The 56,023-nt window shown below is 70.1% G+C and carries 54 protein-coding genes (2 of these 54 cut by a window edge); 40 read left to right on the forward strand and 14 right to left on the reverse strand.

What is annotated here, in order from left to right; translation table 11 throughout:
* The 3 genes in view from E2169_RS14490 to hutG are tightly spaced (at most 18 nt apart) and all read left to right on the forward strand, a layout consistent with a single transcriptional unit that may run on beyond the window.
* Positions 1-369, forward strand: partial view of an NAD(P)/FAD-dependent oxidoreductase gene (locus E2169_RS14490; protein ID WP_229659154.1) — the end only. It extends 882 nt beyond the left edge of the window; the window shows 369 of its 1,251 coding nt (coding positions 883-1,251); its start codon lies beyond the left edge, outside the window; the stop codon is at positions 367-369.
* Positions 366-1,733, forward strand: a complete 1,368-nt coding sequence (gene gorA, locus E2169_RS12055) for a glutathione-disulfide reductase (RefSeq protein ID WP_229659153.1) — start codon at positions 366-368, stop codon at positions 1,731-1,733. Before E2169_RS14490 ends, gorA begins: the two co-directional genes overlap by 4 nt.
* 18 nt (positions 1,734-1,751) lie before the next feature.
* Positions 1,752-2,528 (forward strand): N-formylglutamate deformylase, encoded by a 777-nt coding sequence (gene hutG / locus E2169_RS12060; protein WP_132986855.1) that lies wholly within the window; start codon positions 1,752-1,754, stop codon positions 2,526-2,528.
* Positions 2,529-2,609: 81 nt separating this feature from the next.
* Here the strand turns inward: hutG and parE are convergent, their stop codons facing one another.
* The gene (gene parE / locus E2169_RS12065; protein ID WP_132986856.1) at positions 2,610-4,514 is read right to left on the reverse strand and encodes a DNA topoisomerase IV subunit B; all 1,905 of its coding nucleotides are present in this window, start codon (positions 4,512-4,514) and stop codon (positions 2,610-2,612) included.
* A gap of 155 nt (positions 4,515-4,669) precedes the next feature.
* Between parE and pyrG the strand changes: the two genes are divergently transcribed.
* From pyrG to E2169_RS12105, 8 genes are all read left to right on the forward strand, one after another.
* Entirely contained in the window at positions 4,670-6,334 is a 1,665-nt protein-coding gene (gene pyrG / locus E2169_RS12070; protein ID WP_132986857.1) for a CTP synthase, read from the forward strand.
* A gap of 162 nt (positions 6,335-6,496) precedes the next feature.
* On the forward strand, positions 6,497-7,330 hold the full coding sequence (kdsA, locus tag E2169_RS12075; RefSeq protein ID WP_132986858.1) for a 3-deoxy-8-phosphooctulonate synthase: 834 nt from the start codon (positions 6,497-6,499) through the stop codon (positions 7,328-7,330).
* Positions 7,331-7,565: 235 nt separating this feature from the next.
* Complete coding sequence (gene eno / locus E2169_RS12080) at positions 7,566-8,852, forward strand: phosphopyruvate hydratase (protein WP_132986859.1); 1,287 nt, start codon at positions 7,566-7,568, stop codon at positions 8,850-8,852.
* Between the two features lie 10 nt (positions 8,853-8,862).
* The gene (gene ftsB / locus E2169_RS12085) at positions 8,863-9,195 is read left to right on the forward strand and encodes a cell division protein FtsB (RefSeq protein WP_132986860.1); all 333 of its coding nucleotides are present in this window, start codon (positions 8,863-8,865) and stop codon (positions 9,193-9,195) included.
* Positions 9,192-9,893, forward strand: a complete 702-nt coding sequence (ispD, locus tag E2169_RS12090) for a 2-C-methyl-D-erythritol 4-phosphate cytidylyltransferase (RefSeq protein WP_132986861.1) — start codon at positions 9,192-9,194, stop codon at positions 9,891-9,893. The genes ftsB and ispD overlap by 4 nt, the downstream gene beginning before the upstream one ends.
* Positions 9,890-10,369, forward strand: a complete 480-nt coding sequence (ispF, locus tag E2169_RS12095) for a 2-C-methyl-D-erythritol 2,4-cyclodiphosphate synthase (RefSeq protein WP_132986862.1) — start codon at positions 9,890-9,892, stop codon at positions 10,367-10,369. Before ispD ends, ispF begins: the two co-directional genes overlap by 4 nt.
* Before the next feature lie 46 nt (positions 10,370-10,415).
* Positions 10,416-11,462 (forward strand): tRNA pseudouridine(13) synthase TruD, encoded by a 1,047-nt coding sequence (gene truD, locus E2169_RS12100; RefSeq protein ID WP_132986863.1) that lies wholly within the window; start codon positions 10,416-10,418, stop codon positions 11,460-11,462.
* A 108-nt stretch (positions 11,463-11,570) separates the two neighbouring features.
* Complete coding sequence (locus E2169_RS12105; protein ID WP_132986864.1) at positions 11,571-11,828, forward strand: hypothetical protein; 258 nt, start codon at positions 11,571-11,573, stop codon at positions 11,826-11,828.
* A gap of 1 nt (position 11,829) precedes the next feature.
* Here E2169_RS12105 and E2169_RS12110 read toward each other — a convergent pair whose 3' ends face one another.
* Complete coding sequence (locus tag E2169_RS12110; RefSeq protein WP_132986865.1) at positions 11,830-12,381, reverse strand: Smr/MutS family protein; 552 nt, start codon at positions 12,379-12,381, stop codon at positions 11,830-11,832.
* Between the two features lie 55 nt (positions 12,382-12,436).
* On the opposite strand from E2169_RS12110, the gene surE reads away from it, so the two are divergent.
* The 4 genes from surE to E2169_RS12130 are packed head-to-tail and all read left to right on the forward strand — an operon-like array spanning position 12,437 to position 15,405.
* Complete coding sequence (surE, locus tag E2169_RS12115) at positions 12,437-13,222, forward strand: 5'/3'-nucleotidase SurE (RefSeq protein ID WP_132986866.1); 786 nt, start codon at positions 12,437-12,439, stop codon at positions 13,220-13,222.
* On the forward strand, positions 13,219-13,899 hold the full coding sequence (locus tag E2169_RS12120; RefSeq protein ID WP_132986867.1) for a protein-L-isoaspartate(D-aspartate) O-methyltransferase: 681 nt from the start codon (positions 13,219-13,221) through the stop codon (positions 13,897-13,899). The genes surE and E2169_RS12120 overlap by 4 nt, the downstream gene beginning before the upstream one ends.
* 4 nt (positions 13,900-13,903) lie before the next feature.
* A complete protein-coding gene (locus E2169_RS12125; RefSeq protein WP_132986868.1) occupies positions 13,904-14,557 on the forward strand; it encodes an exopolysaccharide biosynthesis protein in 654 nt (217 codons plus the stop codon).
* Between the two features lie 11 nt (positions 14,558-14,568).
* Positions 14,569-15,405: a peptidoglycan DD-metalloendopeptidase family protein gene (locus tag E2169_RS12130; RefSeq protein ID WP_370465118.1), complete on the forward strand. Its 837-nt coding sequence runs from the start codon at positions 14,569-14,571 to the stop codon at positions 15,403-15,405.
* Positions 15,406-15,428: 23 nt separating this feature from the next.
* Here E2169_RS12130 and E2169_RS12135 read toward each other — a convergent pair whose 3' ends face one another.
* Complete coding sequence (locus E2169_RS12135) at positions 15,429-15,806, reverse strand: Mth938-like domain-containing protein (RefSeq protein ID WP_132986869.1); 378 nt, start codon at positions 15,804-15,806, stop codon at positions 15,429-15,431.
* A 17-nt stretch (positions 15,807-15,823) separates the two neighbouring features.
* Positions 15,824-16,129 (reverse strand): ribosome assembly RNA-binding protein YhbY, encoded by a 306-nt coding sequence (gene yhbY, locus E2169_RS12140; protein ID WP_132986870.1) that lies wholly within the window; start codon positions 16,127-16,129, stop codon positions 15,824-15,826.
* A 70-nt stretch (positions 16,130-16,199) separates the two neighbouring features.
* Here yhbY and rlmE point away from each other — a divergent pair, with 70 nt between their 5' ends.
* The 20 genes from rlmE (at position 16,200) to E2169_RS12240 (ending at position 38,363) form a co-directional block, all read left to right on the forward strand.
* Positions 16,200-16,832 carry a 23S rRNA (uridine(2552)-2'-O)-methyltransferase RlmE gene (rlmE, locus tag E2169_RS12145; protein ID WP_132986871.1) on the forward strand — a complete coding sequence of 211 codons (633 nt, stop codon included), beginning with the start codon at positions 16,200-16,202 and terminating at the stop codon, positions 16,830-16,832.
* A 32-nt stretch (positions 16,833-16,864) separates the two neighbouring features.
* Positions 16,865-18,778 carry an ATP-dependent zinc metalloprotease FtsH gene (ftsH, locus tag E2169_RS12150; RefSeq protein WP_132986872.1) on the forward strand — a complete coding sequence of 638 codons (1,914 nt, stop codon included), beginning with the start codon at positions 16,865-16,867 and terminating at the stop codon, positions 18,776-18,778.
* Positions 18,779-19,299: 521 nt separating this feature from the next.
* On the forward strand, positions 19,300-20,199 hold the full coding sequence (folP, locus tag E2169_RS12155) for a dihydropteroate synthase (RefSeq protein ID WP_132986873.1): 900 nt from the start codon (positions 19,300-19,302) through the stop codon (positions 20,197-20,199).
* Between the two features lie 117 nt (positions 20,200-20,316).
* Positions 20,317-21,822, forward strand: coding sequence for a sodium/proline symporter PutP (putP, locus tag E2169_RS12160; RefSeq protein WP_229659152.1), 1,506 nt, complete (start codon positions 20,317-20,319; stop codon positions 21,820-21,822).
* 18 nt (positions 21,823-21,840) lie between these two features.
* A complete protein-coding gene (miaA, locus tag E2169_RS12165) occupies positions 21,841-22,791 on the forward strand; it encodes a tRNA (adenosine(37)-N6)-dimethylallyltransferase MiaA (protein WP_132986874.1) in 951 nt (316 codons plus the stop codon).
* A 170-nt stretch (positions 22,792-22,961) separates the two neighbouring features.
* Entirely contained in the window at positions 22,962-23,246 is a 285-nt protein-coding gene (hfq, locus tag E2169_RS12170; protein WP_132986875.1) for an RNA chaperone Hfq, read from the forward strand.
* Between the two features lie 71 nt (positions 23,247-23,317).
* Positions 23,318-24,625, forward strand: a complete 1,308-nt coding sequence (gene hflX / locus E2169_RS12175) for a ribosome rescue GTPase HflX (protein ID WP_132986943.1) — start codon at positions 23,318-23,320, stop codon at positions 24,623-24,625.
* Between the two features lie 102 nt (positions 24,626-24,727).
* Positions 24,728-25,879: an FtsH protease activity modulator HflK gene (gene hflK, locus E2169_RS12180; RefSeq protein WP_132986876.1), complete on the forward strand. Its 1,152-nt coding sequence runs from the start codon at positions 24,728-24,730 to the stop codon at positions 25,877-25,879.
* On the forward strand, positions 25,876-26,739 hold the full coding sequence (gene hflC, locus E2169_RS12185; RefSeq protein ID WP_132986877.1) for a protease modulator HflC: 864 nt from the start codon (positions 25,876-25,878) through the stop codon (positions 26,737-26,739). Before hflK ends, hflC begins: the two co-directional genes overlap by 4 nt.
* A gap of 16 nt (positions 26,740-26,755) precedes the next feature.
* Positions 26,756-26,944, forward strand: a complete 189-nt coding sequence (locus tag E2169_RS12190; protein WP_132986878.1) for a DUF2065 domain-containing protein — start codon at positions 26,756-26,758, stop codon at positions 26,942-26,944.
* 28 nt (positions 26,945-26,972) lie between these two features.
* Complete coding sequence (locus tag E2169_RS12195) at positions 26,973-28,265, forward strand: adenylosuccinate synthase (protein ID WP_132986879.1); 1,293 nt, start codon at positions 26,973-26,975, stop codon at positions 28,263-28,265.
* A 113-nt stretch (positions 28,266-28,378) separates the two neighbouring features.
* Positions 28,379-29,560: a M23 family metallopeptidase gene (locus E2169_RS12200; protein ID WP_165942412.1), complete on the forward strand. Its 1,182-nt coding sequence runs from the start codon at positions 28,379-28,381 to the stop codon at positions 29,558-29,560.
* A 183-nt stretch (positions 29,561-29,743) separates the two neighbouring features.
* Positions 29,744-30,439, forward strand: coding sequence for a hypothetical protein (locus tag E2169_RS12205; protein WP_132986881.1), 696 nt, complete (start codon positions 29,744-29,746; stop codon positions 30,437-30,439).
* A gap of 10 nt (positions 30,440-30,449) precedes the next feature.
* Positions 30,450-31,088, forward strand: coding sequence for a helix-turn-helix transcriptional regulator (locus E2169_RS12210; RefSeq protein WP_132986882.1), 639 nt, complete (start codon positions 30,450-30,452; stop codon positions 31,086-31,088).
* A 388-nt stretch (positions 31,089-31,476) separates the two neighbouring features.
* A complete protein-coding gene (locus E2169_RS12215) occupies positions 31,477-33,699 on the forward strand; it encodes a TonB-dependent siderophore receptor (RefSeq protein WP_132986883.1) in 2,223 nt (740 codons plus the stop codon).
* On the forward strand, positions 33,699-34,016 hold the full coding sequence (locus E2169_RS12220) for an iron uptake protein (RefSeq protein WP_132986884.1): 318 nt from the start codon (positions 33,699-33,701) through the stop codon (positions 34,014-34,016). The genes E2169_RS12215 and E2169_RS12220 overlap by 1 nt, the downstream gene beginning before the upstream one ends.
* A gap of 14 nt (positions 34,017-34,030) precedes the next feature.
* Entirely contained in the window at positions 34,031-35,716 is a 1,686-nt protein-coding gene (locus E2169_RS12225; protein ID WP_132986885.1) for a PepSY-associated TM helix domain-containing protein, read from the forward strand.
* Positions 35,709-36,074 carry a DUF3325 domain-containing protein gene (locus E2169_RS12230; RefSeq protein WP_132986886.1) on the forward strand — a complete coding sequence of 122 codons (366 nt, stop codon included), beginning with the start codon at positions 35,709-35,711 and terminating at the stop codon, positions 36,072-36,074. The genes E2169_RS12225 and E2169_RS12230 overlap by 8 nt, the downstream gene beginning before the upstream one ends.
* 74 nt (positions 36,075-36,148) lie before the next feature.
* Positions 36,149-37,012, forward strand: a complete 864-nt coding sequence (gene ygiD, locus E2169_RS12235) for a 4,5-DOPA-extradiol-dioxygenase (protein ID WP_132986887.1) — start codon at positions 36,149-36,151, stop codon at positions 37,010-37,012.
* Between the two features lie 7 nt (positions 37,013-37,019).
* Positions 37,020-38,363, forward strand: a complete 1,344-nt coding sequence (locus tag E2169_RS12240; protein WP_132986888.1) for an MATE family efflux transporter — start codon at positions 37,020-37,022, stop codon at positions 38,361-38,363.
* Here E2169_RS12240 and E2169_RS12245 read toward each other — a convergent pair.
* The 6 genes from E2169_RS12245 to nirK all read right to left on the reverse strand — a co-directional run bounded on the left by E2169_RS12245 (position 38,335) and on the right by nirK (position 46,041).
* On the reverse strand, positions 38,335-39,411 hold the full coding sequence (locus E2169_RS12245; protein ID WP_132986889.1) for an ATP-binding protein: 1,077 nt from the start codon (positions 39,409-39,411) through the stop codon (positions 38,335-38,337). The two genes, E2169_RS12240 and E2169_RS12245, sit on opposite strands and share 29 nt — an antisense overlap.
* A 25-nt stretch (positions 39,412-39,436) precedes the next feature.
* Entirely contained in the window at positions 39,437-40,921 is a 1,485-nt protein-coding gene (locus E2169_RS12250) for an ATPase domain-containing protein (protein ID WP_132986890.1), read from the reverse strand.
* A complete protein-coding gene (locus E2169_RS12255) occupies positions 40,918-41,343 on the reverse strand; it encodes a hypothetical protein (protein ID WP_132986891.1) in 426 nt (141 codons plus the stop codon). The genes E2169_RS12250 and E2169_RS12255 overlap by 4 nt, the downstream gene beginning before the upstream one ends.
* Before the next feature lie 252 nt (positions 41,344-41,595).
* On the reverse strand, positions 41,596-43,767 hold the full coding sequence (locus tag E2169_RS12260) for a catalase (RefSeq protein WP_132986892.1): 2,172 nt from the start codon (positions 43,765-43,767) through the stop codon (positions 41,596-41,598).
* Positions 43,768-43,874: 107 nt separating this feature from the next.
* Positions 43,875-44,519, reverse strand: a complete 645-nt coding sequence (locus E2169_RS12265; RefSeq protein ID WP_132986893.1) for a hypothetical protein — start codon at positions 44,517-44,519, stop codon at positions 43,875-43,877.
* Positions 44,520-44,664: 145 nt separating this feature from the next.
* The gene (gene nirK, locus E2169_RS12270; RefSeq protein WP_188726146.1) at positions 44,665-46,041 is read right to left on the reverse strand and encodes a copper-containing nitrite reductase; all 1,377 of its coding nucleotides are present in this window, start codon (positions 46,039-46,041) and stop codon (positions 44,665-44,667) included.
* Between the two features lie 199 nt (positions 46,042-46,240).
* Here nirK and E2169_RS12275 point away from each other — a divergent pair, with 199 nt between their 5' ends.
* Together E2169_RS12275 and E2169_RS12280 are read left to right on the forward strand one after the other, a co-directional pair.
* Positions 46,241-46,648 carry a DUF2946 family protein gene (locus E2169_RS12275; RefSeq protein ID WP_132986894.1) on the forward strand — a complete coding sequence of 136 codons (408 nt, stop codon included), beginning with the start codon at positions 46,241-46,243 and terminating at the stop codon, positions 46,646-46,648.
* 68 nt (positions 46,649-46,716) lie between these two features.
* Positions 46,717-48,894 carry a TonB-dependent copper receptor gene (locus tag E2169_RS12280; protein ID WP_132986895.1) on the forward strand — a complete coding sequence of 726 codons (2,178 nt, stop codon included), beginning with the start codon at positions 46,717-46,719 and terminating at the stop codon, positions 48,892-48,894.
* 30 nt (positions 48,895-48,924) lie between these two features.
* Here the strand turns inward: E2169_RS12280 and arsC are convergent, their stop codons facing one another.
* Both arsC and arsH read right to left on the reverse strand, forming a co-directional pair.
* Positions 48,925-49,326, reverse strand: a complete 402-nt coding sequence (arsC, locus tag E2169_RS12285) for an arsenate reductase (glutaredoxin) (RefSeq protein WP_132986896.1) — start codon at positions 49,324-49,326, stop codon at positions 48,925-48,927.
* 9 nt (positions 49,327-49,335) lie between these two features.
* Positions 49,336-50,085, reverse strand: coding sequence for an arsenical resistance protein ArsH (gene arsH / locus E2169_RS12290; RefSeq protein ID WP_132986897.1), 750 nt, complete (start codon positions 50,083-50,085; stop codon positions 49,336-49,338).
* Between the two features lie 38 nt (positions 50,086-50,123).
* Between arsH and E2169_RS12295 the strand changes: the two genes are divergently transcribed.
* From E2169_RS12295 to E2169_RS12305, 3 genes are all read left to right on the forward strand, one after another.
* The gene (locus E2169_RS12295; RefSeq protein ID WP_132986945.1) at positions 50,124-50,474 is read left to right on the forward strand and encodes an ArsR/SmtB family transcription factor; all 351 of its coding nucleotides are present in this window, start codon (positions 50,124-50,126) and stop codon (positions 50,472-50,474) included.
* Positions 50,475-50,477: 3 nt separating this feature from the next.
* The gene (locus tag E2169_RS12300) at positions 50,478-51,764 is read left to right on the forward strand and encodes an arsenic transporter (protein ID WP_132986898.1); all 1,287 of its coding nucleotides are present in this window, start codon (positions 50,478-50,480) and stop codon (positions 51,762-51,764) included.
* Positions 51,765-51,925: 161 nt separating this feature from the next.
* Positions 51,926-53,746, forward strand: coding sequence for an FUSC family protein (locus E2169_RS12305; protein ID WP_132986899.1), 1,821 nt, complete (start codon positions 51,926-51,928; stop codon positions 53,744-53,746).
* A gap of 176 nt (positions 53,747-53,922) precedes the next feature.
* Here E2169_RS12305 and egtD read toward each other — a convergent pair whose 3' ends face one another.
* On the reverse strand, positions 53,923-54,891 hold the full coding sequence (gene egtD / locus E2169_RS12310) for an L-histidine N(alpha)-methyltransferase (RefSeq protein WP_132986900.1): 969 nt from the start codon (positions 54,889-54,891) through the stop codon (positions 53,923-53,925).
* Positions 54,888-56,023 carry the 3' portion of an ergothioneine biosynthesis protein EgtB gene (egtB, locus tag E2169_RS14495; protein WP_132986901.1) on the reverse strand. 202 nt of this gene lie beyond the right edge of the window, so only the last 1,136 of its 1,338 coding nucleotides appear in the window; its start codon lies off the right edge, out of view; the stop codon is at positions 54,888-54,890. The genes egtD and egtB overlap by 4 nt, the downstream gene beginning before the upstream one ends.

The following is a 56,023-nucleotide window of genomic DNA, read 5'->3' on the forward strand; positions in this document are numbered from 1 at the left end:
GAGCCCGGCGTCTGCGTCACCGCCTGGGGCAGCGGCTACCGCCTCGGCAGCACGATGGAGTTCTCCGGCTACAGCACCGATCTCAACCGCCGCCGGCTCGACGCGCTGGAGCGCGGCGCGGCGGCCTTCCTGCACGAGCCCGTGGGCCCGGTGAAGCATGAAGAGTGGTACGGCTGGCGCCCGCTGAGCATCGACGACGTGCCGATCATCGGCCGCGTGCCGGGGCGCCGTCACGCCTGGGTCGCGACCGGCCATGGCATGCTCGGGGTCAGCATGAGCCCTTCCACCGGACAACTCGTCGCCGACCTGGTCTGCGGTCGCGAACCGCGGATCGATCCGGCCCCGTACTCCCCCGAGCGCTTCCGGTGAGCGGCGCACGCATCCACGTCGACCTGGCCGTGGTGGGCGGCGGCTCCGGCGGGCTGGCCGCGGCTTTTCGCGCCGCCAACCATGGCGCGCGCGTCGCACTGCTGGAACCGGGCGAACTCGGCGGCACCTGCGTCAACGTCGGCTGCGTGCCGAAGAAGGCGATGTGGCTGGCCGCGGACCTGGGCGCGCGCATCGGCCTGGCCCAGGCGCTGGGCTTTCCCGTGGAGCCGGCCTGCCCGGACTGGGAAACGCTGGTTGCGAGCCGCCAGCGCTACATCGCCAACATCCACGCCAGCTACCGCAAGCGCCTGGACGAGGCCGGCATCGTGCGGCTGCCCGCGCGCGGCCGCCTGGCCGGCGACGGCCTGGTGGAGTGCGACGATGGCACCCAGCTGCAGGCAGCCCACATCCTGCTGGCGACCGGTGGGAGCCCGGTGAGGCCGGACATCCCGGGTGTGGAGCTCGGCATCGATTCCGACGGCTTCTTCGCGCTGTCCGCGGCCCCGCGGCGGGTGGCGATCATCGGCGGTGGCTACATCGGCGTCGAACTCGCCGGCGTGATGCAGGGGCTGGGCTGCCAGGTCGAACTGTTCGTGCGCGGCGACAGCCTGCTCAAGGGCTTCGATCCGGACGTGGTCGAGCGCCTGCAGGGCAACATGCACCAGTCGGGCATCGCGCTGCACTTCGGCTATTCCCTGGCCGCGCTGGAGGCTGGCGGCGACAGCGACGGCGTGCGCCTGCGCGAGAGGGATGGCGACGCGGGCGAGCCCTTCGACGCGGTGATCCTCGCCACCGGACGCCGCCCGAACACCGACGGCCTCGGCCTGGAAGCGGCCGGCGTGCGCGTTGCCGATGACGGCCGTATCGAGGTCGACGGCTTCCAGTCCACCAGCGCCGAGCAGATCTACGCCGTCGGCGACGTGACCGGCCGCCTGGCACTGACGCCGGTGGCGATCGCCGAGGGACGGCGATTGATGGACCGCGTGTTCGGCGGCGAGCCCGGCGCCTGCGTCGACCACGGCAACGTGCCCACCGTGGTGTTCTCGCACCCGCCGCTGGGCCGGGTCGGGCTGACCGAGGCCGAGGCCCGCGAGCGCTTCGGCGGCGACGCGGTGAGCTGCCACCGCACCACCTTCCGGCCGATGCTGCACGCCCTGGCCGACGTGCAGCAGCACAGCATGTTCAAGGCCGTCTGCGTGGGCGAAGAGAAGCGCGTGGTCGGCCTGCACCTGGTGGGCGAGGCCGCCGACGAGATCCTGCAGGGCTTCGCGGTGGCGGTGAAGATGGGCGCGACGCTGGCCGACTTCCACGCCACCGTCGCCATCCACCCCACCAGCGCCGAAGAGATCGTGCTGCTGCGCTGAGCGGTTAGGATCGTGGGCATGGATATCTTCACCTTGCACCGCGGCAGCGCGCCGCTGCTCGTCAGCCTGCCGCACGACGGCACCCACGTCCCGGACGCGATCGCACGGCGCCTGACCGCCAGCGCGCGCGGCGTGCCCGACACCGACTGGCACGTGGCGCTGCTGTACGACTTCGCGCGCGATCTCGGCGCCTCGATCCTGGTGCCGACGCATTCGCGCTACGTGGTCGACCTCAACCGCAGCGAGGACGACACCTCGCTCTACCCCGGGCAGAACACCACCGGCCTGTGCCCGGTGCGCCAGTTCGACGGCAGCGCGGTGTACCTGGAGGGACAGGAACCGGTGCCGGAAGAGGTGCGGCAGCGCGTGGATGCGTACTGGCGGCCCTACCACGCGGCGCTGCGCGGGGAGATCGATCGCCTGAAGCAGGAGCACGGCCGCGTGGTGCTGTGGGAGGCCCACTCGATCCGCGGCGAGCTGCCCTGGCTGTTCCCCGGGCGCCTGCCCGACCTCAACCTCGGCACCGCCAGCGGCACCAGCTGTTCGCCGGAGCTGGCCGAGCGCCTGGCCCTGGTGCTGGCGACGCAGGACGGCTACGACTGGGTCGCCAACGGCCGCTTCAAGGGCGGCCACATCACCCGCCACTACGGCCAGCCCGAACAGGGTGTCGAGGCGGTGCAGCTCGAGATCGCGCAGCGCGCATACATGGACGAGGCCACGTTCGACTGGCTGCCCGGGGAGGCTGCCGCGTTGCAGCCGGTGCTGCGCGCGCTGCTGGAAGCCACACTCCTGTAGGAGCAGCCACGGCTGCGACCATCCGCCTCCCCGGTAGTCGCGGCCATAGCCGCTCCTGCAATGGCCGGGCGTGCCGCTGGTTCAGACCTCGAGACTGGCCAGGTCGCCCTTTTCCTCGAGCCACGACTTGCGGTCGGACGCCCGCTTCTTGGCCAGCAGCATGTCCATCAGCGAGCGCGTCTGGTCGGCATCGTCGATGGTCAGCTGCACCAGGCGGCGGGTATCGGGGTGGATCGTGGACTCGCGCAGCTGCGGCGGGTTCATTTCGCCCAGGCCCTTGAAGCGGGTGACGTTGACCGTGCCCTTGGGGCCCTTCTTCGACGTGCCCTCGCGCGCGATCTTTTCCAGCAGCAGGCGCTTTTCTTCCTCGTCCAGGGCATAGAACACCTGCTTGCCGATGTCGACGCGGTACAGCGGCGGCATCGCCACGAAGATGTGGCCGGCGCGCACCAGCGCCGGGAAGTGGCGCAGGAACAGCGCCGCCAGCAGGGTGGCGATGTGCAGGCCGTCGGAGTCGGCGTCGGCCAGGATCACCACCTTGCCGTAGCGCAGGCCGGAGATGTCGTCCTTGCCCGGGTCGCAGCCGATGGCGATGGCGAGGTTGTGCACTTCCTCGGAGGCCAGCACGCTGGTGGACGCGACCTCCCAGGTGTTCAGGATCTTGCCGCGCAGCGGCAGGATCGCCTGGAAGTCCTTGTCGCGGGCCTGCTTGGCGGAGCCGCCGGCCGAATCGCCCTCGACCAGGAACAGCTCGGTGCGCGACAGGTCCTGGCTGATGCAGTCGGCCAGCTTGCCGGGCAGGGCCGGGCCCTGGGTGACCTTCTTGCGGGTGATCTGCTTTTCGGTCTTCAGGCGCGCGCTGGCGCGATCGATCGCCAACTGCGCGATCTTCTCGCCCAGCTCGACGTGCTGGTTGAGCCACAGCGTGAACGCATCTTCGGCGGCGCCCTCGATGAAGCCCGCCGCCTGGCGCGAACTCAGCCGCTCCTTGGTCTGGCCGCTGAACTGCGGGTCGCTCATCTTCAGGCTGAGCACGAAGGCGACCCGGTCCCAGACGTCTTCGGGCGCCAGCTTCACGCCGCGCGGCAGCAGGCTGCGGATCTCGCAGAACTTGCGCAGCGCATCGGTGAAGCCGGACCTCAGGCCGTTGACGTGGGTGCCGTGCTGCGTCGTCGGGATCAGGTTGACGTAGCTTTCCTGCACCAGCTCGCCTTCCGGGATCCAGGCCGCGGCCCAGTCCACGATCTCGGTGTCCTTGCGCAGGCCGCCCAGGAACAGCTCGGGCGGCAGCGATTCGCGCCCGCTCAGCTCGCCGGCGAGGTAGTCGCGCAGGCCATCGGCGTAGTGCCATTCGTCGCGTTCATCGCTGGCCTCGTCGAACAGGGTCACGGTCAGGCCGGGGCACAGCACCGCCTTGGCGCGCAGCAGGTGGCGCAGCGAACGCAGGTTGAATTTCGGCGTATCGAAGTACTTCGGGTCGGGCCAGAAGCGCAGCCGGGTGCCGGTGTTGCGCTTGCCGACCGCGCCCACGACCTCGAGCCCGCTGGCCGGGTCGCCGTCGCGGAAGGCCATGCGGTACTCGCTGCCGTCGCGCTTGATGTGGATCTCGACCAGGGTCGACAGCGCGTTGACCACGCTGACGCCCACGCCATGCAGGCCGCCGGAGAACGCGTAGTTGCGGTTGCTGAACTTCCCGCCCGCGTGCAGGCGGGTCAGGATCAGCTCCACGCCCGGCACCTTTTCCTCCGGATGGATGTCCACCGGCATGCCGCGGCCGTCATCGGAGACCTCGCAGCTGCCGTCCTTGAACATGGTCACGGCGATCGCGCGCGCGTGGCCGGCCAGGGCCTCGTCGACGGCGTTGTCGACCACCTCCTGCGCCAGGTGGTTGGGACGGGTGGTGTCGGTGTACATGCCTGGCCGGCGCTTGACCGGGTCCAGGCCGGACAGGACTTCGATGTCGGCGGCGTCGTAGCGTGAACTCATCGCGGGCGTGGGGCAGGGACTGCGTAGGGGAAGCCGACCAGAATGGCGGCCTGCCGGGGGCGGGTCAAGGCGCATATTGATCGCAGCCGCCTGTCAAGCGGTCGCTCCTGCAACCGCCAGCCGCTAGACTATGGCTTTCCTGCGGCAGCATGACCATGACTCCCCTCATTTTCGTCACCGGCGGCGTGGTGTCCTCGCTGGGCAAGGGCATCTCGGCGGCGTCGCTCGCGGCCGTCCTCGAAGCCCGGGGCCTGCGGGTGACGATGATGAAGCTCGACCCCTACATCAACGTCGACCCCGGCACCATGAGCCCGTTCCAGCACGGCGAGGTCTACGTGACCGACGACGGCGCCGAGACCGACCTCGACCTTGGCCACTACGAGCGCTTCGTCAATGTCCGCCTGTCGGGCAAGAACTCGATCACCGCCGGCAAGATCTACGAGCGCGTGATCCGCAAGGAGCGCCGCGGCGACTACCTGGGCGCCACGGTGCAGGTGATTCCGCACATCACCGACGAGATCAAGCGCTGTATCGACACCGCCACCCAGGGCTACGACGTCGCCCTGGTGGAGATCGGTGGCACGGTCGGCGACATCGAATCGCTGCCCTTCCTCGAGGCGATCCGCCAGATCCGCACCGAACGCGGGCCCGACAAGGCGCTGTTCATGCACCTGACCCTGGTGCCGTACATCGCCGCCGCCGGTGAGCTCAAGACCAAGCCCACCCAGCACTCGGTGAAGGAGCTGCGCTCGATCGGCATCCAGCCCGACGTGCTGCTGTGCCGCAGCGAGCAGCCACTGCCCGACAGCGAGCGCCGCAAGATCGCCCTGTTCACCAACGTCTCCGAGAAGGCGGTGATCTCGGTGGTGGACCTGGACAACATCTACAAGATCCCGATGTGGCAGCACCTCCAGGGCCTGGACGCGATCGTGCTCGAGCGCCTGCGCCTGGAGGGCAAGGCCGCCGCGGTGGCGGATCTCTCGGAATGGGAGGCGGTGGTCGACGCCACCGAGTATCCGATCGACGAGGTCACGATCGCCGTCGTCGGCAAGTACGTCGACCACAAGGACGCCTACAAGTCGGTTGCCGAGGCCCTGCGCCACGGCGGCATCCGCCAGCGCACCCGCGTGAACCTGAAGTGGGTGGAATCGCAGGACGTCGAGCGCGACGGCGCCGCGGAGGTGCTGGCCGGCGTCGACGGCGTGCTGGTACCGGGCGGCTTCGGCGACCGCGGCTTCGAAGGCAAGGTGCTGACCTCGCAGCATGCGCGCGAGGTCGGCCTGCCGTACTTGGGCATCTGCTACGGCATGCAGGCCGCCGTGGTCGACGTGGCCCGCAACATGGCCGGGCTCGAGGGCGCCAACAGCACCGAGAACGACCGCAAGACCCCGCATCCGGTGATCGGCCTGATCACCGAGTGGCGCACCCAGGCCGGCGAAGTCCAGCGCCGCAGCGAAGAAAGCGACCTCGGCGGCACCATGCGCCTGGGCCTGCAGGAGCAGCGCCTGAAGCCGGGCACGAAGGCGCGCGCGATCTACGGCCAGGACGTCGTGGCCGAACGCCACCGCCACCGCTACGAGTTCAACAACCGCTATCGCACCCAGCTGGAAGATGCCGGCCTGGTGATCAGCGCCAAGTCCATGGACGACCTGCTGGTCGAAATGGTGGAGCTGGCCGACCACCCCTGGTTCATCGCCTGCCAGGCGCATCCCGAGTTCCAGTCCACCCCGCGCGGCGGCCACCCCCTCTTCATCGGCTTCGTCCGCGCCGCGCGCGAGCGCAAGGCTGGCGGGAAGCTGTTGAAAGAAGCAACGGCATGAGCATTTTTAGCCACGGATTTACGCGGATTACGCGGATCAGGCTTCTGCTCTTCCCGATTGTTACGCAAGTAACCTAGCGTACGGTCTTGCAATGGCGGCAGGAAAGACCTTTACCTTATCCGCTTTTATCCGCGTAAATCCGTGGCAAAAAAAGGCTTCTCAATGAAACTTTGTGGATTCGAAGTCGGTCTCGACCAGCCGTTTTTCCTGATCGCCGGGCCCTGCGTGGTCGAGAGCGAGCAGCTGCAGCTTGATGTCGCGGGGCAGCTGAAGGAGATCACCTCGGCGCTGGGCATCAACTTCATCTTCAAGTCGAGCTTCGACAAGGCCAACCGCACGTCGGGCACCGCCTTCCGCGGTCCCGGCATGGAGGAAGGCCTGCGCGTGCTGGGCGAGGTGAAGCGGCAGATCGGCGTGCCGGTGCTGACCGACGTCCACGAGTACACGCCGATGGACGAGGTGGCCAGCGTGGTCGACGTGCTGCAGACGCCGGCCTTCCTGGTGCGCCAGACCGACTTCATCACGAAGGTCTGCGCCGCCGGCAAGCCGGTGAACATCAAGAAGGGCCAGTTCCTGTCGCCCTGGGACATGAAGCCCGTGGTCGAGAAGGCCAAGTCCACCGGCAACCAGGACATCATGGTCTGCGAGCGCGGCGCCAGCTTCGGCTACAACAACCTGGTCAGCGACATGCGCTCCCTTGCGGTGATGCGCGACACCGGCTGCCCGGTCGTGTTCGACGCCACCCACTCGGTGCAGCTGCCGGGCGGGCAGGGCACCTCCAGCGGCGGTCAGCGCGAGTTCGTGCCGGTGCTGGCGCGCGCGGCCATCGCCGTGGGCGTCGCCGGCGTCTTCATGGAAACCCACCCCGACCCCGCCAAGGCCCTCAGCGACGGCCCCAACGCCTGGCCGCTCGACAAGATGCGCGCCCTGCTTGAAACCATGCTGGAGCTGGATGCCGTGACCAAGCGTGCGGGGTTTATGGAAAGTGGGATTTGAAAAAAAGCGTTACCACGGATGACGCGGATTAGCGCGGATTTACGCGGATCAGGCCGAGGCGAGAAACGTGCGGAGCGCAGGCAGAAGAGAACGAAGAAGCAAACTGAAATAAAAAGAATGGGCGGGGCGTGCCCTTTGACCCATTCCAGATCTGATCCGCGTAAATCCGCGGCATCCGCGTCATCCGTGGTAAGCCTTTCCCCGATATCCCCTTACGAAGCGACAAAACCAGCCCATGACCAACATCGCCAAGATCCATGCCCGTGAAATCCTCGACAGCCGTGGCAATCCCACGCTTGAAGCCGAGGTGACCCTCGCCGATGGCGGGTTCGGACGCGCCATGGTGCCGTCGGGCGCATCGACCGGTACCCGCGAGGCGGTGGAGCTGCGCGATGGCGACAAGACGCGCTATCTCGGCAAGGGCGTGACGCAGGCGGTGGCCAACGTCAACGGGGCGATCGCGGATGCGCTCAAGGGTTTCGACGCGGCCGACCAGGCCGGCCTGGACAAGCGCCTGATCGACCTCGACGGCACCGACAACAAGGGCCGGCTGGGCGCCAACGCGCTGCTGGGCGTTTCGATGGCGGCGGCGCACGCGGTGGCGGCTTCGCGCCGGATCCCGCTGTGGCAGCTGCTGGCCGGTGACCGCGCGCCGGTGCTGCCGGTGCCGATGATGAACATCATCAACGGCGGCGCGCACGCCGACAACAACGTCGACCTGCAGGAGTTCATGGTGCTGCCGGTGGGCTTCGATTCGTTCTCCGAGAGCCTGCGCGCCGGCACCGAGATCTTCCACGCGCTGAAGTCGGTGCTGAAGGGCCATGGCCTGAGCACGGCCGTCGGCGACGAGGGCGGCTTCGCGCCCGACCTGCGCAGCAACGTCGAGGCGCTCGACACCATCCTCGAAGCCATCGGCAAGGCCGGCTACCGCGCCGGCGACGACGTGCTGCTCGGCCTCGACGTCGCCTCCAGCGAGTTCTACGACAACGGCAAGTACCACCTGGTCGGCGAGGGCAAGCGCCTGTCGGCGGAGCAGTTCACCGACTTCCTGGCCTCGTGGAGCGACCAGTACCCGATCGTCACCATCGAGGACGGCATGGCCGAGGCCGACTGGGACGGCTGGAAGCTGCTCACGCAGCGCCTGGGCGACCGCGTGCAGCTGGTCGGCGACGACCTGTTCGTGACCAATCCGTCGATCTTCCGCCAGGGCATCGACACCGGCACCGCCAACGCCATCCTGATCAAGGTCAACCAGATCGGCACCCTGACCGAGACGCTGGAAGCGATCGCCATGGCCGATGCCGCCGGCTATGCCGCGGTCGTCTCGCACCGCTCCGGCGAGACCGAGGACACCACCATTGCCGACATCGCGGTGGCGACCACGGCCACCCAGATCAAGACCGGCTCGCTGTGCCGCAGCGACCGCGTGGCGAAGTACAACCAGCTGCTGCGCATCGAGGAGTCTCTCGGCGCGGACGCGCGCTTTGCCGGTCGCGACGCCTTCGTGTCGCTGAAGCGCTGACGGAACGGCCATGCGCACGCTGCGGATCGTGCTGGTGGTGCTGGTCGCGCTGCTGGCGTGGCTGCAGTACCGGCTGTGGTTCGGCAGCGGCGGCAACCATGAGGTCGCCGCGCTGCAGGCCGAGGTCGAGCAGCAGGCGCGCCAGAACGACGGCCTGCGCGAGCGCAACGCCGCGCTGGCCGCCGAAGTCGCCGACCTCAAGTCCGGCGAGGCCGCGATCGAGGAGCGCGCGCGCGCGGAGCTGGGCATGATCAAGCCCGGCGAGACCTTCTACCGCGTGGTCGACCACGCGCCGCCGACGGCTCCGGCCGCGGCCGGCAATGACGAAGAGGAGACGCCATGACCTGGGTCGTGGTTCCGGCCGCCGGCCGTGGCACGCGCTTTGGCGGCGAGGTGCCCAAGCAGTACCTTGAGGTCGCCGGCGAGCCGCTGATCGCCCACAGCCTGCGTGCGCTGTTCGCGCATCCCGGCGTCGAGGGCGCGGTGCTGGTGCTGGCCGATGGTGATTCCCGCTGGCCGGGCTGGAGCGACGGCAGCGGCCGACCGGTCATTGCCTGCACCGGCGGCGACACGCGCGCGGAATCGGTGCTGGCCGGGCTGGCCGCGCTGCCCGACAGCGTGCGCGCCGATGCCTTCGTGCTGGTGCACGATGCGGCGCGCCCCAACCTGCGTCCGGCCGACCTGGCGGCGCTGCTCGAACGTGGCCGCGAGGATCCGGTCGGCGCGATCCTCGCCAGCCCCGTGCGGGACACGCTCAAGCGTGCCGGCGACGACGGCGGCATCGACCGCACCGAGCCGCGCGATCGCCTGTGGCGCGCGCTGACGCCACAGCTGTTCCGTCGCCTGCAGCTGGGCCGCGCATTGGAATCCGCCGCCGCCGACGGCGTCGAAGTGACCGACGAAGCCATGGCCATGGAGCGCCAGGGCGCGCGCCCGCTGCTGGTCGAGGGCGCTGCGGACAACATCAAGGTCACGACCCCGGCCGACCTGGCCTATTTCGAATTCCTGCTCGCGCGGCGCGCGGCGGGGGAGGACGCATGACCATCCGTATCGGCCACGGCTACGATGTCCACGCCTTCGGCGACGGCGACCATGTGATGCTCGGCGGCGTGCGCGTGCCGCACGGCCGCGGCCTGGTCGCGCACAGCGACGGCGACGTGATCCTGCATGCGCTGTGCGACGCCATTCTCGGCGCGCTGGCGCTGGGCGACATCGGCGTGCATTTCCCGCCGTCGGACGAGCGCTGGAAGGGCGCCGACAGCCGCGCACTGCTGCGCCACTGCGTGGTCCTCGCGGCGGAGCGCGGCTGGAAGGCCGGAAACGTCGATGCCACCGTGGTCTGCGAGCGGCCGAAGATCGGTCCGCACGCGCAGGCGATGCGCGAGGCGATCGCCGCCGACCTCGGCGTCGCGCTGGACGCGGTCAGCGTCAAGGCCACCACCAGCGAGCGCCTGGGCTTCATCGGCCGCGAAGAGGGCATCGCCGCGCACGCGGTGTGCCTGCTCGTGGCGGCGTGAGCGAAGCGACGCTGCCGCGCGCACAGGCAGGCCGGCGCCGGTGAGCATGGATCTTCCGCGCGCCCACGGCGCGCCGGTGCTGGGCGCGCGGATCCGGGTCGCGCCGGAAGACTTCGACGTCACCGAGATCACCGGCTTCGAAGCCAGCGGTGCCGGCGAGCACCTGCTGCTGACGATCGAGAAGCGCGGCATGAACACCGCCTTCGTCGCGCGCCTGCTTGCCGAGTGGGCCGGTGTGGATGAGCGCGCGGTCGGCTACGCAGGCCTCAAGGACCGCCACGCGGTGACACGGCAGCGTTTCAGCGTGCAGATGCCGGGACGGGAGGCGCCGGAGATCGCGACGCTCGAACGCGACGATCCCGCCACCGGGCAGGCGCTCCGCGTGCTCGACCACGCCCGGCATGTGCGCAAGCTGCCCCGCGGCGCGCTGGCCGGGAACCGCTTCGTGCTGGTGCTGCGCGATGTCGAAGGCGATGCCGCCACCATCGACGCGCGCCTGCAGGACATCGCCGCCCGCGGCGTTCCCAACTACTTCGGCGTGCAGCGCTTCGGGCGCGGCGGCGGCAACGTCGACAAGGCGCGGCGCATGTTCGACGGGATGCGGGTGCGCCGCGACGAGCGCGCGCTGCTGCTGTCGGCGGCGCGTTCGGCGCTGTTCAACCGCGTGCTCGCCGCGCGCGTGGAGTCGGGGCGCTGGGACCGCGGCCTGGCCGGCGAGGTGTGGGTGCTCGACGGCAGCCGCAGCGTGTTCGGACCCGAACCCTGGAGCGATGCGCTGGCGGCGCGGCTGGATGCCTTCGACATCCATCCCAGTGCGCCGCTGTGGGGACGGGGCCAACTGCGGAGCGAAGGCGAGGCGCGAGCCCTGGAACTGCTTGCGCTGGTCGATGGCGACAGTCTCGCGCTGCGTGCCGGGCTGGAGGCCGAGGGCCTGCGGCAGGAACGGCGCGCGACCCGGCTGCGGCCCGATGGCCTGGCCTGGCGCTGGCTGGCCGGAGACGTGCTGGAGCTCGGGTTCGGCCTGCCGCCCGGCACCTACGCCACCTCGGTCCTCGCGGAACTGGGTGCGGTCGACGATGCCGGCACCACCTGAAGTGCCGCCTGTCGGAAAGCCCGCCGGGGCACTGGCAAGGTGTCAGCGGCGGGTATAGAGGTGGTATGCGGGCCGCTGGTGGCGGCACGCAATCACGGAGGGCATCCCATGAAAACCAGAACCCAGGCAGCCCTGATCGCAACCTCGGCCGTATTGCTCGCGGCCTGCGCCAGCGGCGGGGGCATGGCGTCGAAAGCAGCGCCGCAACCCTACCAGGCGCCGGACCATGTAGTGCAGGACGCCGAGTACGTGGCGATAGTGGAACGAGTGGCGCGCCGCCGCGGCGTGAGCGTGCGCTGGTTCAATCCGCCGACCAAGCGCGTCGGCGCCGACAGCGACAGCGACGGCGGAGTCGAGGCCCAGTAGCTCAGCGCCGGGCCAGCAGCACCAGCACCGCGCCGGTCCCGCCCTGGGTGGGCGGCGCGGAATGGAAGGCGAGCACGTCCGCGCGGTGGCGCAGGACGCGGTCGACCACGTTCTTCAGCACCGGCAGGCTGTCGGTGGAATTGATGCCCTTGCCGTGGACCACGCGCACGCAGCCGTGGCCGGCGTCGCGTGCCTCGGCGAGGAAACGGCGCAGCAGGGTTTCGGCGGTGCCCGCATCGGCGTGATGCAGGTCGAGTTCGTCCTGGGCGGCGTACAGCCCCTGTGCCAGGCGCCTGAATGTGCGTGGCGGCACCTGCTCGCGCCGGTGCGAGATCACGTCGCCGCGTTCGATCGCGAAGGCCTCGCCGCGGCCGAGGCGGAAGTCCTCGCGCGCCTGCGCTTCGTCGCGTTCGGCCATGCGTGCCCGTGGTCGCGGCCGGGGGCGCCCGGGTGGCGCGGGGGTCGCGGGCAATTCGCGCACCGGGCCGACCGCGGCGCGGAACAGCGCCGCGTCGTCATCCTCGTCGTCGTGTTTTCCGCCCGCTCCGACCATGTTGCAAGCCTAGCGCGAGGGACCCCGGGCGTCGCGTTCCGTTATCATCGACGCAATGAAAATCCTCGTTAGCAACGACGACGGCGTCGACGCCCCCGGCATCAGCGCGCTCGCCGAAGGCCTGCGTGCCGCCGGCCACGAGGTCACCGTCGTCGCCCCCGATCGCGACCGCTCCGGCGCCAGCAATTCCCTCACCCTCGACCTGCCGCTGCAGGCCGTGCAGCTGGACGCGTCCACCTGGCGCATCCACGGCACGCCGACCGACTGCGTCCACGTCGCCATCACCGGCCTGCTCGAGGACGACCCGGACATCGTGGTTTCCGGGATCAACAACACCGCCAACCTTGGTGACGATGTCATCTACTCGGGCACCGTCGCCGCGGCGATGGAAGGCCGCTTCCTCGGCCTGCCCGCGGTGGCGGTCTCGCTGGTGACGCGCGACCACGTCGGCCTGCACTACGAATCCGCGGCGCGCGCGGCGGTCGAGATCGTCGCCCGCCTGAAGGCCGACCCGCTGCCGGCCGACACCATCCTCAACGTCAACGTGCCCGACCTGCCGTGGTCGGAGATCGAGGGCTTCGAAGTCACGCGCCTGGGCAACCGCCACCGCGCCGAGGCCTGCGTCCCGGCGCAGGACCCGCGGGGCCGCCATTTCTGGTGGATCGGCGGCGCCGGCGCCGAGCAGGACTCGGGTCCCGGCACCGACTTCCACGCCGTGCGTACGAAGCACATCGCGATCACCCCCATCCAGGTCGACCTGACGCGTTACCAGGCGCTCGAGCAGGTCGCCGCCTGGGTCGGTGGCCTCGAAGAAGCCCTGCGCAACGGAGGCCAGGCATGACGCCGCGCCTGCGGCTGCAGCCCGAAGCGCTGGGCGTGGGCATGACATCGCAGCGCGTGCGCGATCGCCTGATCGAGCGCCTGCGCGGCAACGGCATCACCGACGAGCGGGTGCTCAATGCCATCCGCGTCGTGCCGCGGCATCTGTTCATCGATGAGGCGCTGGCCACCCGCGCCTACGAGGACACCGCGCTGCCGATCGGCCACGGCCAGACCATCTCCCAGCCCTGGGTGGTGGCGAAGATGACCGAAGCCCTGTTCGACGGCGCGCAGCCCAGGCGCGTGCTCGAGGTCGGCACCGGTTCCGGCTACCAGGCCGCGATCCTCGGCGCGCTCGGGCTGGAGGTGTTCACGGTCGAACGCATCGGCGACCTGCTGCGGGTGGCGCGCAAGCGCTTCCGTTCGCTCGGACTCAACGTGCGCAGCAAGCACGACGACGGCCGCGTCGGCTGGCCGGAAGAGGCGCCGTTCGACGGCATCCTGGTCACCGCCGGCGCACCGGCGCTGGTCGATGCGCTGACCGCCCAGTTGGCTCCCGGCGGCGTGCTGGTGGCACCGGTGGGCGCCGGCGGCGGGCAGTCGCTGCTGCGCCTGCGCAAGGACGCCGAAGGCCACATCACGCAGGACACGCTGGCGAGCGTCGCCTTCGTGCCCCTACTTTCCGGACTCGTGGACTGAACGCATGACCATACCCGTGACACCCTCCGGCGGCGCCGGCGACGAATCCCTGCGCAGCCAGCTCGAGGGGATCGTCGAGCGCCTGCCAAGGGGGTCGATGAGCCTCGGCGAGCTGCTTGCCGTCATCGGCGACGAAGGCCTGCTGGTGCTGTCGATGCTGCTGACCCTGGTGTTCCTGATCCCGGTATCGATCCCGGGCGTGAGCACGGTGTTCGGCGCGGCGATCCTGCTGGTCGGGATCAGCCGCCTGTCCGGGCGGCCGCTGTGGATTCCGAAGAAGCTCGCCGAGCGACAGCTGCCCGCCGACCGCCTGCGCCCCGCGCTCACCGCCGGCATGTCCTGGGTGCACAGGCTCGAGCGCATCAGCCGTCCGCACCGCATGGCCGCGGCGGTCGACGGACGCGCGCAGCGGGTATTCAACGACCTCGCCTTCATCTTCGCCGCGCTGCTGCTGATGGCGCCGTTCGGATTCGTCCCGTTCAGCAATACCATCCCCGGAATCGCGCTGCTGCTTTACGCTGTCGGCTTCATCCAGCGCGATGGCGGTGCGGTGCTGCTCGGCCACCTCGCCACGATCGGCACCGTGATCTATTTCAGCGTGCTGATCGGCGGCGGCGGACTGGCCCTGCAGCATCTGTGGCAGCGCTTCGCGGGTTGAACCCACACGCCATGCCCAGCCTGGAGGTCCCCTCGCGCATGCTCCCGATCCGTCGCAACGCCCGCATCGCCCTGGTCCCCGCCGTCGCACTGATGCTGGCGCTTGCCGGCTGCGGCACGAGCAAGGTGGTCCGGGAGGGCGGATCTTCGACCCGTGCGTCGGCGCCGAAGCCGGGGCAGACGGTGGCCGTGCGCAAGGGCGACAACCTCTACCGGCTGGCGGTCAACAACGGCATCAGCCCGCTGGACCTGGCGATGTGGAACGGCATCCCGGCGCCATACACGATCTACCCGGGGCAGAGGCTGCGCCTGTACCCGTCATCGGGTTCCGGCGGCAGCACGCGCACGGCAGGCACGTCCCCCGCGGCCGGCGGGCGTTCCAGCGGCACCTCGCGTCCGGTGACCGACAGCCGAGGCAAGACCGTGCAGCCCACGCAGGCCCCGCCGCAGCCCACGGGGTCGGCGCCGGCGAGCAGCGCGGTGTCCTGGCGCTGGCCCGCAGACGGGCAACTGGTCAGCCGCTATGTCGAGGGCGACCCCACGCGCCAGGGCGTCGGTGTCGCGGGTTCGGCCGGACAGGCGGTGCGCGCAGCCGGCGACGGCGTGGTCGTGTACTCGGGTTCCGGACTGGTCGGCTACGGCGAACTGGTCATCATCAAGCACGACGAGCAGTGGCTGTCGGCCTATGGCCACAACCGCAAGCGCCTGGTAGGCGAGGGCGACCGCGTGCGCGTGGGCCAGCAGATCGCGGAAATGGGCCGCACCGGCGCCGACCGCGACATGCTGCACTTCGAGATCCGCTACAACGGCAAGCCGGTCGATCCGCTGCGCTACCTGCCGCGGCGCTGAGCGCGACGGCGAAGTCCGGACGCTCAGGCGTCGGAGAGGATGAAGCCGGCCACCACGCGCCGGCCTTCACTGGCCAGCACGTTGAAGGTTCGCGCCGCGGCGGCGTTGTTCATCGCTTCCAGGCCCACGCCGCGCGCCAGGCAGGCGGCAAGGGTGCGCGGCGGAGGGAATCCCTGCGCATCGCCGGTGCCGATCACCAGCACTTCGGGTTCGAGCGCGAGCAGGGGTTCGAGCTGTTCCGGCGTCAGCTCGGTGATGGGCGCGGCCGCCCAGTCCTCGACCAGGCGGTCGGGCGCGAGGATGAAGCTGGACCCGAGCTGGCGGTCGTTGACCAGGGCCGAGCTGCCGTCGGCGGCGCGCAGCACGTAGTCGTAATCCGGGCGCTCCTGGACGAGATCCATCGTGTGCCCTCCCGGACTCAGCCTCGCGGCAGGATAATCTGGCGCTTCTCGCTGTTGGGCCGGTAGAGCACGGCCACGTGGCCGATGCGCTGCACCAGCACGGCGCCGCTGCGCTCGGCCAGCGCGCCCACCAGGGCGTCGCGCGCCTCGCGGTCGGCCGCGGCGACCTTCACCTTGATCAGTTCGTGGTGCTCCAGCGCGCCCTCGACCTCGGACACCAGGGTGTCGGTCAGGCCCTTGCCGCCGACCTGGAGCATCGCCTTGAGCCCGTGGGCCTGGCCGCGCAGGAAGCGGATCTGGGCGGCGGTTAGGTCGACGGTCATGTGGGCGGCAGTCAGGTGCGGAAGGCCACGCAGGGTATCATGGCGGCCCGCGTTGCTCCGTTCCCAGGCGATGGCCACCCGCAGTAAAAGCAGCCAGCGCTGGCTCCAGGAGCACTTCGCCGACCCCTTCGTGAAGAAGGCGCAGGCCGAGGGCATGCGCTCGCGGGCCGCGTACAAGCTCGAGGAGCTGGTCGCCCGCGACCGCCTGCTGAAGCCGGGCATGACCGTGGTCGACCTTGGCGCCGCCCCCGGGGGCTGGTCGCAATGGGTCCGCAAGGCCCTGGGCGACGGCGGCCGGGTGATCGCCCTGGACATCCTGGACATGCCGCCGCTCGCCGGCGTCGAGTTCCTTCATGGCGATTTCCGGGACGATATGGTGCTCTCACGGCTGGAATCCATGCTTGAAGAGGCACCAGTGGACCTTGTCTTGTCCGACATGGCCCCCAACAAGAGTGGTGTAGCAGCCGTCGACCAGCCGCGGGCCATGCACCTGGCCGAGCTTGCGATGGATTTCGCCGATCGGCACCTGCGGCCGGGCGGCGCCCTCCTGATCAAGCTGTTCCACGGGGCCGGGTTCGACGACTACGTGCGCGAGCTGCGCCGGCGGTACGCGAAAGTCGCGGTCCGCAAGCCGGCGGCCTCGCGCCAGCGTTCACCGGAAGTCTATGCGTTGGCGCAGGGCAAGCTGGAACGGATCAAGTAACCTAGCGGCGTTGCCGCGGAGCAGAATTTAGAATGAACGACCTGGTCAAGAATCTGATGCTGTGGGTGGTGGTCGCCGTCGTGCTGATGGTGGTCTTCAACAGCTTCAGCCCGAACGTGCCCGCCAGCCAGGAGGTCATGTACTCGCAGTTCATGACCGAGGTCCGCACGGATCGAATCAAGTCCGTGGACATCGCCAGCGACGAGCGCTCGGTCCAGTTCCAGCGCAAGGACGGCACCAGCGGCATCACCACCGCGCCGCGCCGCGACGAGCGCATGGTCGACGACCTGATGAACCACAGCGTGGAGATCAAGCAGGCGCCGCCGGAGTCGGGCATCACGCTGTGGTCGCTGCTGCTCAACTTCCTGCCGGTGCTGCTGATCATCGGCTTCTGGTTCTTCATGATGCGGCAGATGCAGCAGGGTGGCAGCAAGGGTGCGATGTCCTTCGGTCGCTCGCGCGCCAAGCTGCTCAGCGACGACCAGGTCAAGGTCACCTTCGCCGACGTCGCCGGCTGCGACGAGGCCAAGGAAGAAGTGTCCGAGCTGGTCGAGTTCCTGCGCGATCCCTCGCGCTTCCAGAAACTCGGCGGCAAGATCCCGCGCGGCGTGCTGATGGTCGGCCCGCCCGGCACCGGCAAGACGCTGCTGGCCAAGGCGATCGCCGGCGAGGCCAAGGTGCCGTTCTTCTCGATTTCCGGTTCCGACTTCGTCGAGATGTTCGTCGGCGTCGGCGCGTCGCGCGTGCGCGACATGTTCGAGCAGGCCAAGAAGCATGCCCCGTGCATCATCTTCATCGACGAGATCGACGCCGTCGGCCGTCATCGCGGCGCCGGCCTGGGCGGCGGGCACGACGAACGCGAGCAGACGCTGAACCAGCTGCTGGTCGAGATGGACGGCTTCGAGGGCGGCGAGGGCGTGATCGTGGTCGCCGCCACCAACCGTCCCGACGTGCTCGATCCGGCGCTGCTGCGCCCGGGCCGCTTCGACCGCCAGGTGATGGTGGGCCTGCCCGACGTGCGCGGCCGCGAGCAGATCCTGCAGGTGCACATGCGCAAGGTGCCGCGGGCCGACGACGTCGAGCCGATGGTGGTCGCGCGTGGCACGCCGGGCTTCTCCGGCGCCGACCTCGCCAACCTCGTCAACGAGGCGGCGCTGTTCGCCGCGCGCGAGAACGCCAAAGAAGTGCGCATGGAGCACTTCGACAAGGCGCGGGACAAGATCCTGATGGGCTCCGAGCGCCGCTCGATGGCCATGAGCGAGGAAGAGAAGACCAATACCGCCTACCACGAGGCCGGCCACGCCATCGTCGGCCGCCTGGTGCCCGACCACGATCCGGTCTACAAGGTCACGATCATCCCGCGCGGCCGCGCGCTGGGCGTGACCCAGTTCCTGCCGGAGGGCGACCGCTACAGCTCCACCCGTGAAAGCCTGCACAGTCGCCTGGCGACGCTGTACGGCGGCCGCGTGGCGGAAGAGCTGATCTTTGGCACCGACAAGGTCACCACGGGCGCCTCCAACGACATCGAACGTGCCACCAAGATGGCCCGCGCCATGGTCACCAAGTGGGGCCTGTCGGAAGAGCTCGGCCCGATCGCCTACGGCGAGGAAGAGGACGAGGTGTTCCTGGGCCGCTCGGTCACGCAGCACAAGAGCGTGTCCGACGAGACCGCGCGCAGGATCGACGAGGAAGTGCGCGAGATCCTCGACAAGGCCTACAACCGCACCAAGGCCATCCTCACCGAACACCTCGACAAGCTGCACACGATGGCCAAGCTGCTGCTCGAGTACGAGACCATCGACGTGCCGCAGATCGACGCCATCATGGAAGGCCGCGATCCGCCGCCGCCGATCGGCTGGACCAAGCCGGAGCCCAAGGGCGACGACGACGACGCAGGCAGCAAGCATCCGCTGCCGCCGATCGCCGACCCCGCGCCGCAGGCCTGAGGCAAAAGGTGGGAGCGGCTATAGCCGCGATCACCATGCCGGCCATCCCGCGAAGCCGCGCCTCCGGGCGCGGCTTTCTTTCGGTTCATCTCCCAACTCCGGGGGAACGGTTTCGACGACGGGTGTCTGCTTCTTTCGCTACGCCTTGCCGTGACCTGGAGGGCCCCGCCGCGGCCGGGAGGCCTTCGCGGCTCATGTCCCCCGGCATCCGCCTGGCGGCGGATGCCTCCTCCTTTACTTCCCCGCGAAGGCCTCCCGGCCACGGCGGGGCTCGGCTTCGGCTGGAGTGCGCACGACCCCCGGCTTTTTGCTCCCGGGCCCCCGCGTACTGCTGCGCACCGGGTGCCAGGGCCCTTGAGAGCGAAGTAAAGGAGGAGGCGCTGGCCGCAGGCCAGCGCCGGGGGACATGAGCACTCAAGGGCCCTGGCACCCGGCGCCCGAGAGTATCAATGCCGCGCCATTCCCATTCCGGAGTCCGGGTTACGGGCGATAATCGGCCACCGTCGCCAGGGAGTCCGTGCATGTTCGACACCGTCCTTACCCTCGACTGCGCCGGCCGCCCCCTGCGCCTCGACCGCCCGCGGGTGATGGGCATCGTAAACGTCACCCCGGATTCGTTTTCCGACGGCGGCGAGCATTTCGACCTCGAAGCCGCCGTCGCGCACGGCCTGCAGCTGGCGGCCGAGGGCGCGGACATCCTCGACGTCGGCGGCGAATCCACGCGCCCCGGATCCGAAAGCATCGGTGCGGAGGAGGAAATCCGCCGTGTGGTCCCGGTGATCGAGCGCCTGTCCCGCGAGACCCCGCTCCCGGTCAGCATCGACACCTGGCGCCCGGAGGTGATGCGCGCCGCGGTCGAAGCCGGTGCCGGGATGATCAACGATATCCGCGCGCTGCGCGCCGAGGGCGCGCTGGACGCGGCCGCCGCGCTCGGCGTGCCCGTGGTGCTCATGCACATGCTCGGCGAACCGCGTTCGATGCAGGAGTCGCCGGACTACGACGACGTGGTCGCCGAGGTGCACCGCTTCCTCGCCGAGCGCATCTTCGCCGCCGAGATGGCCGGCATCCCGCGCAAGCGCATCGTCGCCGACCCCGGCTTCGGCTTCGGCAAGACCACCGCGCACAACATGACCTTGCTGGCACGCTTCGAACGCTTCATCGAACTCGGCGTGCCGATGCTTGCCGGCCTGTCGCGGAAGCGCAGCATCGGCGAGGTCACCGGGCGCGACGATCCGCGCCAGCGCGTGCACGGTTCCGTGGCCGCGCACCTTGTCGCCGCGCAGCGCGGCGCGATGCTGCTGCGCGTGCACGACGTGGCCGCCACCATCGACGCGCTGAGGCTCTGGGCAGCGGTGGACGCGGTGCCGGAGCCGCGCACCGCGACCCCCGCGCCGGCCATCGCCTGGCCCGACGACGCCTGAGCGCCCATCGCGGCACCCCGTGCGGCCTGGCCGGTGTGCATCCCGGCATGCCTGCGTTAGGCTGCCCGCGCTGGCGCCAGTGGGGCGGTGGCACCAACCGGGGGGAATCCTGCGCCCATGATCCAGTCCAGCACGCCGCTCATCGTCACCTTTCTCGTCTATCTCGCCGGAATGGTGCTGATCGGCTACTACGCCTGGCGCTCGACCAAGAACTTCGACGACTACATCCTTGGCGGCCGACGGCTCAGCCCGACCGTGACCGCGCTGTCGGCCGGCGCATCGGACATGAGCGGCTGGCTGATGATGGGCCTGCCCGGCGCGCTGTATGCAAGCGGCCTGGCCGAAGCCTGGATCGCGATCGGCCTGACCCTGGGTGCCTGGCTCAACTGGCGCTACGTCGCAGGCCCGCTGCGCGTCTACACCGAGCGCACGGGCAATGCGCTGACCCTGCCCGACTACCTCACCAACCGCTTCGACGACCGCAACCGCACGCTGCGCGTGCTGTCGGCGCTGGTGATCCTGGTGTTCTTCGCGGTGTACTGCGCCTCGGGCGTGGTGGCGGGCGCGCGCCTGTTCGAAAGCGTGTTCGGCATGTCGTATGCACAGGCGATCTGGTGGGGCGCGGCGGTGACCATCCTCTACACCCTGGTCGGCGGCTTCCTCGCCGTGAGCTGGACCGACGTCGCGCAGGGCACGCTGATGCTGTTCGCGCTGATCCTCACGCCGGTGATGGTGGTGATGGCCAACGGCGGCATGGACGGCAGCATCCAGCTGATCCGCGGGATCGATCCCGCGCGGCTGGAATGGGTGGGCGCCGGCGGCGCGCTTGCGATCGTCTCGGCGATTGCCTGGGGCCTGGGTTATTTCGGCCAGCCGCACATCCTGGCGCGGTTCATGGCCGCGGAAAGCGTGCAGTCGATCCCCAAGGCGCGGAAGATCGGCATGATCTGGATGGTCGTGTGCATGATCGGGTCGCTGGCGGTGGGCTTCTTCGGCATCGCCTTCTTCGATCTCCATCCCGACGCGGCCGGCCCGGTGGACGCCAACCCCGAGCGGGTCTTCATCACCGCCGTGGAACTGCTGTTCAACCCCTGGATTGCCGGTGTGATCCTGTCCGCGATCCTGGCCGCGGTGATGAGCACGCTGTCGAGCCAGCTGCTGGTGTGTTCGAGCGTGCTGTCGGAGGACTTCTACCGCGGCTTCCTGCGCAAGCGGGCCAGCCAGCGCGAGCTGGTCTGGGTCGGGCGCGGCAGCGTGCTGCTGGTCGCGCTGGTGGCGCTGTGGCTGGCGCGCGACCCGGACAGCCGGGTGCTGGGCCTGGTGTCCTATGCCTGGGCCGGCTTCGGCGCCGCCTTCGGACCGGCACTGGTGCTGTCGCTGTTCTGGAGCCGGATGACGCGCGACGGTGCGCTGGCCGGCATCGTGACCGGCGCGGTGGTGGTGATCGCGTGGAAGCAGTTCGTGGTGGAGGGGATGGGCTTCCCGCTGTACGAGATCGTGCCGGGCTTCATCGCGGCGACGCTTGCGATCATCGCGGTCAGCCTGCTCGGTCGCGCGCCGGCGCAGGACATCCGCAGCACCCATGCCGAGGTGCGGGCCTCGCTGCGCGAAACCGGGTACTGAGCGGGGGAGGCCGGGCGCATGCCGATCGACAGGCGCCCGTCCGCCATCGTCCTGATGGGCCCGACCGCGTCGGGCAAGACCGCGTTCGCGATCGACTGCGCACGGCGCCTGGGCGGGGAGATCGTCAGCGTCGACTCGGCGCTGGTGTACCGCGGCCTCGACATCGGCGCGGCCAAGCCCACGGCGGACGAGCGCGCGCAGGTGCCGCACCACCTGGTCGACATCCGCGATCCCTGGCAGCCGTACTCGGCGGCCGACTTCGCCGTCGACGCCCGCGCCGCGATCGACGACACCGCCACGCGCGGCCGGCTGCCGATCCTGGCCGGCGGCACCGGTCTGTATTTCCGTGCCCTGCTGCAGGGCCTGTCGACGATGCCGTCCGCCGACGCGTCGATGCGCACGCAGCTGGCCGAAGAGGCCGGCGAGCGCGGCTGGGCGGCGCTGCACGCGGAGCTGGCGCAGGTCGATCCCGCGGCCGCGCGGCGCATCCACGCCACCGACGCGCAGCGGATCCAGCGCGCGCTGGAGGTCTATCGCCTGAGCGGGCGAACGATCAGCGACTGGCGCGCGGCGCCGGCACCGCCACGGCTGCCCTACCGCGTGCTCAAGCTGGTGCTGGCCCCGCGCGACCGTGCCGTGCTGCACGACCGCATCGCCGACCGCTTCGACGCGATGCTCGAAGCCGGCTTCCTGGACGAGGTCGGGGCGCTGCGCGCGCTGCCGGAACTGCGCGACCATCCCGCGCCGCTGGACCTGCCGGCGCTGCGTGCGGTGGGATACCGCCAGGCCTGGGAACATCTGGACGGTGCCTTCGGTGCCAGCGCTTTCCGCGAGCGGGCGATCGCCGCCACCCGCCAGCTCGCGAAGCGCCAGTTCACCTGGCTGCGCGGGGAACTGGACGCGCGCTGGTTCGATCCGACGGTGGACGGCGACGGGCTCGCGCGCGCGGTCGATGCCTTCCTCGACTGAGGGCCCGGGCCGGGCTCCGGCGTGCGCGCGGTCACGCCGTTCCGCCATTGGCCGTCCGCAGGGGCGCGGGTCGTATAAGATCGGTGTGGTTGCCACCGGGGAGCGGTCGGGCAACGCGGCGCGACGCCGTATTCATCCATAACAACAAGAAACCAGCTGGGGAACACCGAATGTCCAAGGGACAGTCTTTGCAGGATCCTTTCCTGAACGCCTTGCGCCGTGAGCGGGTGCCGGTATCGATCTACCTGGTCAACGGCATCAAGCTGCAGGGCACGATCGAATCCTTCGACCAGTTCGTGGTGCTGCTGCGCAATACCGTCAGCCAGATGGTCTACAAGCATGCGATCTCGACCGTGGTGCCGGCGCGCAACGTGCGCGTGGGCCCCGGCGGCGGCGTCGTACAGGCCACCGACGACGCCACGGACGGGGATGCGGGCGGCGACGAGGCCGAATGACGGTTGCGTCGGCGCCTTCCGGCCCCATCTCAGGGCCATGACAACGAGCCGCCGACCGCATGCCCACCCAGCTGTTTGAACGTTCCCGCAAGGGCGAGCACGCGCTGCTGGTCCAGCCCCATGCCGGTGGGCCCCCCGACGAGGGCGCGCTGGAGGAGTTCACCGAGCTCGCCCGCTCGGCGGGCGCCACCGTGGCCCACGTCATGCCCGCGCGCATCGGCCGCCCGAACCCCGCCACCCTGCTGGGCAGCGGCAAGCTCGACGAGATCAAGGCCGCGGCCGACGCCACCGGGGCCGACCTGGTGCTGGTCAACCATCCGCTGTCGCCGGGCCAGGAGCGCAACCTCGAGAAGTTCCTCGAGCGCCGCGTGGTCGACCGCACCGGGCTGATCCTCGACATCTTCGCCCAGCGCGCGCGCAGCCACGAGGGCAAGCTGCAGGTCGAACTCGCGCAGCTGCGGCATATGGCCACCCGCCTGGTCCGCGGCTGGAGCCACCTGGACAGCCAGCGCGGCGGCTCGATCGGCCTGCGCGGCCCGGGTGAGACCCAGCTCGAGACCGACCGCCGGCTGCTGCAGAAGCGGGTCGAACAGCTGCAGGCGCGGCTGGCCAAGGTGGAAGTGCAGCGCACGCAGATGCGCCGTGCCCGCGTGCGCAGCGAGCTGCCGCGCGTGGCCCTGGTCGGCTATACCAACGCCGGCAAGTCGACGCTCTTCAACGCCCTGACCGGCGCCGACGCCTACGCCGCCGACCAGCTGTTCGCCACGCTCGACCCGACGGTGCGCAAGATCACCCTGCCGGGCGGGTACGTGGTGCTGGCCGATACCGTCGGCTTCGTGCGCGACCTGCCGCATGAGCTGGTCGCCGCCTTCCGCTCCACCCTCAGCGAGGCCCGCGAGGCCGACCTGCTGCTGCACGTGATCGATGCCTCCGATCCGCTGCGCGACGAGCGCGTGGCGCAGGTCGACGAAGTGCTGGCCGAGATCGACGCCGGCGACATCCCGCAGCTGCTGGTCTACAACAAGGTCGACCGCCTGGGCGTGCCCGCGCGCCACGACCAGCCGCACGCCGGCGACCACCCCGACGAGGCCGCCGTGCGCGAGCGGGTCTGGATCTCGGCGCGCGACCGCGAAGGCATGGACCTGCTGCGCAGCGCGCTGGGACGGCGCCTGGGGCTGCGTCGCCTGCAGGGCGAGGTACGCCTGCCGCCGGATGCCGGCCGCCTGCGCGCGCGCCTGCACGAGGTCGACGCCATCCGCGGCGAAACACATGACGAACACGGCTGGACGCTCGACATCGACCTGCCGCTGGCCGACGCCCGGCGCCTGGCGGCGCAGGCCGGCGGCGAACCGCTGCGGCCGCTGCTGCCCGCGGCCTGAACCTTCTTCGCGTACGCGGGCAGGACCGCCGCGCCCGCACCTTGTAGAATGTCCTTATCGTCGCCGGCTCCCCGGTGGCGGGACCCCCAGACTGGAGCCAGCATGGCCTGGAACATCCCCGGCAAGAACAACGACGACCGCGGTTCGGGCGGCGACAGCGGCAACGGCCGCCGCCAGAATCCCTGGCCGCCGCGCCGCAGTGGCGGTGGCCGCGGCCGTGGTCCCTTCGACGGCATCCTCGACCAGCTCCGCGGCCTGTTTGGCGGCGGCGGTGGCGGCAACCCGCTGCGCTGGATCGGCATCGCCCTGGTGCTGTGGCTGGCCTTCAACTGCTTCGTGCTGATCGGCGAACAGGACCGCGGCGTGGTGCTGCGCTTCGGCAAGTTCGACCGCGTCATGCAGCCGGGCCCCAACTTCAAGCTGCCGTGGCCGGCCGAGAGGGTCATCAAGCTCAACACCACCGGCGTGCGCACCTTCAGCAACAGCCTGCCGGTGCTGACCCGCGACGAGAACATCGTCACCGTGTCGTTCAACGTGCAGTACCGGGTCAGCGATCCGCAGATGTACCTGTTCGGCTCGCGTGATGCCGACCGGGTGCTCGAGCAGATCTCGCAGAGCGCGGTGCGCGAGCAGATCGGCCGCTCCAACCTCGACTCCGCGCTCAACGCGCGCGGCCCGCTGTCGGCCGCCGCGGCGACCTCGCTGCAGGCCTCGCTCGACACCTACCGCACCGGCCTGATCGTGACCGAGCTCAGCCTGCAGGACGCCCGCCCGCCGGAGGCCGTCAAGCCGGCCTTCGACGAGGTCAACAGCGCCCAGCAGATGAACGAGCGCCTGGTGAACGAGGCCCGTGCCTACGCCGCGCGCATCGTGCCCGAGGCCCGCGGCCAGGCGCAGCGCGTGCGCACCACGGCCGAGGGCTACAAGACCGCCTCCGTCGCCCGCGCCACCGGTGACGCCCAGCGCTTTACCCTGCTGGTGAACGAGTACGCCAAGGCGCCCGAGGTCACCCGCAAGCGCCTGTGGCTGGAGACGGTCGAAGAGGTGCTGGCCGACAACCGCACGGTGGTCGGCGGCGACGGCCGCCAGCTGATCTACGTGCCGATGGCCGGGCAGGGCGCCGCTTCGCAGCCGCCGCTGCTGACGCCCGACATGGTCGCGCCTCCGCTCGACCCCAGGCCCCAGGCCGAGCCCACCGTGCCCGCCGCCACCAGTACCATGCCGCGCCCCGCGCGTGATGGAGGAACCCGATGAAGCCGCAGCTGATCGTCCCCATCGTCCTGGTCGTGATCCTGGGCCTGCTCGGCTCGATGTTCGTGGTCCGCGAGGGCCAGGTCGGCCTGGTGCTGAACCTCGGCCGCGTGGCGCGCACCGACCTCGGTCCGGGCCTGCACTTCAAGATCCCGATGGTGGAGAGCGCGCGCGTGTTCGACCGCCGCTTCCAGGCCAACGAGTTCCCGCCCGAACGCTCGCTGACGTCCGAGCGCAAGGACGTGAGCGTCGACTTCGTCGCCATCGGCTTCATCGTCGACGCCGCGGATTTCTACCGCGCCACCGGCGGCAACGAGGAACTGGTGACCGCGCGCCTGGCGCCGATCATCAAGGATTCGCTGCGCAACGAGATCAACTCGCAGACCCTGACCCAGCTGGTGTCGGGCAACCGCGCCGAGCTGATCGACCGCCAGCTGCCGGGCATCAACGATGGTGCGCGCACCCTCGGCATGCAGGTGGTCGACATCCGCTTCAAGCAGATCGACCTGCCCACCGACAGCGAAGTGATCGGCCAGGTCTACGACCGCATGCGCGCCGAGCGCCGCCAGGTGGCCGCCGCGCTGCGCGCCGAGGGCGAGGAGCAGGCGCGGATCGTGCGCGCCGAGGCCGACCGCGAACAGACCGTGCTGCTGGCCGAGGCCGAGCGCGACGCCCAGAAGCTGCGAGGCGAGGGCGACGCCGAGGCCGCGGGCATCTATGCACAGGCCGCGAACCGTGATCCGTCGTTCTTCGCCTTCCAGCGCAGTCTCGACGCCTATCGCCGCGCCTTCGTCTCCGGCGACGCGGTGATCGTGCTGGAGCGCAACGACCCGTTCCTGCAGTACATGCGCAGCGACCGGTGAGCCGGACGCGGCGCCGGTGAGCGACCTCTGGGCCGCGCTGTGCCTGGTGGCCGTGATCGAGGGGCTGCTGCTGTTCGCGGCCCCTGGCGCCTGGAAGCGCACGATGGCGCAGATGCTGGCCACGCCTGATCGCCAGCTGCGCGCCATCGGTGGCATCGTGCTGGCGGCGGGGCTGCTGGCACTGTGGTGGCTGCGACAGGGCTGAGTTTTTCACTTTCAGGAGCAAACAGGCCATGGGCCAGTCGGTAGTGGTGCTGGGCGCCCAGTGGGGCGACGAAGGCAAGGGCAAGATCGTCGACCTGCTGACGCAGGACATCGGCGGCGTGGTCCGTTTCCAGGGCGGGCACAACGCCGGCCACACCCTGGTGATCGGCGGCAAGAAGACCGTGTTGCACCTGATCCCGTCCGGCATCCTGCGCGAGGATGCGCTGTGCCTGATCGGCAACGGCGTGGTGCTGAGTCCGGCGGCGCTGATCAAGGAGATCGGCGAGCTTGAAGACGCGGGTATCGAAGTGCGCAGCCGCCTGAAGATCAGCCCGGCCACGCCGCTGATCATGCCGTACCACATCGCGCTCGATCAGGCCCGCGAAAGGGCCGCCGGCGGCAAGGCCATCGGCACCACCGGCCGCGGAATCGGCCCGGCCTATGAAGACAAGGTGGCGCGCCGCGGCATCCGCGTTGCCGACCTGCACTATCCGGAGCAGCTCGCCGAGCTGCTGCGCACCGCGCTGGATTACCACAACTTCGTGCTGACCAAGTACCTGGGCGCGGACGCGGTCGACTTCCAGCAGACCTACGACGAGGCCCTGGCCTTCGGCGAGTACGTCGAGCCGATGAAGTCCGACGTCGCCGGCATCCTCCACGACCTGCGCAAGCAGGGGAAGAAGGTGCTGTTCGAAGGCGCGCAGGGCTCGCTGCTCGACATCGACCACGGCACCTATCCCTACGTCACCAGCTCCAACACCACCGTCGGCGGCGCCATGGCCGGCACCGGCGTGGGCGCGGACGCGATCGACTACGTGCTGGGCATCTGCAAGGCCTACGCGACCCGCGTCGGCGGCGGCCCGTTCCCGACCGAGCTCGACGACGAGGACGGCCAGCGCCTGCGCGACCGCGGCCAGGAATACGGCGCCACCACCGGCCGCCCGCGCCGCTGCGGCTGGATCGACATCGTCGCGCTCAAGCGCGCGGTGGCGATCAACGGCATCAGCGGGCTGTGCATCACCAAGCTCGACGTGCTGGACGGCCTGGACAAGCTGAAGATGTGCATCGCCTACCGCTACCGCGGCAAGGAGACCGAGTACGCGCCGCTGGACGCCCAGGGCTGGGCCGAGTGCGAGCCGGTGTACCTGGAGTTCCCGGGCTGGACCGAAGACACCCACGGCATCACCGAGTGGGACAAGCTGCCGCCGGCGGCGCGCGCGTACCTGCGTGCGCTGGAAGAGCTGGCGGGCTGCCCGCTGTCGATCGTGAGCACCGGGCCGGATCGCGAGCACACGATGGTGCTGCAGGATCCGTTTGCGTGAGTGATTCCCCGGCGACCCTTGGCTGGGGCGCCGGCAGCAGGGCGGCAGCGCCCTCGATTGGCGACACCCCGCTGCAGACTCCAGCGGGCACAGCCTCATGCACTGGAGTCGCAGTGATCGGACCAGCCTCGCTGTACCTGGCACTTCTTGCCGGCTTCGCTCTCTCTTTTCCCGTACCTGCCGCGGCCACCGAAACGCTTCCGCTGCCCGCGGGTTGCGGGGTCGCGTACAGCGTCGTCAGTGCGGATGCCCCAGCCACTGCGGTCGCCCCGGCTTTTCCGCCGGTCCAGCTCGATATCCGCACGCCCTTCGAACCCAGTTCGTTCAACGCAGGCGGGTATAGCTATCTGGTTTACGAATTGCAGTTGCTGAACCACTCGGAAGACGCACTTGCCATCAATGGCATCGACGTTCTCGCTGCAACGGCAAGTGATGACGAACTCGTGTTCTCGTTGGCTGGCGAGCGTCTCCATGACCAGCTCAATCCCATAGGCGGAGGCACGCTCGACGATGCCCATCCGCTGGGCGCAGGTCGCTCGGCCACCGTGTACCTGTGCCTGGCCTTCGGCGATGGTGCACAGGTTCCGAGCCGCTTGCGTCATCGTGTGCACCTGCATGGAGCCACTGCCGAGGGGCCGCCCATCGGCAGCCGACACAACGCCGTGAAAGTGCTGGCAAGCCCGGTTCTCGGCAATCACTGGCTTGCTGATAACGGCTTGGCGCTCGACCGTCACCATCGGCCCGGCCTGTTCGTTGCGGGTGGAGCAGCGCAGATCTCGCGCAGATACGCCATTGACTGGAAGCAGCGCATCGATGGCAAGGTCCAGTCGGGGGATCCCCTGGACGTGCGTACCTATCATGCGTATGCGCAACCGGTGTTTGCTGTTGCCGATGCCGTTGTTGTCCAGGCAAGGGATGGTCTCCCCGACAATGTCCCTCGGACATCTGCCGGTTTCACGCCTGCGTTGCCGCTCAGCATGGAGACACTCGCGGGCAATACCGTGGTGCTCGACCTGGGCGATGGACAGTACGCGCACTATGCGCACCTTCAGCCAGGCAGCGTGATCGTCGCGCCCGGGCAGCGTGTCCGGAGTGGCGAGCTACTGGCAAGGATCGGAAATTCCGGGGATGCCAGATGGCCGCACCTGCATTTCCAGGTCACTACCGGTCCGGACATCATGGACAGCGAAGGCGTGCCATTCGTGATCAATCAGTTCCGCGCCAAGGGGGCCGATGGCAACTGGACCGACCGCAGGCTGGAGTTCCCGCTGGGTGGGGACGAGGTCGATCTGTAGCGCCGCTGCCACCCCGGGCGGCCACCCGCGGCGACTGCGAGCAGTTTGCGGCTGCTGCGGGCCGTTCGCCACCGACCAGCAGCTGGCCAGGACAGGCGGGCTTTACACATAGCAAAATGTGGAATAGTACTCAGGCGTTCAGGATGGTTCCGTCGCATTCCGCGACGCCTCCGGGAGCCTCCCATGTACACGCCAATCGAGCCCCTTGCCCTCGCGCTCGCGCTGGTCCTTGCCGGCTGCAGCCCTGCGCCAGCCCCGGTCGACACCTCCACAGGCACCGATGACGCGAGCGCCGATGCCAGCGGGACCGTCGAGCCGGCCGCAGCGGATGACGGCGACGTGGCCGCGCCGCAGTTGCAGGCCGCGATGCGCGAGCTCTGGCATGGGCACATCGTGCATGCCCGCGACTACGCGCTGGCCATGCATGCCGGCAACGAGGCTGACGCCGCGGCCGCGTCCGACGCCGTGGTCGAGAACGCCAGGCAGATCAGCCGCGCGGTGGCCGGCTTCTACGGCGATGCCGCCGGCGACCGGATGCTGACCCTGCTCGGCGGCCACTGGGGCGCGGTGAAGGCCATGACCGACGGCCGCACCGCCGGCGACGACGTCGCGGCAGCCAGGGCGATGGACGACCTCACCGCCAACGCCGGCCAGATCGCGAGCTTCCTTGCCGGCGCCAATCCGAACTGGCCCGAAGACACGCTCAAGGGCATGCTGCTGGCCCACGGCGCGCACCATTCGCAGCAGGTGAACCTCATCCTTGCCGATGACACCGCAGGCGAGGCGGCCGAGTGGACCGCGATGCAGTCGCACATGGACATGATCGCCGACGCGCTCGCCGCGGGCATTGCCAGGCAGTTTCCGGACAAGGCCAGCTGAGGCCACGACCATGCAAGGGCTTTCGCAGTTCGGTGACACCCGGCAGCGGCTGCTCCGGCAGCTGCTGCCGGCCCGCAATGGCGTCGGTGTGGAAGAGCTGTGCGAGCGGTTGCGGGTCAGCCACAACGCCGTACGACAGCACCTCACCCCGCTGGTCGTGCGCGGCTTCGTGGAGCGCGTCGAGCCGCGGGCCACCGGCGGGCGCCCGCAGGCGCGCTACGCACTGACCGCCGCGGGACGCGAACTGTTCCCCCGCAACTATGGCGCCATCGCCGCGGCACTCATCTCCCAACTGCTCGAGCGGATGGGCGAGGCGGAGGTGGGCGCGATGCTGCAGGAACTGGGCTCGACCGTCGCCGCCACCCAGGCGTCGATGCGCACCGAACATGGCGAAGCCCTGGCGCGCGCCCTGGCCCAGCGGCTCGACGCGCTTGGCTACGAGGCCGTGCCTGCCCGGCACGGCGACGACTGGGAGGTCGAAGCCTTCAACTGCGTCTTCCACGCCCTGGCCAGGCAGCACCCGCAGGTCTGCAAGTTCGACATCGCCTACATGGAAGCCGCCACCGGGCGGCGCGTGCACCACATGGAATGCATGGTGCGGGGCGGGCAGGTTTGCCGGTTCAGGCTTGGGCAGGTGGTGGGGCCTTGAGCAATCGGCCAGGCTGATCGGCATCGCGGTGACGAACTCGATCCTGCTGGTGGATTACGCCGTGATGGTGCAAGAGCAGGGCATGGGCGGCACCCTCCGAATCCTGACAAAGCATGTCAGTCTCCCGCCACAAGGCAAAATTCCTGGCCACATCGGATCCGTCGGGAAAATCCTTTCGTACAAGACACGGAACTTGTTTCGGCAGTATCGCGAACAGTGAATGCGAACCGGGCATCACTCCGATTGCAAAACGCGAATCATTCGCATTTAATACACCCATTCGCCCCGGCCGCGCGCCGCCGCGAACTGCCAACCCGATCTGTCCCGCCAGCCGAGGTCGCCAGCGGACACAGGGCTAGTCCCCTACGTCCGACAACCAGCGACCTCAATGCACTCCACCTGCCAGATCTACCCGCGGTCCGCCCGCGCTCGCATCGCCGATCCCGTGTTCCGTGCCAGCCGGCTCCGCGCCGCCATCGCGTTGGTCCTGCCGCTCATGCTCGTCGGGCCGCCCGGCCTGGCCGCGGCCCAGTCCGCCCAGCCCAACGCCCAGCCCGCCGCCGAGGCCACCATCACCACCGGCGCTGTCGCCGCCACCGACCTCGACACCATCCGCGTCGTCGGTCAGCGCGCCAACCGCGTCAGCAACGGCGCCACCAACCTCGACCTGAGCATCCGCGAGACCCCGCAATCCATCAGCGTGGTCACCGCCGAGCAGATGCGCCAGTTCGGCGCCGACAGCGTCAACGAGGCGCTGCGGCTGGCCACGGGCGTGCGCGTGGACGAGTGGGAGACCAACCGCACCAGCTATAGCGCGCGTGGCTTCGACATCCTCAACACGCAGATCGACGGGGTGGGCCTGCCCAACGGCTGGGGCGTGACCACCGGCGCGGTCGATGCCGCCGGTTACGAGAAGGTCGAGGTGATCCGCGGCGCCAACGGGCTGCTGACCGGCGTGGGCAACGCGTCGGGCACGATCAACTACGTGCGCAAGCGGCCCACCAACGCGCGCGAGGGCCGCTTCGGACTGTCCTACGGCTCCTGGAACACGCTGCGCGCGGAGGTGGACTACTCCACGCCGTTCACCGTCGACGGCACCTGGGCGGGCCGCGTGGTGGTCGCGCACGAGCACGGTGATTCCTGGCTGCGCGCCAACGAGAATTCGCGCGACTTCTTCTACGGCGTGGTTGACGGCCAGGTCGGCGAGCGCGGCACGCTCACGCTGGGCTACTCGTACCAGCGCGCGGAGTCCGACGGGATCATGTGGGGCGCGCTGCCCTTCACCAACAGCGACGGCACGCAGCGTGAGTGGCCGCGCGATGCCAGCACCACGCAGGACTGGACGTACTGGGACACCACCGCGCACACGGCCTTCGCCGAGTACACGCACGACGTGGCCGACGACTGGCAGTTGAAGCTGTCGTACAACTGGCGCCGCAACACCGGCGACGAGCGCATGTTCTACGCCTTCGACGGGCAGGGCACGGGGCTGGACCCGGAGACCGGCCTCGGCCTGTCCGGCTATCCCTGGGGCGGCGACGACGAGGCCACGGCCCAGCTCGGCACCGCCACGCTCAACGGCACGTTCCGGATGTTCGGGCGCGAGCACGAGGCCATGGTGGGCCTCGCCCGTGCGCGCAGCACCACCGACAGCCGCGAGCGCACGGCGGACTTCTCCTCGCCGGCCTGGGGCCCGCTGCCGCCGTTCCCCTACCCGACCGACGCCATCCCGGAGCCGGCCTGGAGCGAGCCCAGCCTCTACTCCGAACTCGACCAGGAGCTCACGCGCGCCTTCGCCGCCACGCGCATCGCGCTCACCGACCGCTTCAAGGCCATCGTCGGCGCCAACCACGCGCGCTACCGCCGCAGCGGCCATTCCTACGACCTCGGCTTCGACCAGACCACCCGCCACACCAGCCCATACGGCGGCCTGACCTTCGACTTCACCGACCGCGTGCTCGGCTATGTCAGCTACTCCGACATCTACCAGCCGCAGGACCAGGTGGACGCGAACGACCGCTACCTCGACGCCAGCCAAGGCGTGAACTACGAGGCCGGCATCAAGGCCGACTGGCTGGACGGGCGGCTCTTGACCACGGTGGCGGTGTTCAAGGCCGACCAGGAAGGCCTGGCCACGCCGACGGGGCAGTACAACGAGTTCGGCATGTCCATCTACGCGCCGGTGGACGTGCGCTCGAAGGGTGTGGAGCTGGAGGCGGTCGGGCGGCTCACGGACCATCTCGATATCGTGGCCGGCTACACCGCGCTGCGCCTGGACGGCCTCAACGGGCGCGACACCTATCCCTGGGTGCCGCGCCACGCGGCCAACCTGCTGCTGAGCGGGCGCCTCCCGGCGCATGAGGCGCTGTCGTGGGGCGTCGGCGCGCGCTGGCAGGGCGGCATCTTCAACACCGAGGCCAGCGGCTTCCGCGTGCGCCAGGACAGCTACGCGGTGGCCAATGCGTACATCGCCTGGGACTTCGCGCCCGACGCCACGCTGCGCCTCAACGCCAACAACATCACCGACGAGAAGTACATCAACACGTTGCGCTACAGCGGTTACTACGGCGCACCGGCCAATTACACGCTCAGCCTGGACTGGAGGTTCTGATGCGGTCGCCCGCCACGAGAGCCACGTCCACCGCTTCGCCCCGGCTGGCGCTGCTTGCACGGATCACTGCCGCGGTGCTCGGCGGCTACGGCTTCGCCTGGGGCGTGGTGGCCGCGTGCACCAGTCTGGCGGTCGCGGCGGGCATGGGCTTCCACGACGCGGAGTTCCTGTCGAGCCTCGTCGGTGTGCTGGCCCTCCTGGGTGCGCTGCTGTGGGCGATCGCGGCGCGGCGGCTGTGGCCGGTGTGGGCGGTGTTGGTGGTCGGCGGCGCGCTGCTGGCCGGCGTGGGTTCGGCCGTGCAGACGGCCCTGGTCTGAGGAGGACGCAGCTGATGTTCGCCACGTTCCGCCAGGCGATGGCCTGGCTCCATACCTGGTTCGGCCTGGTGCTCGGCTTCGTGCTGATGGCCGCGTTCTTCTTCGGTGCGTTGTCGGTGTTCGACCGCGAGTTCGACCGCTGGGCGATCCCGGCCACGCGCATCGAGCCGCAGCCGATGCCGCCGTACGAGGCGGTGCTGCGCCCGGCCTTCGAACGCATGCAGCCCACGCGCGAGGCTGTGGACGCCATGCGCCCGCGCGCCAATGGCGAGCTGCCGGACCGCTTCGACATCATCGCCTACTGGAGCGCCTACACCACCCACCGCGATCCGCTCGTGGCGCTCTTCGCCGGCTTCGAGGTGCCCAACGCCAAGCATCCCGCTGAGCAGATCCATGCCGAGGCCACCGTCGATCCACGCGACGGCCATGTGCTGCCCGACGACCGGCTGAAGGTCGGCAGCGGCTTCTTCTATCCGATGCACTACGGCCTGACGCTGGACTGGAAGAACCTCGGCATCTGGATCGTCGGCTTCTCGGCGCTGGTGATGCTGGCGGCGCTGGTCAGCGGTGTGGTGATGCACCGCAGGATCTTCCGCGAGTTCTTCACCTTCCGGCCGGGCAAGCAGCGGCTGCGCAGCGTGCTGGATCTCCACAACCTGACCGGCGTGGTCGCGCTGCCGTTCCACTTCTTCTTTGCGCTCACCGGCCTGCTGATCTTCGCGGCCACCTACTACTTCCCGCTCGGCCACACCCAATTGCACGAGCTGCACGACCGCGCCGCGGCACTCGAAGCGCAACAGACCGGGCTGCCGCACGAGCGCTCCGGCGTGCCCGGCGACCTCGCCAACGTCGACGCGATGGTGGCCGACGCCCGCGCGCGCTGGGAGGCGGCGGGCAAGGCCGGCGACGTCGGCTTCCTGGTGCTGATGCATCCCGGCGACGCCAACGGCTACGTGAGCGTGTATCGCGCCGGCACCGACCGCATCGCGCTGGTGGGCGACGGCATCCACTACAAGGCCGCGACCGGCACGCTGATCCGCGAGGATCCGGCCCCGACCGCCGTGGGCCGCATGGCCGAGTTCCTCACCGGCCTGCACCTGCAGCATTTCCGGCACTGGCTGCTGCGCTGGCTGTACGTCTTCGGTGGGCTGGCCGGCGCGGTGTGCATCGCCACCGGCTTCCTGTTCTTCGTCGAGAAGCGCAAGCGCCAGCACGCGGCGCGCGGCGTGCAGGGCGCGCGCGTGGTCGATGCGCTGGCGGTGACCACGGTCACCGGCATGGTGCTGGCGACGCTGGGCATCCTGGTCGCCAACCGCCTGCTGCCCGCGGACCTGCCCGCACGCGGTGACTGGGAGCAGCGAGCGTTCTGGCTCACCTGGGTGTTGGCGTTGCTGCACGCGGGCTGGCGAAGCGCCCCGGTGACGCGCGGGCTGCCGAACCCGGCGTGGCGCGAGCAGGCCTGGGCGATCGCAGCGCTGGCGGCGGTTGCGCCGCTGCTCAACTGGGCCACGACCGGGGACCACCTGCTGCGCACGCTGCCGGCGGGCTATTGGCCGGTCGCCGGCATCGACCTGGCCCTGCTGGCGGTGGCGGTCATCGCCGGCGCGGCGGGGCGCAGGCTGGGGCAGCGCGCGCACGCGCCGGTGGGCAGCCCGTCGACGTCGGCGCCGGCGTCCGCCTCGGAGGCGCGCCATGCATGACGCTGCCGGCGCCGTCTGGCTGCTCGCCGCGGCGGCCTGCGCTCTCTCCGGCATGGGCTGGCTGGCGCTGGCGATGCCGGGGCATGCCGCCCAGGCCTGGGGCGGGGTGTCTGCGCCGCGGTCGCTGCGCGTGCTGAGGCGGGCCGGGGCCTGTGCGCTTGCGCTCGCGCTGGGCGGCTGCCTCGCGGCCGACCACGCGAGCATGGCCGTGCTCACGTGGGTGATGCTGCTGGCCGCGTCTGCGGCCGTCACGGCCTTCGTCCTGGCCTGGCGCCCGCGGTGGTTGCGGCACCTGGCGCCCTGGATCGGGGCCGGCAATGCCGGCCGGCGGCCCGCTCCGCGGCGAGCGAAGCTCTAGGGCCGAGGTCGCGGGCACGCCCCCCTGGAGCAGACAGCCGCATACTTGCCTCTCCCCGGATGTTCGAGGCCGCCATGATCATGTCGCCCCTGATGCCCGCCGCCTTCCTCGGCCACGGCAGCCCGATGAACGCGCTCGAGCGCAACCGCTACACCGAGGCCTGGCGCGCGTTCGGCGCCTCGGTGCCGCGGCCGCGCGCGATCCTGGTGGTGTCGGCGCACTGGTACGTCAACGCCACCGCGGTCACGGCGATGCCGCGGCCGAAGACCATCCACGACTTCTTCGGCTTCCCGCAGGCGCTGTTCGACGTGCAGTACCCGGCGCCGGGCCTGCCGGAGCTGGCGGAAGAGGTGGCCGATGTCGCGAAGCCCGACTTCGTCGGCGCCGACATCGATGGCTGGGGGCTGGACCACGGGACCTGGTCGGTGCTGGTGCATGCGTTTCCCGACGCCGACATCCCGGTGGTGCAGCTGTCGATCAACGCGCAGAAGCCGGCGGAGTTCCACATCGAACTCGGCGCCCGCCTGGCCGCGCTGCGCGCGCGCGGCGTGCTGGTGGTGGGCAGCGGCAACGTGGTGCACAACCTGCGGGCGATCGACTGGAGGCAGCCGGATTCCGGGTTCGACTGGAACCGGCGCTTCGATGCCGATGTGAAACAGCTGCTGGCCGAACGTCCGGGCGATGCGGCCGGACTCGTGCGGCATCCGGACTACGCTGCCTCGGCGCCGACAGCGGAGCACTTCCTGCCGGTGCTGTACCTCGCCGGGATCGCCGCGGCGGCGGGCAAGGGCGCCGACGTGCTGGTGGAGGGGCCGGCGTATGGGTCGCTGTCGATGACGTCGTACACCGTGGGCGCGCAGTGCCCGCCGGAGAGTGGCATCACCGCGGGAGCGGCGGCGCTGTCCGCCGACGTGCCGGCGGACGCGAGCAACCTGTAGCGCGGCCTTGTCACTGCACGCAGCGGGGCTGACCCGCAGGGCCATCGCGCGGCAGGCCTGGCCGATCATCCTGGCCAACGCCGCGGTGCCCAGCCTCGGCCTGGTCGACACCGCCGTCATCGGCCACTACGGCAGCGCGGTGGAGCTGGGTGCGCTGGCGCTGGGCGCGCTGCTGGTCAACTTCGTCTACTGGAGCTTCGGCTTCCTGCGCATGGGCACCACCGGCTTCGTGGCGCAGGCGTCCGGGGCCGGCGACGAGCCCGAAGTGCGCGCCACGCTGGCGCGCGCGGTGCTGCTGGCCGCGGGCCTGGGCGTCGCGCTGTTGCTGCTGCAATGGCCGATCACCTGGCTCTACTTCGCGCTGATGGATGGCAGCGCCGCGGTGGAGGCAGTGGCCGGCGACTACTTCCGCGCGCGCATCTGGGGCGCGCCGGCGGCGCTTGCCCTGTTCGCGACCAGCGGCCTGCTGATCGGCCTGGGCCGCAGCCGCGAACTGCTGCTGGTGCAGCTGCTGCTCAACGGCCTCAACGCCGGCCTGGACATCTGGTTTGCAGGCACGCTGGGCATGGGCGCGCGCGGCATCGGCCTGGGCACCGCGATCGCCGAGTGGGGCACCTGCGCGGTGGCGATCGTCGTGGTGCTGCGCGTGCTGCGTGCGCGCCATGGGGATGCGGCGCCGTTCCTGCCGTGGGCGCGCATCGCCGACTGGCAGCGCGTCCGCGCGTCGCTGGCCGCCAACCGCGACATCCTGGTGCGCACGCTGTGCCTGCTGCTGACGTTCGGCTGGTTCGCCAACGCTGGCGCGCGCTTCGGCGACGTGACCCTGGCGGCGAACCACATCCTGCTGCAGCTGGTGTCGTTCAGCGCGTTCTTCCTGGATGGCTTCGCGTTCGTGGGCGAGGCCCACGTGGGCGCGGCATGGGGTGCGCGCGACAGCGGCAGGTTCCGGCGCGCCGTGCGCCTGACCAGCGAGCTGGCGGGCGGGACCGCGCTGGTGCTGGCGGGGTTGGTCCTGCTGTCGGGCGAGGCGGCGGTGATGGCACTGACCAGCCTGCCCGCGGTGCGCGAGGTGGCCGCGACGCACTTGCCGTGGACCGCCCTGTACGTGCTGCTTTCGGTGGCCGCGTTCCAGCTGGACGGCGTGTTCATCGGCGCCACGCGCACGCGGGAGATGCGGCAGGCCGGCCTGGTGTCAGTGGGCGTGTTCCTGCTGGCGGCGTGGCCGCTGGCGGCCGCCTGGGGCAACCACGGATTGTGGGCGGCGTTCGTGGTGTACGTGGTGGCGCGGGCCATTGCGCTGCTGGCCCATTACGAGCGCCTGGTCAGGTCCCTGCCGACGCCTGGAACGTGACCACGAACGTGCTCCCCAGGTCCCGGCCGCCGCTGCTGCCCACGACGGTGCCACCGTGGGCCTCGACCAGCTCGCGCACGATGGCCAGGCCGATGCCGAGTCCGCCGGGGCGCAGCGCGGCGGCGGCGCTGTCCTGCACGAACATGTCGAAGATGCGAAGCAGTGCGTCGGCCGGTACCCCGATGCCGTTGTCGTTGACACTCACCGTGAGCGCGGCCGGGGACCGCACCGCGACCAGGCTGATGCGACCGCCCTCCGGCGTGTACTTCGAGGCGTTGTCGAGCAGGTTGGTGAACACCTGCACCAGACGGGTGTAGTCGGCGTGCAGCTGCATGGCATCGCCAGCCGGCAGGTCGATGACCAACTGCTGGTGCCGCGACTCCATCGCCGGCCGGCAGGTCTGCACCGCGCTCTCGAGCACCGACGCAAGGTTGACGTCCGCGTACTCGAGGCGGAGTTTGCCGCTGACCACCCGCGACCCGTCGACGAGATCGTCGACCAGCCGGGCGATGTGGACGACCTCGGCTTCGATGACGTCGCGGAGCCGGGTGAACCGCACGAGGTCGTCGCGCGCCTCGCCAAGCATGCCGGCCGCAAGCCTGATCGGGGTAAGCGGATTGCGCAGCTCGTGCGCGGCGGTCGCCATCGAACCGAGCGCCTGCGCATGCGCTTCCAGTGCCCGCGTTTCCTGTGCCTGTGCCTGCAGGGACGACGCCACGAGCAAGCCGTTGGCCTCCTGCAGGGCACCGTGCTGCGCCCGGGTGCCGGCGCGCTGCCGGCCATCGATGCTCCGCTTGCGCGCCGCCGCCTCTTCGCGGTGGCGTTCGGCCGCCTCGGCGACGGCCTGGGCCCGCAGTGCCGCCAGGATCAGCTGCTCGTTGGCTTCGAGCAGGTCGCCCCCGCCGCGCGGTGGCAGGCGGTCGCGCAAGTTGGCGAGTTCCGCCCGCAGTCCGGCGACCTCCGCACGCAGCAGCACGGCGTGGGCCTCCAGCGTGGCCAGCGACTGCGTCGCCACCGCGCTGCGCGAAGTGGAATCCCGCCTGGTCACGTGGAGCGCACCGGCCGCGTTCCGTTCATCCACGCGGCGCGCCCGGTGGTGCGGCCTCGATCACCCGCTTCGGTCGGCCGCCGAGCAGGCCTTCATGGCCGGCCAGGCGCTCGCCCAGCTGCAGGCCGTCGTCATCGATGTCGAACAGGCGCAGGTCGTGCGAGTGCGCGCTGCCGCGGACCTTGACCACGGCAAGCACGCGTTCCAGCCGGCTGCCCACTTCGATGTAGCGCTGCACGATGATCGCGTCGGTGAGGAAGGCGGTGCCGTAGGGGCTGAAGCTGAGCTCGCTGTAGCGGTCCTCGAGCTCCGACGTCATCAGCACCGTGGCACCGGTGTCCGCCAGCGCGGACACCAGCCGCGCCAGCGACTCGCGGAAGTCGTCGCGGAAGGTCGGTGCGAGTGCGAGCTCGAAGCCCGACAGCGAATCGATGACCACGCGCGTCGCCTTCAGTCGCTGCACCTCCTCGATTAGGAGCAGGGTGATCTCGTCCACTGACAGCGTCGACGACCGGGTGTCGATGACGCCGATGCGACCGTCCTCGATCAGGCCGGCGATCACCGCCCCGCGCGAGTGCAGGGAACGCTGCTCGAAGGCCGCGATCACGCCGGTTTCGCCCTGGCGCGCGCCCTCGGCGAGGAATGCTGCGGCGAGGATGCTCTTGCCCGATCCCGAGGGCCCGGCGATCAGCAGCGAATACCCGCGGGGCAATCCGCCGCCGAGCATCTCGTCCAGGCCGGCGACGCCCACGTTGCGACGGTCCTGCAGCGGCGGGACCGCGGTGGCTTCGGACGCCAGCGAGGTGGTAGGTGGCGGAACGAAGACCATGAGCCCCGCCTGCGTGATGCGGAACGTGTGCAGCCCGGGCAGGGTTGGCTGCCCGCGCATTTTCACGATCTCGAGTTTGCGCACCACCGAGTTGCGCTGCACGCTCTGGCGCAGCCAGATCAGGCCGTCGGCCACGGTGAAGATGGGATTGGGTTCGGTGTCGCTGAAGTACTCGCCCAGCAGGAAGGTCGTCGCCTCCCAGCTGGTCAACAGGATCCCCAGCCGCTGGATGAATTCCTGCAGCGACAGGAAGGCATCGCCGTCGCTCTGGGTTGCGAGGATCACCGAGCGGAACGAATCCACGAATACGAAGCCCGGGGCATGGGCGCGTACCTCCTCGACGATGCGCGCGAGCACCTTGTCCAGGTCGCCGTTGGCGGTGTCGTCGGCGAGGTTGACGAAGCGGATCGAGGAATTGACCTGTTCCGGATCGAAGAAGTCGAACTGCTGCTGGTAGCGCAGCATCTTGAGTGCCGGCTCGCCAAGCACGGTGAAGTACAACGCCGGCCGCTCCGGCGTCGCCATCGCGAACATCATCTGGTGCGCGAGCGTGGTCTTGCCCGCGCCCGGCGAGCCGGCGATGAGGTTGAAGGAGAACTCCGGGATGCCGCCGCCGAGGATGTCGTCGAGGCCTTTGACGCCGGTGGGCAGGCGACGGATGGTCGCGTTCTGCTTGTTCATGGGGCAGTGTCCTGTCGGATGGGGCCGGCGGACGGGACGTCCCAGATCGGCTTCAGCAAACGCTCGGTGAGCGATGCGCCAATCAAGGTGACCAGCAGGCGGTCGAAGGTTTCAAAGAGGGTAGTGACCGACGCGATCGCGTCGTCCACCGCTTGTTCCGAGGCGGCGCGGGCAAGCGAGGAGAAGACCGGCAGTTCGCCGTCCTCGCCACGCGCCTGCCCGAGCCACCGATGCTGCGCCGCTGCGAGGTGCAGGGCGCGCTCGTAAAGCGCGGACATGCCGCGCTGGCCGATGATGGGGACGAGCACGCGCGCCACCTCGGTCCAGAGTGCGACCGTCCGGGCGGCGATGGCCTCCATGCCACCCCCATCAGCCGCGATGCGGCGCAGGACGCGATCCACCTGGTGGACTTGGGGTTGCATGTGCCGCCTGATGCCCCGTGAATGCGGGTCACAGCATCGTACGCGTTCGTACGGCAGGGCGTTGGCGCACCTGAATGCAGGGTGCGGCCGCGATCGGTGGCGCTGCCAGCCGGGGCCGTGGTGGTGACCGTGGCCACGCACGACCTGGCCAAGGGGCCCCAGGCGGCCCCGCGTCGGCGCCCGCAGCGCCCCGCGCCCTGGAAGACGCGTGAGCGCACCCTCGGATGCGCACACCAGGCCTTGGCCGCCCGCTCAGGCCAGCGTGCGCAGCTTCGGTTCGCGCGCCCACTGCCGCGTCCCGGCGGCGGCGATGAAGGCCTTTGCGTCGGACGCATCCACGATGCCGGCGTCCTTGCCCACGTTGCCGGCCTTCAGCAGCGGCGCCGCGCCGGAGTCGTGCGCGATCGCCTTCAGGTGCGCCCAGGCGAAGGCCACGAAATCCACCGCCGCCGACTCCTTCGCCAGCTTCCTGCCGGCCGCTTCGCCGAGCAGCACCGCCACCGCGTCGAACAGCACCGACGGCATGCCCGCGAGCTGGCCGTCCGCCGGCTGCTTCTTCCCGTCCGACAGCACCGCGCCGCCGAGCCGGGGCGCGACGATCTTCACCGTGGCGCCGGCCGCTTCCGCGGCCTTGCGCAGCGCCTTGAGCGCGGCGGCATCGCTGCCTTCGTCGATCAGGATGCCCACGCAGCGGTGCTCCAGCGTCACGCGCATGCGGCCGATGATCCGCACCTCGGGCGCGGGCGGCATGTCCTGCGGCGGCACCGCGGCGGGCGGCGCCGGGGGCAGGGCGTCGAGCCCAAGACCATCGGCCACGCGCTGCGCCAGCGACGGGTCGATGTGCAGCAGGTGGCCCACCGTGCGCTCGCGCACCCTGGGCGTTTCCACCTTCGACAGCTCGAACACCAGGGCCGAGGCCAGGTGCGCCTGCTCGGGCGCCTCGAGGCTGCGGAAGAACATCCGCGCCTGGCTGTAGTGGTCGGCGAAGCTCTCCGGGCGCACGCGGCCCTTGGCGCCGTCGTCGGGCAGCGTGGCGTGGCTGCGGAAGCCTGCCCGCGCATCGGCGCGCGGGCTGTCGTCCTGCAGCGAACTGGGCTCGTAGTTCACCCGCCCCTTGGGCACCTGCATCTGCATGTGGCCGTCGCGCTGGTGGTTGGCGAACGGGCACTTGGGCTGGTTGATCGGGATCTGGTGGAAGTTGGGGCCGCCCAGGCGGATCAGCTGGGTGTCGAGGTAGGAGAACAGGCGGCCCTGCAGCAGCGGGTCGTTGCTGAAGTCGATGCCGGGCACGATGTTGGCCGGGCAGAACGCGACCTGCTCGGTCTCGGCGAAGAAGTTGTCCGGCCAGCGGTCGAGCACCATGCGGCCAATGATCTGCACCGGCACCAGCGCCTCGGGGATGATCTTGGTCGGGTCGAGGTGGTCGAACGGGAAGGTGTCGGCCTCGGCTTCCGTGAACAGCTGCACGCCCAGTTCCCACTCGGGGAAGTTGCCGGCCTGGATGTTCTCGAACAGGTCGCGGCGGTGGAAATCGTTGTCCGCCGCCTGCAGCTTCAGGGCCTCGTCCCACACCGTCGATTGCAGGCCCAGCTTCGGCCGCCAGTGGAACTTCACGAACGTGCTCTCGCCCTTGTCGCTGAGCAGGCGGAAGCTGTGCACGCCGAAGCCCTCGATGGTGCGCAGCGAACGCGGGATCGTGCGGTCGCTCATCTGCCACATGACCATGTGCATCGATTCGGGCGTGAGCGAAATGAAATCCCAGAACGTGTCGTGCGCGCTGGCCGCCTGCGGGAAGGCGCGGTCGGGCTCCATCTTCACCGAGTGCACCACGTCCGGGAACTTCATCGCGTCCTGGATGAAGAACACCGGGATGTTGTTGCCGACCAGGTCGAAGTTGCCCTCGACGGTGTAGAACTTCACCGCGAAGCCGCGCACGTCGCGCGGGGTGTCCACCGACCCGGCGCCGCCGGCGACGGTGGAGAAGCGGGTGAACACCGGCGTGCGCGTGCCGACGTCGGTGAACAGCTTCGCGCGGGTGTATTTCGCCAGCGACTTCTTCAGTTCGAAGAAGCCGTGCGCGGCGCTGCCGCGGGCGTGCACGATGCGCTCGGGGATGCGCTCGTGGTCGAAGTGGGTGATCTTTTCGCGGAGGATGAAATCCTCCAGCAGCGCCGGGCCGCGCGGCGTGGACGTCAGCGAGTTCTGGTTGTCGGCGACTACCAGGCCCTGGTTGGTGGTCAGCCGCGGGCGCGGCCCGCCGGCCTGCTGCTGCAGTTCGTCGCCCTGGCCGCGGGGGGCGTCGGCATCGGGATCCGGCCCGGCCCTGCGGCCGGCCGGAGCCGCGGGCTTCTTCCCGGGTGCCTTGACGCCGCTGGGGGGCTGCTGGCCCGGGGAGGTGGCGGTCGGGGTCTTCGCTCTGGCCATGGGGCGCACCAGGGATCAGGGGGGGACACCATCTTTCTCCCGGCGTTGTAAACGGCGCGTCGTGCCGCCGCCGTGGCGGCCCTCTGCAGCCGGCGCGGGTCGGGATGTCAGCCGCTTCGCGCCCGATGAAGCGTGTGGAACGTGCGGATTTCCGCGAGCACGCAGGCCGGCTTGCGCGGGGTCGGCGCCCGCTGCGACAGCCAGGTCAGGCCTTCCCGGGAAGGAGCATGGGGATCGCCGCCGGCCGCAGCTTCCTGCGCGCGCTCCCAGCAGGTCCGCGCATCGGCAGCATCGGGTGATGACGCCGGCAGGACGGCTAGCGCCAGCAGGATTTCGAGGGTGCGGCTGTCCAGCGGCCGGTACGCCGCCACGCGCAGGCGCCCGTCCTCGCGCGGCGCGATCGCCGCGAGCAGGGCGTGTCCGCGCTGCAGGGTCAGGGTGCCGCCCTGGTCAAGGTCGACCGGGCCGACTTCCAGCCACCAGTCGTCGGCCGCGGCGGTGACGGATTCGCGCGCGTCGTCCGGCGCCAGGAGTTCGGCCAGCCGCGCCATCGCCGGCTCCATGCGCTGCCAGTCCGCAGCGGCGTCGGCGGCGCGCAGCTGCAGGCCGTGCAGCATGTCGGCCAGCGGCAGTTCGCCGTCGTTGGCCACGGCGGCCTGGAAGGCGGGGAGGGCGACGGGATAGGGGATGGCGGGCAGGCCGAGGCCGTGGAGGGCGTCGGGTTTGGGGTGGAGCTCGATCATCGATTGCATGGTGCGTATTGTCCCCGCCTTCGTCTCACGGGGCGTGACTGCGACATGACCCTTCCGTGGCGCTTGGCGCGGCGCGCGGCTTGACAGCGGCAACGAAAACGGCCCCGCCAGGGCGGGGCCGTTCGGTTGATCGCCGTGCGACCGGTCAGTGGCCGGAGGCTGCGTCGATCGTTTCGTCGCTGTCGAAGATGGTCGCGTCCGCCTCGCCGTGGACCGTGAGGATGCCGGTCAGGCCCTTCTCGGCCCGCGACAGGGCGTGGTCGACCAGGATGTACTTGCCCGGATAGTCGACCTTGAACTCGACCATGGTCGCGCCACCCGGCGGCACCAGCGTGGTCTGCACGTCCGTCAGCGGCGGGCTGGTGAACGAGGCCAGATTGTAGACCCGGTCGAACACCTCGCCGATCAGATGGAAGCTCGAGGTCAGGTTCGGGCCGCCGACGCCGAAGAAGATGCGCACCTCCTCGCCGACGTCCGCGTTCATGTCGAAGGTCTTGGTCAGCGCGTCCATCGAGCCGTTGAACATCAGGTGCTCGGGCTTCTCGTCGAGCAGCTTGTCGACCGAGAATTCCTGCAGGCCGCGCGAACCGTGCTTCTGCGCCGTGTACAGCTCGCCCTGCATGACGTAGTACTCCTTGTCGACCGCGGGCAGGCCGCCTTCGGGCTCGACCAGGATCATGCCGTACATGCCGTTGGAGATGTGGTGGGCGATCATCGGCGTGGCGCAGTGGTACACGAACAGGCCCGGGTGCAGCGCCTTGAAGGTGAAGCTCTTGGTTTCGCCCGGGCGCACCTGGGTCACTGCGGCGCCGCCGCCGGGGCCGGTCACGGAGTGGAAGTCGACCGAGTGGATGTTGATGCTGTCCTCGGCGTTCTTCAGGTTGATCGTGACCGTGTCGCCCTGGCGGATGCGCAGGAACGGGCCCGGCACCGTGTTGTCGAAGGTCCAGTAGCGGTAGGTGCTGCCGTCGGACAGGCGACCCTCGACCTCGGTGGTCAGCAGGTCGTAGGTGACGTGCTCCGGGCCGCGGTCGCCGACCGGCGTGCCGACTTCGGCCGGGTTCTTGGCCACGTCGAGCGCCGTGCTCACGACTTCCTTCACGTCACCGACGATCAGGTTTCCGGCCATGCCCGCCAGCTTGTGGCCGGGAATGGTGCAGATGTACTCGAACGTGCCGGACTTGGTGGCGCGGAACACGATCGTGGTCGCCGAGCCGACGCCGACCAACTGGTCGGACTGGGCATCGAATTCCGGCACGGCGATGTCGTGCATGGCGCCGTCGTTGTTGGTGATGGTGATCGCCACCACCGCGCCCTCGGCCACGCGCAGGTCGGGGTTGACCACGTCCTTGATCGGGCCGGCGTTGCCGATGAAAACCATCTGGCCGTTGGTGATCTCGGTGCGCAGGCTGAAGGTGACGTCGGCGATCGGGGTGACCGACGCCGCCCCCTGGGCGGCGACATCGTGCGGGATGAAGCCGCCAGCGGCGGCGAGTGCGAACAGCAGTACCAGGTTCCTCATGGCGTGTTTCCTCGCGGGTTATTGAAAGTCCGTAAAGCGTGCTGGCGAAGGGTCTTCCGCCGATGGAAGCAACGATATCGGGCAGGTCCCGGCCCCTCCATGACCTGGGTCAAGCACATACGTCCGCGTATGCGAATCGCGTGTGCTTGACCTGGGTCATCGGCCTGCTTGCAGGCAGGCAGGGATAATCGGCATCGTCATGAAGCGCAGCGCATTCCACGAGTGGATGGGACGGATCGGCCTGGCGGCGGCGCTGCTGCTGGTACTGGTGCCCACCGCCGGGCGAGTGATCCACGCGTCGATGGCGGGTGGCGCTGGACATGCCGCCAACGCCGCCCTTCATGGGGCCGCGCAGGCCGGTCGTGCGGACCATGACGCAGGCCACGCACGGCACGGCGGACAGGGCGGGGACGTCCGCCCGGCGATCGGCGATCCGGACTGCGACTATTGCCCGCTGCTGGCGTCCATGGCCACCAGCGCCGGCGTTGCCTTCGCTGTCGCCCATGTTCCGCCGGCGATCGCGCCGGTCGCAGGGCGCAGGGAGTTCCGCCAGCGCTGGCGGCATCCCAATGGACTTGGTTCGCGCGGGCCACCGCGCAGGGACTGACACACGCCACGTCGCGCCGGCAGCTGCCGCGCGGCCCCCCCAAGGTACCAAGCTGCGTGGAGTTCCCCATGTCGATCCCGTATTGCCCGGCGATCCGTTCGTCCTGCCTGTTCGTGGCCATCGCCGCTGCGCTGGCCAGCCCTTCGCTCTTCGCGCTCGATACACCGGCCAGTGCTGTGCAGGCCGCGGGCGTGGCAGACCACGCCGACCACGCGCGCCACCTTGCGCCCGATGCCGCACCCGATCCCGGACGCACCGTCGACTTCGATGCGCTGGTGGTCACCGGCGCTGCGCCGGTATCGGCGCTCACCTGGGAAACCAGCCCCAAGCTGCCGCGCCAGCCGGTGCCCGCCAGCGACGGCGCCGACTACCTCAAGACCATTCCCGGCTTCAGCGCCATCCGCAACGGCGGCAGCAACGGCGACCCGGTGCTGCGCGGCATGTTCGGCTCGCGCCTGAACCTGCTCACCAACGACGGCGTCATGCCCGGCGCCTGCCCGTCGCGGATGGACAATCCGATGTCCTACATTTCGCCGGAGACCTACGACGCCTTGATCGTCATCAAGGGCCCGCAGACGGTGCTCTGGGGACCGGGCGCATCGGCCGGCACGGTGCGCTTCGAGCGCGACCGCGAGTTCTACGAAGCGCCGACCTGGAAGTTCGCGGGCAGCCTGCTGGGCGGCAGCTGGGGCCGCAACGACCAGGTCATCGACGCTACCTACGGCGCGCGCATGGGCTATGCACGCATCAGTGCCAACCGTTCCGAGTCCGGCGACTACGACGACGGCAACGGCGACCCGGTCGGCTCGGCCTGGAAGAAGTGGAACGCCGACGTCGCACTCGGCTGGACGCCCGACCAGGACACGTTGCTGGAACTCGGCATCGGCGTCGGCGACGGCCAGGCGCGCTACGCCACGCGCGGCATGGACGGCAGCCGGTTCGATCGCGCGAACTACAGCCTGCGCTTCGAGAAGGACAATATCGGCGAACGCCTGCAGGCCTTCGAAGCGAGTGTGTTCCACAACGTCGCCGACCACGTGATGGACAACTACAGCCTGCGCGAACCCAATCCGGACGGTCCGATGCCGATGGCGATGGCGTCCAACGTCGAGCGCAGCACCAGCGGTGGACGCGCGGCGGCGACCTGGCGTGGCGCAGGCTTCGAGCTGGTGACGGGCATCGATGCGCAGGACAGCCGCCACCGCCGGCGCAGCGCGATGGGGCGTGGCGCGTATCTTGCGGTGCCGTGGACGGTGGATGCGCGCTTCGACAATCTCGGCGTGTTCGGTGAAGGCACCTGGTTCCAGGGCGATGACAATCGCTGGATCGCGGGCGCGCGCGTGGATCGTGCCGGCGTGGACGACGGGCGCCCCACGGTGACGGGCGGCGGGCACGGGCACGGAGGACATGCGGTGCCCAACCCGACCGCCGGCCAGAAGCGCGAGGACACGCTCAAGGCCGGCTTCGTCCGCTTCGAACAGGACATCGACCGCAGGCTCAGCTGGTACGCCGGCGTCGGCCACACCGAGCGCATGCCCGACTACTGGGAGCTGTTTTCCGCCGACATGGGGCCGGTGGGCGCGGTCAACGCCTTCACCGGCCTGGACACCGAGAAGACCACGCAGCTCGACGTCGGCCTGCAGTACAAGGGCGAACGCTTCGACGCCTGGATCTCGGCCTATGCCGGCCGCGTCGAGGACTTCATCCAGTTCCATTACTTCCAGTTTCACGGCACGGACGGAACGATGGGACCGATGTCGATGGTGTCGAATATCGATGCGCGGATCAGCGGCGCCGAACTCGGCGTCGACTACCGCGCCTCGGATGACTGGAAGTTCGGCGGCAGCCTGGCCTATGCACGTGGCAAGGACCGCGACAGCGGCCGCCCGCTGCCGCAGATGCCGCCGCTGGAGGGCCGCTTCAGCGCCGACTGGGACAACGGCACCTGGTCGGCCGGCGCCCTGCTGCGCGTGGTCGACGGACAGGATCGCGTGGCCAGGGGCTATGGCAACGTGGTCGGCCAGGACATCGGGCCGAGCGCCGGCTTCGCGATGGCGGCGCTCAACGTCGGCTACCGGGTGAACGGCAGCCTGCAGCTCACCGCCGGCGTCGACAACCTGTTCGACCGCGCCTACAGCGAACACCTGAACCTGGCCGGCAACGCCGACTTCGGCTATCCCGCCGATGCGGTGCGGATCAACGAGCCGGGACGCACGTTCTGGCTGCGGGTGGGCTACACGTACTGACGCCGTGCGGGGCGGGGCAGGGTGGCGCGACTACTTCGGCGCCACCACTCCGCCATCTTCCTTGGTGAAGGGCGCGGGGAGCGGCGGCAGGATGTCGAGCACCGCTTCCGACGGCCGGCTCAGGCGAACGCCGCGGTCGGTGCGCACGAAGGGGCGGTTGATCAGGATCGGTTCGGCGAGCATCGCGTCGAGCAGGGCGTCGTCGGACAGCGATGGATCGTCCAGTCCCAGCTCGGTGTACTTCGCTTCCTTGGCGCGGATCGCGTCGCGCACGCCGATGCCGGCGTCGCGGATCAGTGCGGCCAGCTGTTCGCGCGTGGGCGTGTCCTTCAGGTATTCGATGACCTCGGGCTCGATGCCGGCGTGGCGGATCAGCGCGAGCGTGTTGCGCGACGTGCCGCAGCGGGGGTTGTGGTAGATCGTGGCGTGCATGGTGGCTCCTCAGGTGCAGCAGGACTTGGCGGGTGCGGATTCAATCGCGGCACTGGCCTCCGCCAGCTCCCGGGCGGCAAGGTCGCCCTTGCGCTCACTGTAGCGGCTGGTGAGGGAGTCGCTGCGGCCGCGCACCAGCAGGGTGAACTTCACCAGCTCCTCGATCACGTCGACCACGCGGTCGTAGTAGGGCGAGGGCTTCATGCGGCCGTTGTCGTCGAACTCCTGCCAGGCCTTGGGCACCGACGACTGGTTCGGAATCGTCACCATCCGCATCCAGCGCCCGAGCAAGCGCAGCGCGTTGACCACGTTGAACGACTGCGAGCCGCCGCAGACCTGCATCACCGCCAGCGTGCGGCCCTGGGTCGGGCGCACGCCGCCTTCCTCCAGCGGCAGCCAGTCGATCTGGTTCTTGAACACGGCGCTCACGGCACCGTGGCGCTCCGGACTCACCCAGACCTGGCCTTCGGACCACAGCGACAGCGCGCGCAGTTCCTGCACCTTCGGGTGCTCCGTTTCGACGCTGCCCTGCACCGGCAGGCCGCGTGGGTCGAACACGCGGGTCTCGGCGCCGAAGTGGCGCAGCAGGCGCTCGGCTTCCAGCGCGAGCTTGCGGCTGTAGGACTCCGGGCGCAGCGAGCCGTAGAGGATCAGGATCCGCGGAGGGTGCGTGGCACTGTCTTCCGGCCCGCGCTCGCCGCGGGTGGGAATGCGTGCGGCTGCGGGAACCAGGTTGGGAAGGTCGATGGGCGTGGTCATGGTTGCTTCTTGCAAAACGTTTCGACTATTCTAGAAAAATGGAAATAGAAAACGCAACCGTCGCCCTGGCTGCCCTGGGGCATCCCACGCGACTGTCCGTGTTCCGCCTGCTGGTCGAGGCGGGTCCCGAAGGCCGCACGCCCGGAGAGATGGCCGAGGTCCTGTCCCTGCCGGGCGCCACCCTGTCGTTCCATCTCAAGGATCTCGCAGCAGCCGGTCTCATCGCTGGTGAGGCGCAGGGGCGACACATCTCCTATCGCGCCGAGTTCGATGCGATGAACGGCCTCATCGAGTTCCTGACCCGCAACTGCTGCGGCGGCGACGCGACGCGTTGCCGCCCCGCCGCCCGGGCGTCCCGCAAGGCGCCCCGCAAAGTGCGCGAGGCCTGAGCCGTGCTCCTCGCGCTGCTGATCTTCATCGCCACCATCGTCCTGGTCATCTGGCAGCCGCGAGGCCTCGGCGTCGGGTGGAGCGCGTCGTTCGGCGCCGTGCTGGCCCTGGTCACGGGCGTGGTGGGCCTCTCCGACATTCCGACGGTCTGGGGCTTCGTCTGGAACGCCACCTTCACCTTCGTGGCCGTGATCCTCATCAGCCTGGTGCTTGACGAGGCCGGCTTCTTCGAATGGGCCGCGCTGCACGTGGCGCGCTGGGGCAGGGGCAGCGGTCGCAGGCTGTTCGTCTACCTCGTGCTGCTGGGTGCGGCCGTGGCGGCGCTGTTCGCCAACGACGGCGCGGCGCTGATCCTGACGCCGATCGTGATCGCCATGCTGCTGGCGCTCAAGTTCACTCCCGCGGCCACGCTGGCCTTCGTGATGGCGGCCGGATTCATCGCGGATACGGCAAGCCTGCCCCTGGTCGTCTCCAACCTGGTCAACATCGTCTCGGCGGATTACTTCGACATCGGTTTCGCCGGATACGCCTCGGTCATGTTCCCGGTCAACCTGGTCTCCGTGGCCGCGACGCTGCTCGTGCTGATGTGGTTCTTCCGCCGCGACATTCCCGGGAACTACGACGTGACCCGGCTGAAGGATCCGCGTTCGGCGATCGTCGACCGCACCACCTTCAACGCGGGCTGGGCGGTGCTGGGCCTCCTGCTGGTGGGCTTCTTCGTGCTGGAAAGGCTCGGTGTGCCCATCAGCGCCGTGGCGGGCGCGGGGGCGCTGGCGCTGCTGGGCGTGGCGGCGAAGGGACATGTGATCTCGACCCGCAAGGTCGTGCGCGAGGCGCCCTGGCAGATCGTGGTGTTTTCGCTCGGCATGTACCTGGTGGTCTATGGCCTGCGCAACGAAGGGCTGACCGACCACCTGGCCGGCCTCCTGGATTGGTTCGCCGGCCATGGCCTGTGGGCCGCGACCTTCGGCACCGGCCTGCTGACGGCCTTCCTGTCGTCGGTCATGAACAACATGCCGACGGTGCTTGTCGGCGCGCTGTCCATCGATGCCAGCCAGGCGGAAGGGGCGGTGCGCGAGGCGATGATCTACGCGAACGTCATCGGCAGCGACCTGGGCCCGAAGTTCACCCCGATCGGGAGCCTGGCCACGCTGCTGTGGCTGCACGTGCTGGCACGCAAGGACATCAGGATCACCTGGGGCTATTACTTCAGGGTCGGTGTCGTCCTGACGCTGCCGGTGCTGCTCGCAACGCTGGCGGCCCTGGTGATACGGCTGAGTCTTGCGTGAGCACGCTGGCCGTGGCATCCGGTCACGGCACGAAGCACGCCTGAAGCCGACGCCCGCGTTGCCACGCGTCACAGCTGGCAGCGCTACGTGGCTACACTCTCCGCGTGTCCACGGCGCCGCAAAGTCCGCCTCCGCCGCCCCTGCGCCAGCAGCTGCGCGGCATGTTGCATGTCAGCCGCGGGCCTCCGCAGCGCTGGCGCTTCGCGCTGCGGGCGGCGCTCTGCATGGGCGCACCGATCCTGGCGGGCTGGCTGGCCGGTGACGTCGCTGCGGGAATGATGGCCGCCACCGGTGGCTTCACCGCGCTCTATGGCAGCGGCCGCCCCTATCTGAGCCGTGCGCGCGAACTGGCGGTGATCGCCGCCGCGTTCGCGCTGTCGGTGGGCATCGGCCTGGCCGCCGCGCCGCTGGGATGGCTGGTGGTGCCGGTCGTCGCGCTGCTGGCGATGCTGGCCACCTGGCTCGGCAACGCGTTCCGGATCGGCCCGCCGGGTGCCTACATGTTCCTGCTGGCCTGCGCCGCGGCCAGCGGCATGCTGACGCCCGCGATCGATCCCGTGGAAGCGGGGTTGCTGGTGCTGGGCGGCGGAGGCTTCGCGTGGTGCATGCACATGCTCGGCGCGCTGTTCGAGCCACGCGGCCCCGAGAAGCGGGCGGTCGTGCGTGCAGGCGATGCGGTCATCGCCTATGTCCGGGCGCTCGGCACGCCGGCCCAGGACGAAGTCCGGCATGAAGCCGCGCGCACGCTGCACCAGACGTGGACGACGCTGGTCACCCACCAGCCCGCGGATGCGCGTCCCGGCGGCCGCCTGACCGGCCTGCGCGCGGTCAGCCGCCGGATGCACCTGCTGTTCGCGGATGCCATGGCCGCGGCCGCGCGCGGCGAAACCCTTCCCGAATCCACCGTCGACGACCTGCGGCAGCTCCAGGCACTGGCCAGGCAGACGGTGCGCGCGCGGGTGCTGCCGCTGGACGTGGTCCCCGGCCTCGTCCCGCTGGGGCGCCCGGGCGCCGCCACCGTGCTGCGCGAGGCGCTGGCGGCGGGCACGATGTCGCGCATGGTGGTGCTGCGCGTGGGCGTCGCGGCCCTGCTGGCGGGCTGGATCGGCGCGCAGTTCCAGCTCGAACGCTCGTACTGGGCGGTGGCCGCGGCGGTACTGATGCTGCACCAGGGCCTGCACTGGCAGCGGACGCTGGTGCGCTCCATCGAGCGCCTGCTCGGTACCTGGGTCGGGCTGCTGCTGGTCGCCGTGATCCTGCTGGCGTATCCGCAGGGCCTGTGGCTGGTGGCCACGGTGATGCTGCTGCAGTTCGTGATCGAGATGCTGATCCTGCGCAACTACGCGCTGGCGGTGGTGTTCATCACCTGCGCCGCGCTGGTGCTGGCTTCGGGCGGCCATCCGGTGGAAGCCCCCGGCGCCTACCTGCTCGCGCGCGGCGTGGACACCGCGGTCGGCTGCCTGGTCGCGCTGCTGGTATACCGCGCCATGCCGTCGCGGGCGGCCGCCGCGCTGCCGGTGGAACTCGCCGCGATCGTGCGCGATGTCCGGGCGGTGGTGCCGCACATGGCCGCTGGTGCCGTCGCGACGCGGGCGGCGCACGCGGCCCGGCGCGACCTGCAGCGCGGAAGCTTTTCGCTTGAGGACGCCTATGCCAGCGCCGTGGCCGCATCGCCCGCGCAGCGGCGCGAGGCCGAGCGCCAGTGGCCGGCGGTGGCGGCGGCGCAGCAGTTGGCCTATCGCACCCTGTCGGCGTGCTGGACGCTGGAGCAGTTTGACGCGGATGCCGCGGCGACGCGGGCGGACGAACTGTTCGGATGCGACGGCACCGAACGCTTGCTGGTCGAACTGCGATGGCTGGCCGAAGCCGTGGCTGCGGGTCGGATCCCGGACGCGCCGGGACCGGTGCCCGCGCTGCTCGAGCGCGAGCTGCAGAACCTGCAGGAGTGCCTGGCACGGGAGCCGGCCCCGCCCGGCGGCTGAAGCGCGCACAGCAAGCCGTGGCCGTGGGCCGGGACGATAGCGGTGCACTGGGGCGTGGGCACGGCGACGCTGGGCATCGTGCTGTCCCCAAGCTGCCGCCGGACGCGGTGCCGCGTCAGCGGCACCGCCCGGTCTCCACCTGGCACCTGTCCGCGCCGGATCCCCGCGCGCCGCTCCTACGGCGTTGCGGGGCGCAGCAGGCGCAGGCCGAACCAGTCGAGCGGGTCGTTCCATCGCGCGGCAACCCGCAATCCGGCGCGTGCCGCCAGCGCGGCGATGCGGGCGTCGCTGTACTTCTGGCTCTGCTCGACGTGCATGTGCTCGCCGGCGGCGAAACCGAACGCGCGGCCTTCCACGGTCACCACCTGGTCGCGGAGGCTTTCGAGCGTGGTCACGATGCGGCCTTCCGGCACCACGTAGCACGCACGGTGGGCGAAGGCGCCGGGGTCGAAATCGCTGCCGACGTCGCGATTGAGCCGGTGCAGGAGGTTGAGGGTGAACTCCGCGGTGATGCCGGCGGCGTCGTTGTAAGCGGCTTCGACGATCGCGGGATCCTTCTCCAGGTCGATGCCGACCAGGGCGGCGCCGTTGCCGCCCATGGTGTCGCGCATCGCTTGCAGCAGCCGCACCGACTCCTCGTGGCCGAAGTTGCCCAGGGTCGAACCGGGGAAGAACACCAGCGCCGAGGCGGCCGGGCGCGACGGGCTCGGCAGCGCTATGGCGCGGGTGAAATCGGCCAGCACGGGCAGCACTTCGACATCGCCGAACTCGCGGTCCAGGCGCTCGGCGCTTGCGGTCAGCGCCGAGCGCGAGATCTCGATCGGCGTGTATGCCACCGGGTCCTCGAGGGCGTCGAGCAGCAGCCGCGTCTTGCGGCCGCTGCCGCTGCCGTACTCAACCACGTGCATGCAGGGTCCGGCCGCGGCCGCGATCTCGGGCCCGTGCTCGGACAGAAGTGCCAGCTCGATGCGGGTCGGGTAGTACTCGGGCTGGTGGGTGATGGCCTCGAACAGTTCGGAGCCGCGGCGGTCGTAGAAATACTTCGAAGGCAGGCGCTTGGGCGTCGACGCGAGTCCGCGCAGCACGTCGCCGGTGATGTCGTCCGCACTGGGGTGGAGGTCGGTAAGCCTGAGTTCGGGGTTCAATCGATGTCCTTTGCCAGGCGCAGGCCGGAGAACTGCCAGCGCGCGTGCGGTGCGAAGAAGTTGCGGTAGCTGGCGCGGGCGTGCCCCGCGGGCGTGGCGCAGCTGCCGCCGCGCAGTACCAGTTGGCCGCTCATGAACTTGCCGTTGTATTCGCCCAGCGTGCCGGGGAGCGGCCGGAAGCCGGGGTAGGGCGCGTAGGCGCTGCCGGTCCACTCCCAGGTGTCGCCGAACAGGCCCAGCGGGTGGGACGGCACGGATGCGGAAGGCGTGCCGGCATCGGCATTGGCGACGGCGGTCGCAACGGGGTGCAGCGGTGCGCCCGCATCGGCGAAATTCCCTTCGATGCGCCGTCCGGCAGCGGCGGCCTCCCATTCGGCTTCGGTGGGCAGGCGGGCGCCGGCCCAGCGCGCGCAGGCGTCGGCCTCGTAGTGGCTGAGATGGCATACCGGTGCGTGCGGGTCGCGCTCGCGCCAGCCGCCGAGGGTGAACTCGCGCACGCCGTCCTCGTGCCAGTACAGCGGCCGCGTCCAGCCTTCGCGCTGCGCCGTGTCCCAGCCGTCGCTGAGCCACAGGCCGGGCGTCCGGTAGCCGCCGTCGGCGACGAAGGCGGCAAAGTCCGCGTTCGACACCGGGCGCTCGGCCAGCGCATGTGCGGGCAGGAGCACGCGGTGGCGCGGGGTCTCGTTGTCGTACACGAAGGGCGCAGCGTTGGCCGGCCAGGGCGGGGCTCCGGTCTCGACGATGGCCTCCTCCCGCCGCAGCCAGCGCAGGGGGCCGGGGCCGCCGGCCGCGGCCAGGCGCGGCCACGGCAGGTCGCTGCGATACGCGGGCTTCAGCGGATTGCACCACAGCGCGTGCTTGATATCGGTCAGCAGCAACTCCTGGTGCTGCTGCTCGTGATGCATGCCGAGTACCAGCACATCGCATGCGGCGGCGTCGAAGCGGCCGTCCTCCAGGCCGCGCAGCACGCGGGCGTCGACCTCGTCGCGCCAGGCGAGCACCTCGTGCAGCGATGGGCGCGAGACGAGTCCGCGAAGCGTCCGCGCATGGCGTTCGCCGGCGCCGACGTAATAGCTGTTGAAGAGGTAGTCCCAGCCTTCAGGGATGACCGCGGGATCGTCCAGCACGAAGC

The organism is Luteimonas terricola (genome assembly GCF_004352845.1).
GTDB lineage: Bacteria > Pseudomonadota > Gammaproteobacteria > Xanthomonadales > Xanthomonadaceae > Luteimonas > Luteimonas terricola.

Excerpts from the sequence above, each read along its gene's own strand:
- E2169_RS12265 (WP_132986893.1), bottom strand. The coding sequence starts at position 44,519 with ATGCAATCGATGATCGAGCTCCACCCCAAACCCGACGCCCTCCACGGC.
- hutG (WP_132986855.1), top strand. The coding sequence starts at position 1,752 with ATGGATATCTTCACCTTGCACCGCGGCAGCGCGCCGCTGCTCGTCAGC.
- ispD (WP_132986861.1), top strand. The coding sequence starts at position 9,192 with ATGACCTGGGTCGTGGTTCCGGCCGCCGGCCGTGGCACGCGCTTTGGC.
- nirK (WP_188726146.1), bottom strand. The coding sequence starts at position 46,041 with ATGAGGAACCTGGTACTGCTGTTCGCACTCGCCGCCGCTGGCGGCTTC.
- arsC (WP_132986896.1), bottom strand. The coding sequence starts at position 49,326 with ATGCACGCCACGATCTACCACAACCCCCGCTGCGGCACGTCGCGCAAC.
- pyrG (WP_132986857.1), top strand. The coding sequence starts at position 4,670 with ATGACTCCCCTCATTTTCGTCACCGGCGGCGTGGTGTCCTCGCTGGGC.
- E2169_RS12110 (WP_132986865.1), bottom strand. The coding sequence starts at position 12,381 with ATGGTCGGAGCGGGCGGAAAACACGACGACGAGGATGACGACGCGGCG.
- E2169_RS12255 (WP_132986891.1), bottom strand. The coding sequence starts at position 41,343 with ATGCAACCCCAAGTCCACCAGGTGGATCGCGTCCTGCGCCGCATCGCG.
- parE (WP_132986856.1), bottom strand. The coding sequence starts at position 4,514 with ATGAGTTCACGCTACGACGCCGCCGACATCGAAGTCCTGTCCGGCCTG.
- ftsH (WP_132986872.1), top strand. The coding sequence starts at position 16,865 with ATGAACGACCTGGTCAAGAATCTGATGCTGTGGGTGGTGGTCGCCGTC.
- E2169_RS12225 (WP_132986885.1), top strand. The coding sequence starts at position 34,031 with ATGTTCGCCACGTTCCGCCAGGCGATGGCCTGGCTCCATACCTGGTTC.
- rlmE (WP_132986871.1), top strand. The coding sequence starts at position 16,200 with ATGGCCACCCGCAGTAAAAGCAGCCAGCGCTGGCTCCAGGAGCACTTC.
- putP (WP_229659152.1), top strand. The coding sequence starts at position 20,317 with ATGATCCAGTCCAGCACGCCGCTCATCGTCACCTTTCTCGTCTATCTC.
- E2169_RS12195 (WP_132986879.1), top strand. The coding sequence starts at position 26,973 with ATGGGCCAGTCGGTAGTGGTGCTGGGCGCCCAGTGGGGCGACGAAGGC.
- E2169_RS12210 (WP_132986882.1), top strand. The coding sequence starts at position 30,450 with ATGCAAGGGCTTTCGCAGTTCGGTGACACCCGGCAGCGGCTGCTCCGG.
- E2169_RS12305 (WP_132986899.1), top strand. The coding sequence starts at position 51,926 with ATGTTGCATGTCAGCCGCGGGCCTCCGCAGCGCTGGCGCTTCGCGCTG.
- kdsA (WP_132986858.1), top strand. The coding sequence starts at position 6,497 with ATGAAACTTTGTGGATTCGAAGTCGGTCTCGACCAGCCGTTTTTCCTG.
- E2169_RS12220 (WP_132986884.1), top strand. The coding sequence starts at position 33,699 with ATGCGGTCGCCCGCCACGAGAGCCACGTCCACCGCTTCGCCCCGGCTG.
- E2169_RS12125 (WP_132986868.1), top strand. The coding sequence starts at position 13,904 with ATGACCATACCCGTGACACCCTCCGGCGGCGCCGGCGACGAATCCCTG.
- miaA (WP_132986874.1), top strand. The coding sequence starts at position 21,841 with ATGCCGATCGACAGGCGCCCGTCCGCCATCGTCCTGATGGGCCCGACC.
- E2169_RS12120 (WP_132986867.1), top strand. The coding sequence starts at position 13,219 with ATGACGCCGCGCCTGCGGCTGCAGCCCGAAGCGCTGGGCGTGGGCATG.
- yhbY (WP_132986870.1), bottom strand. The coding sequence starts at position 16,129 with ATGACCGTCGACCTAACCGCCGCCCAGATCCGCTTCCTGCGCGGCCAG.
- E2169_RS12130 (WP_370465118.1), top strand. The coding sequence starts at position 14,569 with ATGCCCAGCCTGGAGGTCCCCTCGCGCATGCTCCCGATCCGTCGCAAC.
- hfq (WP_132986875.1), top strand. The coding sequence starts at position 22,962 with ATGTCCAAGGGACAGTCTTTGCAGGATCCTTTCCTGAACGCCTTGCGC.
- E2169_RS12230 (WP_132986886.1), top strand. The coding sequence starts at position 35,709 with ATGCATGACGCTGCCGGCGCCGTCTGGCTGCTCGCCGCGGCGGCCTGC.
- hflC (WP_132986877.1), top strand. The coding sequence starts at position 25,876 with ATGAAGCCGCAGCTGATCGTCCCCATCGTCCTGGTCGTGATCCTGGGC.
- E2169_RS12275 (WP_132986894.1), top strand. The coding sequence starts at position 46,241 with ATGAAGCGCAGCGCATTCCACGAGTGGATGGGACGGATCGGCCTGGCG.
- folP (WP_132986873.1), top strand. The coding sequence starts at position 19,300 with ATGTTCGACACCGTCCTTACCCTCGACTGCGCCGGCCGCCCCCTGCGC.
- hflK (WP_132986876.1), top strand. The coding sequence starts at position 24,728 with ATGGCCTGGAACATCCCCGGCAAGAACAACGACGACCGCGGTTCGGGC.
- ftsB (WP_132986860.1), top strand. The coding sequence starts at position 8,863 with ATGCGCACGCTGCGGATCGTGCTGGTGGTGCTGGTCGCGCTGCTGGCG.
- E2169_RS12260 (WP_132986892.1), bottom strand. The coding sequence starts at position 43,767 with ATGGCCAGAGCGAAGACCCCGACCGCCACCTCCCCGGGCCAGCAGCCC.
- E2169_RS12105 (WP_132986864.1), top strand. The coding sequence starts at position 11,571 with ATGAAAACCAGAACCCAGGCAGCCCTGATCGCAACCTCGGCCGTATTG.
- ispF (WP_132986862.1), top strand. The coding sequence starts at position 9,890 with ATGACCATCCGTATCGGCCACGGCTACGATGTCCACGCCTTCGGCGAC.
- E2169_RS12280 (WP_132986895.1), top strand. The coding sequence starts at position 46,717 with ATGTCGATCCCGTATTGCCCGGCGATCCGTTCGTCCTGCCTGTTCGTG.
- E2169_RS12215 (WP_132986883.1), top strand. The coding sequence starts at position 31,477 with ATGCACTCCACCTGCCAGATCTACCCGCGGTCCGCCCGCGCTCGCATC.
- E2169_RS12295 (WP_132986945.1), top strand. The coding sequence starts at position 50,124 with ATGGAAATAGAAAACGCAACCGTCGCCCTGGCTGCCCTGGGGCATCCC.
- E2169_RS12205 (WP_132986881.1), top strand. The coding sequence starts at position 29,744 with ATGTACACGCCAATCGAGCCCCTTGCCCTCGCGCTCGCGCTGGTCCTT.
- ygiD (WP_132986887.1), top strand. The coding sequence starts at position 36,149 with ATGATCATGTCGCCCCTGATGCCCGCCGCCTTCCTCGGCCACGGCAGC.
- E2169_RS12135 (WP_132986869.1), bottom strand. The coding sequence starts at position 15,806 with ATGGATCTCGTCCAGGAGCGCCCGGATTACGACTACGTGCTGCGCGCC.
- arsH (WP_132986897.1), bottom strand. The coding sequence starts at position 50,085 with ATGACCACGCCCATCGACCTTCCCAACCTGGTTCCCGCAGCCGCACGC.
- truD (WP_132986863.1), top strand. The coding sequence starts at position 10,416 with ATGGATCTTCCGCGCGCCCACGGCGCGCCGGTGCTGGGCGCGCGGATC.
- eno (WP_132986859.1), top strand. The coding sequence starts at position 7,566 with ATGACCAACATCGCCAAGATCCATGCCCGTGAAATCCTCGACAGCCGT.
- E2169_RS12250 (WP_132986890.1), bottom strand. The coding sequence starts at position 40,921 with ATGAACAAGCAGAACGCGACCATCCGTCGCCTGCCCACCGGCGTCAAA.
- surE (WP_132986866.1), top strand. The coding sequence starts at position 12,437 with ATGAAAATCCTCGTTAGCAACGACGACGGCGTCGACGCCCCCGGCATC.